This is a genomic window from Halomonas sp. N3-2A, assembly GCF_002216165.1.
Lineage (GTDB): Bacteria > Pseudomonadota > Gammaproteobacteria > Pseudomonadales > Halomonadaceae > Vreelandella.
On the sequence record NZ_CP022286.1, the window covers coordinates 533,466 to 591,136 of the forward strand.

The 57,671-nt window shown below is 52.9% G+C and carries 51 protein-coding genes and 2 pseudogenes (2 of these 53 cut by a window edge); 30 read left to right on the top strand and 23 right to left on the bottom strand.

Annotated features, from left to right (window positions below):
• On the top strand, window positions 1-288 hold the 3' portion of the coding sequence (locus tag CEK60_RS02325) for a preprotein translocase subunit YajC (RefSeq protein ID WP_089037650.1). It extends 255 nt beyond the left edge of the window; the window shows 288 of its 543 coding nt (coding positions 256-543); its start codon lies off the left edge, out of view; the stop codon is at window positions 286-288.
• A gap of 8 nt (window positions 289-296) precedes the next feature.
• On the opposite strand, the gene slyA is transcribed toward CEK60_RS02325, so the two are convergent.
• Both slyA and CEK60_RS02335 read right to left on the bottom strand, forming a co-directional pair.
• Window positions 297-749 carry a transcriptional regulator SlyA gene (slyA, locus tag CEK60_RS02330; RefSeq protein ID WP_089037651.1) on the bottom strand — a complete coding sequence of 151 codons (453 nt, stop codon included), beginning with the start codon at window positions 747-749 and terminating at the stop codon, window positions 297-299.
• A 71-nt stretch (window positions 750-820) separates the two neighbouring features.
• On the bottom strand, window positions 821-1,978 hold the full coding sequence (locus CEK60_RS02335) for a DUF5924 family protein (RefSeq protein WP_089037652.1): 1,158 nt from the start codon (window positions 1,976-1,978) through the stop codon (window positions 821-823).
• A gap of 271 nt (window positions 1,979-2,249) precedes the next feature.
• On the opposite strand from CEK60_RS02335, the gene fadB reads away from it, so the two are divergent.
• Both fadB and fadA read left to right on the top strand, forming a co-directional pair.
• Entirely contained in the window at window positions 2,250-4,424 is a 2,175-nt protein-coding gene (gene fadB, locus CEK60_RS02340) for a fatty acid oxidation complex subunit alpha FadB (RefSeq protein ID WP_089037653.1), read from the top strand.
• A gap of 23 nt (window positions 4,425-4,447) precedes the next feature.
• Entirely contained in the window at window positions 4,448-5,626 is a 1,179-nt protein-coding gene (gene fadA / locus CEK60_RS02345; RefSeq protein ID WP_089037654.1) for an acetyl-CoA C-acyltransferase FadA, read from the top strand.
• 60 nt (window positions 5,627-5,686) lie between these two features.
• On the opposite strand, the gene CEK60_RS02350 is transcribed toward fadA, so the two are convergent.
• Window positions 5,687-6,148, bottom strand: coding sequence for a flavodoxin family protein (locus CEK60_RS02350; RefSeq protein WP_089037655.1), 462 nt, complete (start codon window positions 6,146-6,148; stop codon window positions 5,687-5,689).
• A gap of 81 nt (window positions 6,149-6,229) precedes the next feature.
• Here CEK60_RS02350 and CEK60_RS02355 point away from each other — a divergent pair, with 81 nt between their 5' ends.
• From CEK60_RS02355 to CEK60_RS02400, 10 genes are all read left to right on the top strand, one after another.
• Window positions 6,230-6,604: a thiol-disulfide oxidoreductase DCC family protein gene (locus CEK60_RS02355; protein ID WP_089037656.1), complete on the top strand. Its 375-nt coding sequence runs from the start codon at window positions 6,230-6,232 to the stop codon at window positions 6,602-6,604.
• A 28-nt stretch (window positions 6,605-6,632) separates the two neighbouring features.
• Window positions 6,633-7,196 (top strand): hypothetical protein, encoded by a 564-nt coding sequence (locus tag CEK60_RS02360; RefSeq protein ID WP_089037657.1) that lies wholly within the window; start codon window positions 6,633-6,635, stop codon window positions 7,194-7,196.
• Between the two features lie 151 nt (window positions 7,197-7,347).
• On the top strand, window positions 7,348-7,689 hold the full coding sequence (locus CEK60_RS02365) for a zinc ribbon domain-containing protein YjdM (RefSeq protein ID WP_089037658.1): 342 nt from the start codon (window positions 7,348-7,350) through the stop codon (window positions 7,687-7,689).
• A 279-nt stretch (window positions 7,690-7,968) separates the two neighbouring features.
• Complete coding sequence (locus tag CEK60_RS02370; RefSeq protein ID WP_083002775.1) at window positions 7,969-8,427, top strand: SUF system Fe-S cluster assembly regulator; 459 nt, start codon at window positions 7,969-7,971, stop codon at window positions 8,425-8,427.
• Window positions 8,428-8,498: 71 nt separating this feature from the next.
• Window positions 8,499-9,941, top strand: a complete 1,443-nt coding sequence (gene sufB, locus CEK60_RS02375) for a Fe-S cluster assembly protein SufB (protein WP_089037659.1) — start codon at window positions 8,499-8,501, stop codon at window positions 9,939-9,941.
• A 69-nt stretch (window positions 9,942-10,010) separates the two neighbouring features.
• Window positions 10,011-10,760 carry a Fe-S cluster assembly ATPase SufC gene (sufC, locus tag CEK60_RS02380; protein WP_089037660.1) on the top strand — a complete coding sequence of 250 codons (750 nt, stop codon included), beginning with the start codon at window positions 10,011-10,013 and terminating at the stop codon, window positions 10,758-10,760.
• A complete protein-coding gene (gene sufD / locus CEK60_RS02385) occupies window positions 10,757-12,097 on the top strand; it encodes a Fe-S cluster assembly protein SufD (protein ID WP_089037661.1) in 1,341 nt (446 codons plus the stop codon). The genes sufC and sufD overlap by 4 nt, the downstream gene beginning before the upstream one ends.
• A gap of 30 nt (window positions 12,098-12,127) precedes the next feature.
• Window positions 12,128-13,393: an aminotransferase class V-fold PLP-dependent enzyme gene (locus CEK60_RS02390; protein WP_089037662.1), complete on the top strand. Its 1,266-nt coding sequence runs from the start codon at window positions 12,128-12,130 to the stop codon at window positions 13,391-13,393.
• A gap of 22 nt (window positions 13,394-13,415) precedes the next feature.
• A complete protein-coding gene (gene sufT / locus CEK60_RS02395) occupies window positions 13,416-13,985 on the top strand; it encodes a putative Fe-S cluster assembly protein SufT (protein WP_089037663.1) in 570 nt (189 codons plus the stop codon).
• Window positions 13,986-14,003: 18 nt separating this feature from the next.
• The gene (locus CEK60_RS02400; protein WP_226912725.1) at window positions 14,004-14,777 is read left to right on the top strand and encodes a SanA/YdcF family protein; all 774 of its coding nucleotides are present in this window, start codon (window positions 14,004-14,006) and stop codon (window positions 14,775-14,777) included.
• A gap of 1 nt (window position 14,778) precedes the next feature.
• On the opposite strand, the gene CEK60_RS02405 is transcribed toward CEK60_RS02400, so the two are convergent.
• From CEK60_RS02405 to CEK60_RS02420, 4 genes are all read right to left on the bottom strand, one after another.
• Window positions 14,779-15,225 (bottom strand): hypothetical protein, encoded by a 447-nt coding sequence (locus tag CEK60_RS02405; protein WP_089037664.1) that lies wholly within the window; start codon window positions 15,223-15,225, stop codon window positions 14,779-14,781.
• Window positions 15,226-15,312: 87 nt separating this feature from the next.
• Entirely contained in the window at window positions 15,313-16,221 is a 909-nt protein-coding gene (rimK, locus tag CEK60_RS02410; protein WP_038483098.1) for a 30S ribosomal protein S6--L-glutamate ligase, read from the bottom strand.
• A gap of 40 nt (window positions 16,222-16,261) precedes the next feature.
• Window positions 16,262-16,702, bottom strand: a complete 441-nt coding sequence (locus CEK60_RS02415; RefSeq protein ID WP_009724956.1) for an ATP-dependent zinc protease family protein — start codon at window positions 16,700-16,702, stop codon at window positions 16,262-16,264.
• A gap of 69 nt (window positions 16,703-16,771) precedes the next feature.
• The gene (locus tag CEK60_RS02420; RefSeq protein WP_089037665.1) at window positions 16,772-17,821 is read right to left on the bottom strand and encodes a DUF3549 family protein; all 1,050 of its coding nucleotides are present in this window, start codon (window positions 17,819-17,821) and stop codon (window positions 16,772-16,774) included.
• 285 nt (window positions 17,822-18,106) lie between these two features.
• Here CEK60_RS02420 and CEK60_RS02425 point away from each other — a divergent pair, with 285 nt between their 5' ends.
• Entirely contained in the window at window positions 18,107-18,439 is a 333-nt protein-coding gene (locus CEK60_RS02425; RefSeq protein WP_089037666.1) for a YqcC family protein, read from the top strand.
• 127 nt (window positions 18,440-18,566) lie between these two features.
• Here CEK60_RS02425 and CEK60_RS02430 read toward each other — a convergent pair whose 3' ends face one another.
• From CEK60_RS02430 to CEK60_RS02455, 7 genes are all read right to left on the bottom strand, one after another.
• Window positions 18,567-19,193 carry an OmpW/AlkL family protein gene (locus CEK60_RS02430; RefSeq protein ID WP_089037667.1) on the bottom strand — a complete coding sequence of 209 codons (627 nt, stop codon included), beginning with the start codon at window positions 19,191-19,193 and terminating at the stop codon, window positions 18,567-18,569.
• Between the two features lie 262 nt (window positions 19,194-19,455).
• Complete coding sequence (putP, locus tag CEK60_RS02435) at window positions 19,456-20,946, bottom strand: sodium/proline symporter PutP (RefSeq protein WP_089037668.1); 1,491 nt, start codon at window positions 20,944-20,946, stop codon at window positions 19,456-19,458.
• Window positions 20,947-21,183: 237 nt separating this feature from the next.
• Window positions 21,184-24,849, bottom strand: a complete 3,666-nt coding sequence (gene putA, locus CEK60_RS02440; RefSeq protein ID WP_089037669.1) for a bifunctional proline dehydrogenase/L-glutamate gamma-semialdehyde dehydrogenase PutA — start codon at window positions 24,847-24,849, stop codon at window positions 21,184-21,186.
• A 120-nt stretch (window positions 24,850-24,969) separates the two neighbouring features.
• Window positions 24,970-25,128, bottom strand: a complete 159-nt coding sequence (locus tag CEK60_RS21970; protein ID WP_157697980.1) for a hypothetical protein — start codon at window positions 25,126-25,128, stop codon at window positions 24,970-24,972.
• A gap of 248 nt (window positions 25,129-25,376) precedes the next feature.
• A complete protein-coding gene (locus tag CEK60_RS02445; protein WP_089037670.1) occupies window positions 25,377-26,270 on the bottom strand; it encodes an AraC family transcriptional regulator in 894 nt (297 codons plus the stop codon).
• 26 nt (window positions 26,271-26,296) lie between these two features.
• Window positions 26,297-26,656 (bottom strand): hypothetical protein, encoded by a 360-nt coding sequence (locus tag CEK60_RS02450; protein ID WP_089037671.1) that lies wholly within the window; start codon window positions 26,654-26,656, stop codon window positions 26,297-26,299.
• A gap of 292 nt (window positions 26,657-26,948) precedes the next feature.
• A complete protein-coding gene (locus tag CEK60_RS02455) occupies window positions 26,949-27,356 on the bottom strand; it encodes a CBS domain-containing protein (protein WP_038483124.1) in 408 nt (135 codons plus the stop codon).
• 257 nt (window positions 27,357-27,613) lie between these two features.
• Between CEK60_RS02455 and CEK60_RS02460 the strand changes: the two genes are divergently transcribed.
• The 7 genes from CEK60_RS02460 (at window position 27,614) to CEK60_RS02490 (ending at window position 33,419) form a co-directional block, all read left to right on the top strand.
• Complete coding sequence (locus CEK60_RS02460) at window positions 27,614-28,159, top strand: YqaE/Pmp3 family membrane protein (protein WP_089037672.1); 546 nt, start codon at window positions 27,614-27,616, stop codon at window positions 28,157-28,159.
• Window positions 28,160-28,244: 85 nt separating this feature from the next.
• Window positions 28,245-29,114: a carboxylate/amino acid/amine transporter gene (locus CEK60_RS02465; protein ID WP_089037673.1), complete on the top strand. Its 870-nt coding sequence runs from the start codon at window positions 28,245-28,247 to the stop codon at window positions 29,112-29,114.
• 116 nt (window positions 29,115-29,230) lie between these two features.
• Complete coding sequence (locus CEK60_RS02470; RefSeq protein ID WP_089037674.1) at window positions 29,231-30,211, top strand: NAD(+) kinase; 981 nt, start codon at window positions 29,231-29,233, stop codon at window positions 30,209-30,211.
• Between the two features lies 1 nt (window position 30,212).
• On the top strand, window positions 30,213-31,199 hold the full coding sequence (locus CEK60_RS02475; protein ID WP_089037675.1) for a metallophosphoesterase: 987 nt from the start codon (window positions 30,213-30,215) through the stop codon (window positions 31,197-31,199).
• A 207-nt stretch (window positions 31,200-31,406) separates the two neighbouring features.
• Window positions 31,407-32,258: a rhomboid family intramembrane serine protease gene (locus CEK60_RS02480; RefSeq protein ID WP_089037676.1), complete on the top strand. Its 852-nt coding sequence runs from the start codon at window positions 31,407-31,409 to the stop codon at window positions 32,256-32,258.
• Window positions 32,259-32,269: 11 nt separating this feature from the next.
• The gene (locus CEK60_RS02485; protein WP_089037677.1) at window positions 32,270-32,554 is read left to right on the top strand and encodes a YeaC family protein; all 285 of its coding nucleotides are present in this window, start codon (window positions 32,270-32,272) and stop codon (window positions 32,552-32,554) included.
• Window positions 32,538-33,419, top strand: a complete 882-nt coding sequence (locus CEK60_RS02490; RefSeq protein ID WP_089037678.1) for a DUF2797 domain-containing protein — start codon at window positions 32,538-32,540, stop codon at window positions 33,417-33,419. Before CEK60_RS02485 ends, CEK60_RS02490 begins: the two co-directional genes overlap by 17 nt.
• A 118-nt stretch (window positions 33,420-33,537) precedes the next feature.
• Here the strand turns inward: CEK60_RS02490 and CEK60_RS02495 are convergent, their stop codons facing one another.
• Window positions 33,538-34,422, bottom strand: coding sequence for a LysR family transcriptional regulator (locus CEK60_RS02495; RefSeq protein WP_089037679.1), 885 nt, complete (start codon window positions 34,420-34,422; stop codon window positions 33,538-33,540).
• 57 nt (window positions 34,423-34,479) lie between these two features.
• On the opposite strand from CEK60_RS02495, the gene CEK60_RS02500 reads away from it, so the two are divergent.
• The gene (locus CEK60_RS02500; protein ID WP_198361447.1) at window positions 34,480-35,259 is read left to right on the top strand and encodes a sulfite exporter TauE/SafE family protein; all 780 of its coding nucleotides are present in this window, start codon (window positions 34,480-34,482) and stop codon (window positions 35,257-35,259) included.
• An 11-nt stretch (window positions 35,260-35,270) separates the two neighbouring features.
• On the opposite strand, the gene CEK60_RS02505 is transcribed toward CEK60_RS02500, so the two are convergent.
• From CEK60_RS02505 to CEK60_RS02520, 4 genes are all read right to left on the bottom strand, one after another.
• Window positions 35,271-35,567, bottom strand: a complete 297-nt coding sequence (locus tag CEK60_RS02505) for a winged helix-turn-helix domain-containing protein (protein ID WP_089037680.1) — start codon at window positions 35,565-35,567, stop codon at window positions 35,271-35,273.
• Between the two features lie 43 nt (window positions 35,568-35,610).
• On the bottom strand, window positions 35,611-36,687 hold the full coding sequence (locus CEK60_RS02510; protein WP_089037681.1) for a PA0069 family radical SAM protein: 1,077 nt from the start codon (window positions 36,685-36,687) through the stop codon (window positions 35,611-35,613).
• A gap of 68 nt (window positions 36,688-36,755) precedes the next feature.
• Complete coding sequence (locus CEK60_RS02515) at window positions 36,756-38,393, bottom strand: methyl-accepting chemotaxis protein (protein WP_089037682.1); 1,638 nt, start codon at window positions 38,391-38,393, stop codon at window positions 36,756-36,758.
• 120 nt (window positions 38,394-38,513) lie between these two features.
• Entirely contained in the window at window positions 38,514-39,968 is a 1,455-nt protein-coding gene (locus tag CEK60_RS02520; RefSeq protein ID WP_089037683.1) for a uracil-xanthine permease family protein, read from the bottom strand.
• A gap of 517 nt (window positions 39,969-40,485) precedes the next feature.
• On the opposite strand from CEK60_RS02520, the gene uraH reads away from it, so the two are divergent.
• The 8 genes from uraH (at window position 40,486) to CEK60_RS02560 (ending at window position 49,431) form a co-directional block, all read left to right on the top strand.
• Window positions 40,486-40,845: a hydroxyisourate hydrolase gene (gene uraH / locus CEK60_RS02525; RefSeq protein WP_089037684.1), complete on the top strand. Its 360-nt coding sequence runs from the start codon at window positions 40,486-40,488 to the stop codon at window positions 40,843-40,845.
• 92 nt (window positions 40,846-40,937) lie between these two features.
• Window positions 40,938-42,137, top strand: coding sequence for a urate hydroxylase PuuD (locus tag CEK60_RS02530; protein ID WP_089037685.1), 1,200 nt, complete (start codon window positions 40,938-40,940; stop codon window positions 42,135-42,137).
• A 200-nt stretch (window positions 42,138-42,337) separates the two neighbouring features.
• Window positions 42,338-43,135: an IclR family transcriptional regulator gene (locus CEK60_RS02535; protein ID WP_009724987.1), complete on the top strand. Its 798-nt coding sequence runs from the start codon at window positions 42,338-42,340 to the stop codon at window positions 43,133-43,135.
• A gap of 352 nt (window positions 43,136-43,487) precedes the next feature.
• Window positions 43,488-45,275 carry a glyoxylate carboligase gene (gene gcl / locus CEK60_RS02540; protein WP_089037686.1) on the top strand — a complete coding sequence of 596 codons (1,788 nt, stop codon included), beginning with the start codon at window positions 43,488-43,490 and terminating at the stop codon, window positions 45,273-45,275.
• Window positions 45,276-45,343: 68 nt separating this feature from the next.
• Complete coding sequence (hyi, locus tag CEK60_RS02545; RefSeq protein ID WP_089037687.1) at window positions 45,344-46,120, top strand: hydroxypyruvate isomerase; 777 nt, start codon at window positions 45,344-45,346, stop codon at window positions 46,118-46,120.
• Between the two features lie 109 nt (window positions 46,121-46,229).
• Window positions 46,230-47,114 carry a 2-hydroxy-3-oxopropionate reductase gene (locus CEK60_RS02550; RefSeq protein ID WP_089037688.1) on the top strand — a complete coding sequence of 295 codons (885 nt, stop codon included), beginning with the start codon at window positions 46,230-46,232 and terminating at the stop codon, window positions 47,112-47,114.
• 139 nt (window positions 47,115-47,253) lie between these two features.
• Window positions 47,254-48,576, top strand: a complete 1,323-nt coding sequence (locus CEK60_RS02555) for a glycerate kinase type-2 family protein (RefSeq protein WP_089037689.1) — start codon at window positions 47,254-47,256, stop codon at window positions 48,574-48,576.
• A 123-nt stretch (window positions 48,577-48,699) separates the two neighbouring features.
• Window positions 48,700-49,431 (top strand): GntR family transcriptional regulator, encoded by a 732-nt coding sequence (locus tag CEK60_RS02560; RefSeq protein ID WP_089037690.1) that lies wholly within the window; start codon window positions 48,700-48,702, stop codon window positions 49,429-49,431.
• A gap of 156 nt (window positions 49,432-49,587) precedes the next feature.
• Here CEK60_RS02560 and aceF read toward each other — a convergent pair whose 3' ends face one another.
• From aceF to CEK60_RS02575, 4 genes and pseudogenes are all read right to left on the bottom strand, one after another.
• Window positions 49,588-51,288: a dihydrolipoyllysine-residue acetyltransferase gene (aceF, locus tag CEK60_RS02565; RefSeq protein ID WP_089037691.1), complete on the bottom strand. Its 1,701-nt coding sequence runs from the start codon at window positions 51,286-51,288 to the stop codon at window positions 49,588-49,590.
• 58 nt (window positions 51,289-51,346) lie between these two features.
• Window positions 51,347-52,546 (bottom strand): transketolase-like TK C-terminal-containing protein, encoded by a 1,200-nt coding sequence (locus tag CEK60_RS22605; protein ID WP_446718660.1) that lies wholly within the window; start codon window positions 52,544-52,546, stop codon window positions 51,347-51,349.
• A pseudogene (locus CEK60_RS02570) lies at window positions 52,541-57,013 on the bottom strand (two-partner secretion domain-containing protein); the annotation flags it as partial. The pseudogene CEK60_RS02570 and the gene CEK60_RS22605, both read right to left, overlap by 6 nt.
• Window positions 57,014-57,087: 74 nt before the next feature.
• A pseudogene (locus CEK60_RS02575) lies at window positions 57,088-57,671 on the bottom strand (hypothetical protein); it runs 35 nt beyond the window's last position.

Genomic DNA, 57,671 nt, shown 5'->3' on the forward strand with positions numbered 1-57,671 from the left:
CTGGAGCTTTATCATGCCGGGTGGCGTTGGCGCATTGCACCATTACGGCCATTGCCAGAAGAGGCAAGCGCTACTTTGAAAGCCCTGCTAGAGCGCCTTCCACAAGATGCTTTGGTGGTCGAATCAAACGCGACGGCGTTAACACTATGGTGGTGGGAGTCACAAACTGCAGAGCGTTTTGCTATCTATGGAGAAGATTTTCAGACGCTAAGAAAGGCGCTTAGCGGATTGTCAGACCGCCCTGCTGCAAAGCCGCTAAACGGGGCTGGCGAAACAGCAGGGCAGTGATGGGCGTCTTACGCCGTGGGACTGTCTTGGTCTCTTAACTGAATCGCCATACCATTGGACTCTATTAGCGCTAGCCACTTGTCTAACTGATCTAGGTCACTGTCACTTAGGCCCGCCAGCATCTCTTTGCGTGCCTCCAGGACGACGCTGTCGATTTGTTCAAGTAGCGGCATTGCCGCTGGCGTCAGATAGAGTCGTTTGCTTCGGCGATCATTATCGCAGGCCCGTCGCTCAACCAGCCCTTGCTCCTCAAGTTGTCCAAGGGTTCTGACTAATGAGGGCGCTTCTACGCCAATCACCCTTGCTAAATCACACTGTGGGTTGCCTTCACCTAACTTCCATAAATGGTAAAGCGTCACCCAGCGTGTTTGTGTTAACCCCAAGGGTGCCAGCCTTCGATCAAGAATAGAGCGCCACAAGTGGGGCAGACGTGCAATGCGAAAACCAATTGTTGAAGCCATAGTAAACAGCTACCGAAAAATGTAAGTAGGCGAATTGTCATAAGCTGCGCCGCTGAATGCAAGGCGTTATGTTATTCGTCCGTTGACAGATCGTTTTCAGAATTGTTGTTTCCGGGTATAAAGCGCCGCAAATTTAGCGCACTCAAGCCGCTAGGTTGGATTTTGCTATCCGCTATCGTGGCTTTTTCCAAATCTTCCGAAACAGTAAACCGGATCAGCCCCAGCCGTTGTCCGCTGGCGGTCATAATGTCGATACGCCACTCTCCCGACGGTGCTTCTGGGAAGTTTTGCTTATGGCTCCAGGCACGATAGCCCTGCTCCCGTCCACCGTTGATAGCAAGTTCTACTTCATCTAACAATTCGCCGTTGTGGTGCCATGCATGATGAATTGTCTCGCTTAATCCACGCGGTGCCCGAATGGCGGTGTAAACGTAAAGGCCGGTAGAACGAATTGCGTCTGGCGTAAGCGCCATGGCTCCCTGCGGCTCGCGGCTCTGAATATCTAGCGCTGGAGAAAGTGCACTGTTTGTCATCCATAAGCTGGCAGGAGGTACCCATATTTTGCCGAGCCAAGCCGCATAGGCCAGCACGATAGTGAGCACAAAGAATCCGCACCAGCGCGTTAACGAGCGTTTTTTAAGTAAGTGCCAAAAACTGGGCAGCGCTACCAATATGGTGATCACTAGCGCAAGGATCAAACTTTGGCCAGTCGTCAGCTGCAGCATGATAGGCAGAATAACCAGTACCACTAAAAAGACACATTGGGCATGAAAGATAAAATAGAGGCTTCGCCAGCGCCCAGCGAGTTTGTAATAGAGCGGATCTATGATCGACAGTATTGCCATTGCGATCACTAACAGCGCAAATAGTGTCTGCCCGCTGTTCCACACGGTTGTAACCAGGATAAATGGCAACGTAAAGAAAAGTGTTTCCTGGTGAATCATTTGGGCGATAAAGGTAGTAACACCGCGGGGCAAGGTGGGATGGCCGCGTTTAGCAAGCCAGCGCCCGATGAGGCTCTCAGAAAGCAATAGCAGCCAGGCAAAAAGAAGTCCCAGCGCTAATACCGCTCCTAGCCACTGTTGGCGGTCCACCAGAAAAAAACTACCTAGCCCGGCGCCAAACGCGATAGGTGGCCACAGCCAGCTCCAGGGTTTTAAGCGTTCGACGGTACGTTCAACCCGTGCTTGTAGTGCCGTAATACGGGCGGGAGTAAAGAAACTACCCATGGCGTTGTTGGCTCATAAATGAAAACAGCATGATCGTTGGATTCGTCAGTAAAGTCGATGCGTTCCCTATCCTGTCTATAAAAAGCGCAAAAAATGTGGGCCTGCTGTAAGTTGATTTGTGTAAGTGCACTTGAGAGATAAGCGCATTAGCCAAAAGTCAGGGCTTGACGTTCCTCATTATCTCAACCAAGCTTACGCAATCAAACGACCGTATGAAATGCGTGGCAGGTCCGATTAAAGGTGCCAGCCCGAACTTGTGGAGAGAGCGCGGATGATCTATCAAGGCAATGCCATCACGGTGGAGCGTCGTGACACCCAAGGTGGCAATGACATCGCTAAGCTCACTTTCGATCTGAAAGATGAGTCCGTTAATAAGCTGTCCAGTGCTGTTGTGGCAGAGTTGGGCGAGGCAGTAAAAGCGCTTCAAGCTGAAAGCGGCCTACAGGGGTTGATGATTAGCAGCGGCAAAGATGCGTTTATTGTCGGCGCTGACATCACCGAATTTCACAGCCTTTTTGACAAAGGCGAAGAGTATCTCGTCGAGATGAACCTTAAGGTTCACGACATCTTCAATGCGATTGAAGACCTGCCTTTTCCAACCGTGACGGCCATTAATGGCTTGGCACTGGGTGGCGGCTGCGAAGTACTGTTGACCACCGATTTCCGAGTAATGAGCGAGAAAGCCAAAATTGGCTTGCCTGAAACCAAGCTAGGCATTCTGCCAGGTTGGGGGGGATGTGTACGTTTACCCCGCTTGATTGGTGCGGATAACGCCATTGAGTGGATTGCTGGCGGCACTGAAAATCGTGCTAACGCAGCACTTAAAGTCGGCGCAGTCGATGCTGTCGTTACTCACGAGCTGCTTGAAGAAGCCGCGCTGGACATTCTAGACCGTGCCAATGCCGGTGATTTAGATTACCAGGCGCGCCGTGAAGAGAAGAAAGCACCGCTTAATCTTAATGCCATTGAGCAAATGATGGCGTTTGAAACTGCCAAAGGGTTTGTCGCTGGCAAGGCTGGCCCTCACTATCCTGCGCCGGTAGCGTCGATTAAGGTGATTCAGAAAGGCGCTGGCGAGACCCGTGCCCGCGCCCAGGCGATTGAAGCAAAAGCATTTGCCAAGCTAGCACTCAGTAGCGTTGCCTTTAACTTGGTTGGCTTGTTCCTTAACGATCAAGTTGTGAAGAAAAAAGGTAGCAAATACGAGAAGCAGTCGCAGCCCGTTAAGCAGACCGCTGTGCTGGGTGCTGGCATTATGGGCGGTGGTATCGCCTATCAGAGTGCCAGCAAAGGCACGTCCATCATAATGAAAGATATTAACGATGAGGCGATTGAGCTGGGTCTGAAAGAGGCGCGTAAGCTATTTGCTAAGCAGGTAGAGCGTAAAAAGCTGACGACTGAGCAGATGGCTGAAAAGCTGACCAACATTCGCCCCACGCTTTCTTACGGTGATTTCGGCAATGTTGATCTAGTGGTTGAAGCTGTCGTTGAAAATCCCAAGGTCAAGGACGCCGTGCTGACCGAAGTGGAAGGCATGGTGAGCGAAAATACCATCCTTACCTCCAACACCTCGACGATTTCTATCAACCGCCTAGCCAAAAACCTTAAGCGTCCAGAAAACTTCTGCGGCATGCACTTTTTTAACCCTGTGCATCGTATGCCGCTGGTGGAAGTTATTCGTGGCGAGAAGACGTCAGATGCAGCGGTGGCCGCCACAGTTGCCTACGCTCGTGCAATGGGCAAAACCCCGATTGTTGTGAATGACTGCCCCGGCTTTTTGGTCAACCGCGTACTGTTCCCCTATTTTGGTGGCTTTAGCTTCCTGGTAGAGCAGGGCGCTGATTTCCAACGCGTTGACAAAGTGATGGAAAAATTTGGCTGGCCCATGGGTCCTGCTTACCTGCTAGACGTAGTGGGGCTAGATACAGCGGTACACGCTAACGAAGTGATGGCGGAAGGCTTCCCGGATCGCATGGCGCGTGACGGCAAAACCGCTATTCAGGTGATGTACGACAATAAGCGTCTGGGCCAGAAGAACGATAAAGGCTTCTATGCCTATGAAGAAGATAAGAAAGGCAAGCCTAAGAAAGTTACCGACGAACAAGCCTACGCGCTGGTGAAAGACGTCGTGAAAGAGCAGAAAGAGTTTTCTGATGAAGACATTATCGCTCGCATGATGGTACCGCTTTGTCTGGAAACTGTTCGTTGCCTTGAAGATGGCATCGTGGAAACTCCCGCTGAAGCCGATATGGCATTAATCTACGGCATCGGTTTCCCTCCCTTCCGCGGTGGCGCACTGCGCTACATTGACGCGATGGGTGTTGCCGAATTCGTGAAGCTAGCCGAAAACCTTGCGGAAGAGTTAGGCCCGCTTTACGCGCCCACTGAGAAGCTGCGTCAGATGGCTCAAAATAACGAGCAATTTTATGCTGGCTCTCAGGCCTAACCACCACGCAAAGGAGATATAAGATGAGTTTGAACCCAAGAGATATCGTGGTGGTTGACGGTGTACGTACCGCCATGGCGAAAGCTAAACATGGTGCATTCCGCAATGTGCGCGCTGAGAACCTGTCAGCAGCCGTCATGCAGGCGCTGTTTGATCGTAACGCGAATTTAGACCCGTCCGAAGTTGATGATGTTATCTGGGGCTGTGTTAACCAGACGCTCGAGCAGTCCATGAACATTGCGCGTAATGCGGCAATCATGACCGGTATTCCACGCTCGGTGCCTGCGCAAACTGTTAACCGTCTGTGTGGTTCCTCGATGACGGCACTACATATTGCTGCGGCCAACATTAAAGCAGGCATGGGCGACTTTTACGTGATTGGTGGGGTCGAGCACATGGAGCACGTGCCCATGGCTCACGGTGTTGATGTTAACCCCGCTGCCAGTAAATACGCCGCAAAAGCCGCCATGATGATGGGGCTGACCGCTGAACTGCTGGGCAAAATGCACGGTATTTCTCGTGAAGACCAGGATAAGTTTGGCGTGCGCTCCCACCAGCGTGCCCAGGCCGCGATGGAAAAAGGCTACTTCGATAACGAAATCATTGGTGTTGAAGGCCACGATCAGCGCGGTTTTAAAATTCTGTTCAAGAACGATGAAGTGATTCGTCCTGAGGCGAGTATCGAGTCAATGGCCAGCCTCAAGCCGGTATTTGATCCTCGCAACGGTACCGTTACTGCGGGCACGTCATCTGCATTGTCGGTAGGGGCTTCGGCAATGGCTGTTATGAGCTACGAGCGCGCTCAGGCGCTGGGGCTTGAGCCGATTGCAAAAGTGCTTTCAACAGGTGTTGCAGGTTGTGATGCCTCTATCATGGGTTACGGCCCAGTGCCTGCGTCTAAAAAAGCGCTGAAAGCCGCTGGCTTGTCGGCAGCCGATATTCAAACGGTTGAGCTTAACGAAGCGTTCGCTGCACAAGGTCTGCCCGTTTTGAAAGATCTAGGCTTCCTAGATGCCATGGATGAAAAAGTAAACCTCAACGGTGGTGCCATTGCGCTAGGCCACCCGCTGGGCTGTTCGGGCTCGCGCATCTGTACGACGCTACTTAACGTTATGCAGCAGCGCGATACTACTCTCGGCCTTGCCACTATGTGTATCGGCATGGGGCAAGGGGTTGCGACGGTGTTTGAACGACTCAAATAAACACCGCGTTTACCCACAAAACGGCACCCATGCGGTGCCGTTTTTGCGTTCAGAGCGGCATTAAAATAAACCGTTATCCAGTCCCGCTGCCATGTAAAGGCCTAGCTCTTCTACTTGGTCGGCAAAAGTGTCCTGCCATTGACCACGTAACGTTAGTGGTTCCTGGACCCAGCGCCAACGTAGTCCTGTCACAATGCTTTCTACTGCACGCCGGGTGCCGGTGCCGTCGTGTCCAGCGCGAATATAGAGAGCGCATGGAAGCCCTTGTTTCTCTTCCAATATGCTGTAGTAGCTGCGATCAAAAAAATCCTTAAGTGCACCGCTCATGTAGCCCAGGTTTTCTGTCGTGCCCAGCAAGATGCCATCGCAGGCGCGAATATCATCGGGACCAGCCTCGAAAGGCGTTTTTACTATGCAGGCAACCTGCTCAACAACGTCTTGGCTTGCGCCCCGCTTAGCGGCATCACGCAGAGTGCGTGTATTAACTGATGGAGCATGGGCAACGATTAATAGCTGTTTCATTGTAGTGCCCCTGTTAACTGGAAATTTGCGTAGTAAGCGCAAAGTGTCACACTGCTAAGTACGACTACGATGAGAGCCTATATGTCTGATAATGCCTCTATCAATGTTTTCTACGATGCTGTTTGCCCTGTTTGTCGGAAGGATCGACGTCTTTTTGAGCGTTGGGCTGGCAAGCATGGTAACGGGATTAACTGGTGTGATGTGACTGAGCATCAGCAACGATTGCGTGAAAAAGGGGTAACACCAGAAACTGCTTTACGCTCGCTGCATATCGAAAAAGCTGATGGCACGCTTATCGAAGGTATTGATGCCTACCGTTTGCTGATGATGCGTATTCCTCTGCTTGTGCCAATCGCATGGCTTATTGGCCTGCCAGGGATCAAAAAAGCGTTACGCTGGTATTATGATCGCTGGGTGAGAAAGCGCCTAAAGCGGGAAGGGCGTTGGTCTGAATAAGTATGGATATTGATATAGGGAATTTATCATGAAGCAGCGTCTTCAATGGTTAGTGCCAGCATTCGCAATGTTTACTATGTTAGCGGGATGCGCTGGTCAGCCAACCTCCTCTCAAGCACCTGATGCTGCCGTTGCTCAGAAGGTTTCACCTGGCGTGGCTCAGGTATCTTCAGGAGCGGCGCAGCCAGGCTACGTAACTAGCCGCCAAGTAACCGACTGGGTGCCGCCGCTGTTAACCAGCCCGGAAGAGAAGGCGGCCTACTATGTTAGCCGATTGGCAGACAGGCGGTTTGTCTCGCAGTACGGCGGACAAGACAATCCCCGAACTTGGTATATTGCGGCAGAGCGGTTAGGAGAAATTGGCTTGCCCGCTGTGCCTTTGCTGTTTACGCGCCTCAATACAACCGATGACTATGAGTTGATGTTAGCCCTGTATGCGCTTCAGCTTGCCACCCAGGATCCGCTATTGATGGCAAGAACTCGAGGTGACTATATACAGTTGCCCACCGTGTTAGATGCGACGGCAAATGCTGAAAATGTGCGCATCGCGCGTCACTGGTGGCAGCGGCATTCAGCACAGCTAGGTGAGTAGTAATGCGCTGTATTGATAGCGCAAATTGGCGTATCCAACTGGAGTATTGTGCTCAAGCCGTGTAGGCTCCATCGCTTTCTAAGTTCTGTGAATGACTAAGTTCTGTGTATGACTAAGTCCTGTGTATTAGCCTGATGCGTTGGAGCCTATCATGAGTGATCTACCCAATTGTCCTGCCTGTGCCTCTGAGTTTACCTACGATGATGGGATTCAGTATGTCTGCCCGGAATGCGGCAACGAATGGTCAAAAGTAGCAGAAGAGGGCGCTGAAGAAGCTGACTCTGGTATTCGTGATGCTAACGGCAATATGCTGGCAGATGGTGACAGCGTCACTGTCATTAAAGACCTCAAGGTCAAAGGCAGTTCACTGGTGGTTAAGGTAGGCACTAAGGTTAAAAATATCCGTTTAGTCGATGGTGATCACGATATTGATTGTAAGGTCGACGGTATTGGGCCCATGAAGCTTAAGTCAGAGTTCGTCAAAAAAGCCTAGTACGCAAAGACATAGTACTTAAAGGCATAGCGCCTTCACCACAAGGTGCTGCTCTTTTAAAAAAACCTGCGAAATCCTCGCAGGTTTTTTTCGTTTAGCGCATCGATAGTTTTTTCAAATGATAATGATTGTTGTTTTTGATGCTATCAGAGCCGAACGTGCTGTTATTTTGCACAAATTGATAACGATTTTGCTCTAGGGCTTCACATCAAATTTATACAGGACTAAAATGGTACCCATTAACGGGTAAGCCAACTGTAACGGCGAATGGGAGTCAACATGCTCAAGCTTTCTCGGCTGACAGATTATGCCGCTGTCGTGATGGCGCAAATTGCTCGCCATCCACAGGCATCGCATGCGGCGGCTGATTTAGCAGATGCAGTGCAGCTACCACATCCGACTGTTAGTAAGACGCTCAAGATGCTGGTGAAAGCCGGCCTTCTGGAGTCACAGCGCGGTGTCCAGGGTGGTTATCGACTGGCGCGACCAGCGTCGCATATTACGGCTGCCGATATTATTGCTGCAATTGAAGGGCCGGTGGCAATGACCGAGTGTAGCCAAGCGGAGGGTGAGTGTGATCTGGCGGCTACCTGCGGTGTCGCTGATAACTGGCAGCGAGTCTCACTGGCGATTCGCACGTTACTGGAAAGCGTTACGCTGGCGCACTTGGCCGATACGACGCCAATCAAGCTACCCGTACAGCTACCGATTCAAAGCATTAGCCTGGCATCTGCTTAGGCAATGCAACATAGACTAACCCTATTGACGGCGAGCTAGGCTCGCCACCCAACTGCCCGGAGGGTATCACCATGGCAAGCGAAGAAATGGAACAGTTGGTTCGTCGCGAATACAAAGATGGTTTTATAACCGATATTGAAAGCGACACCCTGCCACCTGGCCTTGATGAAAACACCATTGCCTTTATCTCTAATAAGAAAGGCGAGCCGGAATGGATGCTGGAGTGGCGCCTAGATGCATACCGTCAGTGGTTGAAGATGAAAGAGCCGTCCTGGGCGCATCTTGATTATCCGCCCATTGATTATCAATCGATCTCTTATTTCAGTGCGCCCAAGCGCCCGGAAGATCGCCCTCAGAGCCTGGATGAAGTTGATCCTAAGCTTCTTGAAACATATGAAAAGCTTGGTATTCCTTTGCATGAGCGTGCGGCGCTTGCCGGTGTGGCCGTCGACGCTGTATTTGACTCTGTTTCCGTGGCAACCACGTTTAAAAAACAGCTAGGCGAAGCGGGCGTTATTTTCTGCTCAATTTCTGAAGCTATTCGCGATTACCCAGACCTCATCAAACAGTATCTCGGTACGGTCGTTCCGGTGGCTGATAACTATTTTGCCGCACTAAACTCGGCTGTATTTACCGATGGGTCGTTTGTGTTTGTTCCTGAAGGCGTGACTTGCCCTATGGAACTGTCGACCTACTTCCGGATTAATGCGGCCAACACTGGCCAGTTCGAGCGCACTCTGATTATCTGCGAGAGTCGTGCTCAGGTGTCTTACTTGGAAGGCTGTACGGCGCCAATGCGTGATGAAAACCAGCTTCACGCGGCTGTGGTAGAACTCGTTGCGCTGGATGATGCCTACATTAAGTATTCCACCGTTCAGAACTGGTATCCCGGTGATGAGAACGGCAAGGGCGGGATTTACAACTTCGTTACCAAACGTGGCGATTGTCGCGGTGAGCGTTCGCGCATCAGTTGGACACAGGTAGAAACCGGTTCGGCGATCACCTGGAAATATCCTTCTTGTGTTTTGCGTGGCAAAGACAGTATCGGTGAGTTCTACTCCGTGGCGGTGACTAACGGCCGTCAGCAAGCGGATACTGGCACCAAAATGATTCACATTGGCGAAGGTACCCGTTCCTATATTGTTGCCAAAGGCATTTCGGCAGGTAAGAGCGATCAATCTTACCGTGGCTTGGTCAAAATTGGCCCTCGTGCCAAAGGGGCACGTAATTTCACTCAGTGTGATTCGTTGTTAATTGGCGACAAGTGCGGTGCCCATACCTTTCCTTATCAAGAAATTGGCAACAGCACCGCCACAATTGAGCACGAAGCCACCACGTCGAAGATCGGTGAAGATCAGCTGTTCTACTGCCAAAGCCGTGGGATTTCTGAAGAAGATGCGGTCAGCATGATTGTTAACGGCTTCTGTAAAGACGTTTTCCAAGAGCTGCCGATGGAATTCGCGGTAGAAGCCGAAGCGCTTCTAAGTGTGACGCTTGAAGGCGCAGTGGGTTAACCACTTCGGCCCCGACTTATTTTATGGGAGACGCGCAAGCGTCCCGCAAGAATTTAAAAGGTTATGACTATGTTGCAAGTTAAAGATTTACACGTCACCGTCGACGGCAAAGAAATTTTGAAAGGTTTAACGCTCACCATCAATGCCGGTGAAGTGCATGCCATTATGGGCCCGAACGGCGCGGGTAAATCCACATTGTCGGCAGTGATTGCCGGTAAAGATGGCTACGAAGTGACCCAGGGTAGCGTTACCTTTGAGGGGCAGGACGTGCTGGAAATGGAAATTGAAGAGCGCGCTCAAGCGGGCTTGCTACTAGGTTTCCAATACCCAGTGGAAATTCCAGGGGTGAAAAATATCTATCTGCTCAAATCGGCGCTTAATGCACAGCGTGCCGCACGTGGTGAAGCAGAAATGCCCGCTCCTGAGTTTATGAAGCTCGTCAAAGAGAAGCTGGGCTTTATGAAGATGGATGCCAGTTTCCTGCAGCGTGCCGTCAATGAAGGTTTCTCTGGCGGTGAGAAAAAGCGCAACGAAATTCTTCAGATGCTGGTGCTTCAGCCAAAGCTTGCCATGCTTGATGAAATTGACTCTGGTCTCGATATCGACGCGATGAAAGTCGTTGCCGATGGCGTTAACAGTCTGCGGGCTGAAGAGCGAGCCATTCTGCTGGTCACTCACTATCAGCGTCTGCTTGACTATATCGTACCGGATAAAGTGCACGTCTTAGTCGACGGTCGTATTGTGAAGAGCGGCGACGCTGAGCTTGCTAAAGAGCTGGAAGCCAACGGCTATGAAGGCATTGAGGAGTCTGTGGCATGAGCGATACGCAAACGTTTTTGGACACGCTGAAAGCGCGTAGCCAACAGCGCGGAGTTGAGCCAACTTGGATCGCGGCCCGCCGCCAAGCGGGAGCTGCCCGCTTTGAAGCCATGGGGTTTCCAACTCGCCGCGATGAAGAGTGGAAATATACTGACGTACGTACGATTGCCCAGGGCAACTTTGCGCTGGCTGAGACTGCGGACTTTTCCCAGGCACAAGCAGCCGCGCTTACGCTGCCGTTGGATGCGTACCGACTGACCTTCGTGGATGGTGTTTTCTCAGCCGCATTGTCGGACTTAGAAGCACTGCCGAGTAACGTTCAGGTAATGCCGCTCTCTAAGGCTCTGGCTGATAACCATGAAGCCGTGGGTGGGCCGCTGGGGCGCTTAACGGGAGTAGATTTCTCCCCGTTCGCCGCGCTCAACACCGCGTTTATGGAAGAGGGTGCTGTGGTGCGCATTGCACCGGGTAGCGTGGTGGAAAAACCCATCCTACTGCAGTTTCTGTCCCGCGCGGGCACGCCAGTAATGTGCCATCCGCGTATTTTGGTTGAAGCAGCAGGGCGCAGTGAAGCAACGTTAATTGAGCACTATATCGGTGAAGCCGATGCGGCCAACTTCACCAACGTGGTTGCAGAGCTGATGCTGGATCGCGGTGCGATTCTGAATCACTACAAATTGCAAGAAGCGCCCTTGGGTGATCTGCATGTCGCCAGTATTCATGTTGAACAGGGCCGAGACAGCCGCTACAGCTCCTACAATCTGAATTTGGGCGGTGCGCTGGTACGCAACGACCTGATTAGTGATTTAAACGGCCAAGGCGCGGAAACCAACTTCTATGGCCTGTTCTTTGGTCAGGGTCGCCAGCACGTGGATAACCACACCAAGGTTAATCACAATGCGCCGCTGACGTTCTCGAACGAGAACTACAAAGGCATTTTGGATGACCGTGCCCACGGCGTCTTTAACGGTAAAGTGTACGTTAAGCGCGATAGCCAGAAGATCGAAGGTTTCCAAAGTAACCAAAACTTATTGCTTTCCGATCGCGCGCATATTGATGCCAAGCCTGAGCTTGAAATTTATGCTGATGACGTGAAGTGTTCTCATGGCACCACCACGGGGCAGTTGGATGAAGACGCGATCTACGCGTTGCGTACCCGCGGCATCGACAAAGCGACAGCGCGAGGCTTGTTAACGCTTGCATTTGCTGGCGAGGTGCTTGAACAGGTCGCGCTAGATGTGATTGCTGAGCGGGTGGAGTTGGCGGTAGCGGGCAAGCTGCCGGAACGCTTCAATCTCGCTGGATTGGTAGAAGCAGCGGCTGCGCTCAACGACTAACGCACTCAACGACTAGCCAAGGAGTCATCGATGCCCCATAGCGTGATTGAGAAACCCTCCGTGCTCGCCCCTGCAGCGTTTGATGTTGAGGCGCTGCGCAACGACTTCCCGATACTAAAACGGGAAGTGCACGGAAAGCCGTTGGTATATCTAGATAATGCCGCGACAAGCCAAACGCCCCAGCAGGTTATTGACGTATTCAGCGACTATTACTCGCGCTATAACGCCAATATCCACCGGGGGCTGCACACCTTGTCAGATGAGGCGACAGCAGCGTTTGAAGCCACACGGCATCGCGTTAAGGCGTTTCTCAATGCGGAAGATGCACGCCAGATTATCTTCACGCGGGGCACGACTGAAGCAATCAATCTAGTGGTTCAAAGTTGGGGGCGCTCCCAGCTGGCTGCGGGCGATGAAGTGCTAATTTCAATGTTGGAGCATCACTCCAATATTGTCCCTTGGCAGCTATTGGCGGCTGAAATCGGCTTTACCATTAAAGTCATTCCCGTTGAGGCTAATGGGGCGCTAGACATGACGGCGTACCGCGCGCTGCTCAATGAGCGCACTAAACTAGTGGCAGTCAATCATGTCTCTAATGCGTTGGGCACCATTAACCCAGTGAAAGAGATGGCAACGCTTGCCCATCAGCACGGTGCGCTTATCCTGGTCGATGGTGCTCAGGCAACACCGCACCAGCAGGTTGATGTTCAGGATATTGATGCTGATTTCTATGCGTTCTCTGGGCATAAAATTTATGGCCCTACTGGCGTTGGCGTGCTGTACGGTAAGCAGACCTTATTAGATGCGATGCCGCCTTGGCAGGGTGGTGGCGAGATGATTAAAACGGTCTCTTTTGACGTCGGCACCACCTTTGCGGCGCTTCCGCATAAATTCGAGGCTGGCACTCCCGCGATTGCGGAGGTGATTGCTTTGGGGCGCGCTATTGAGTGGCTAGAAGGCGTAGGCGTGGAGGCGATTGGTGCTTGGGAAGCCGTACTGCTGGAACATGCCACTGCAGAGGTGAGCCAGATAGATGGCTTGCGCATACTTGGCACAGCGCCGCATAAAGCTGGCGTGCTGTCGTTTGTGGTCGAAGGCGCCCATTCCCAGGACATTGGGCTGCTGATTGATCAGCTAGGCGTCGCTATTCGTACTGGGCATCACTGCGCGCAACCATTGCTACATCATTTTGGCGTAGATGCCACATGTCGTGCATCATTTGCAGCGTATAATACGCTTCAAGAGATAGATACGTTTGTTGCAGCGCTAAAGCGTGTGATTGGAATGGTACGTTAAAGGCCGTCATTTAAGGACCGTTATGGATATTGAGCAAGTGGCCAGCCTTGAACGTGGTCAAAAACTGCCGCTTCAGCGTGATGTTGACGCCATTGCTATTCCGTTTGGCAAAACGGAGACACTGGCCGAAGACAGCGTTGTCAGCGTGATGCAGGCGAAGGGCAGCTCGGTAAGTGTTGGCTATGAAGGGCGGCTTTATCTTATTGAAGGGCGTAATTTGGATGCCTTGGGGCTCGAGCCATTGCCTCGCCCAACGCTGCCTGAAAGTGCCAGCGATGAAGAAATTGAACAGTTTGTCTGGGAGCAGTTGCGTACCTGCTTCGATCCCGAAATACCGGTTAATATTGTTGATCTAGGGTTGGTCTATGGTTGCCGTCTTGAGCGCTTGATCAGTGGCGAGCGGATGGTCACTATTCGTATGACGCTGACCGCACCAGGCTGTGGAATGGGCGATGTCATTGCGGCGGATGCGCGAAATAAAATCCTAGGTGCGCCTCAGGTTAACAAGGTGCATACTGAAATTGTCTTCAGCCCGCCCTGGAGCCGTGACATGATGAGCGACGAAGCCAAGCTTGAGCTCGGCATGTTTTAACCCCTGATGGGGAGCTGGATGCACAGCTTGCTATTACGTTACATAAAACGTTTTTTGATGTCGCTAGGAGCACTTATGCTGTTGGCGACATTGCTGTTTATAGTTGGTAATTTTTGGGTGGTTGCCAGTACGGCACGCTATATTGATGACAGCTTTGCGGAGTGCCGCCCAACCGATGTGGCGATCGTATTTGGGACCTCTAACTGGACACGCAGCGGCTTTCGCAACCCACACTTTAACGCCCGTATGCGAACCTCAGCGCGCCTGATTGCCGATCAGCGGGTCAGTCATTTATTGATCTCTGGGGATAATCGTACTCAAGCCTATAACGAGCCTCGCGCCATGTGGCGTGATCTTTATCGTCGCGGTGTGCCAGCAGACCAGCTCACCATGGATTTTGCTGGGTTCAGTACCTATGACACGCTTGCGCGCGCTAGAGATGTCTTTCAGTTAGATAAGGCGTTGCTGGTTACTCAGAGCTGGCATCTTCCCCGTGCGGTTTTTATTGGTCGCGCATTAGGAATGGATGTAACTGGCTGTGTGGCGGAAGAGAAATCTGCTGCCGGGGAGTGGCGGTTGAAAATGCGCGAATGGGTGGCGCGGGTCGCTACGTTAGGTGATCTATATATTTGGGGAAGAGAGCCTTACTTTCTAGGCTCTCCAGAACCTATCGAATTAAACGCTAGTAGCAACGTCGGCGAAGTGTCTCGCCTCCCTGTTGGCCTTGATATTTACCACTACTTTGTGAGGTCGGCGGAGACGTCACATGAGCAGGCGGCGGGTGATCAATAGGCTAGCGATGCGTTTTGCGCTTTTGTAAGCTATACAATTCGCGTATTAGCTTGCGGCAACCTTGCATGCACTCTTCCACTACCGGCTCAATGGGGTCGGGCAGGGGGTGAGTGAATAGCGTTGAAAGGGCCTGCATCAGTACGCGCTCTTGTTCCAACAGCTCATTGATTAATACCTGACTATCGTTGCCCACAAAGCTTTTTAAACGGCTCCATAGCCATAAAAAGTCGTCACGCTCAACGTCAGCATCTCGAGGCAGCATTTTTAAGTGCGCACGGGCCAGTTCCTGAAGTTTACGCATCTGGTTTAACCGCTCGGTATAGTGCGGTTTCAGTGCATCACGCAGCGTGGGTCTCAGGCGTTCGATATTATCCTGGAAATAATCAATGCTATCGGCCAGCGCTTCCAGCACGCTGTCCATCGCCACTTGGCGATTGTCGAGAAACATGAGCGTCTACCTCCTTCGGTGACGCAGATTGTGGGGGTGGCAGCGCTAATTTGCCACCCCTAATGCGGATTATTTTTGCATTAAGCCTTAGCCTTTAGGCTTGGGTGGCGCTTTACGCACTGGCATGGCATTTTTTTCGATGTGTTCGATGATCATGCTGGCGATATCTTTGCCTGTTGCATTCTCAATACCTTGTAATCCAGGTGATGAGTTGACCTCCATAATCACCGGTCCATGGTTAGAGCGCAGTAAGTCGACACCTGCAACGCGCAGTCCCATGGCTTTTGCCGCTCGAATGGCCGTTGAGCGCTCTTCGGGGGTAATGCGGATGACGCTGGCGGTGCCCCCACGATGCAGGTTTGAACGGAACTCACCTTCGGCTGCCTGACGCTTCATCGACGCAACCACTTTATCGCCAATCACCAGACAGCGAATATCGGCACCGCGCGCCTCTTTAATGTACTCCTGCACCATGATGTTGGTTTTCATGCCCATAAACGCTTGAATAACCGACTCAGCTGCTTGGTTGGTTTCAGCAAGTACAACGCCGATACCTTGTGTACCTTCCAGCAGCTTGATGACCAGCGGAGCACCCTTGACCATGGTAATAAGGTCGGGAATGTCATCAGGAGAGTGGGCGAAACCCGTGATGGGTAAGCCCAGCCCCTTCCTAGAGAGAAGCTGTAGCGAGCGCAGCTTATCCCGTGAACGAGTGATGGCTACTGAATCATTTATAACGTAGGTGCCCATCATTTCAAATTGACGCAGTACGGCGCAGCCATAAAAGGTAACCGATGCCCCTATGCGAGGAATGACGGCATCGAAGGGCTCGATTTCAGCGCCTTTATAATGAATCGACGGATGGTGGGAGGCGATGCTCATATAGCAGCGCAGCGTGTCGACCACGCGAGCGGTGTGTCCACGCTGCTCGGCGGCCTCAATAAGGCGGCGAGTAGAATATAGATTGCGATTGCGCGAAAGCAGGGCAATATGCATGCAGGGCTCCGGGGCCAAAAAATATGGCTAATAAGTTAGTTTAAGGCTCGCCGTGCAAAAATGCAGCCCCAGGGGCTATAAGCAAGCGTCGCATAGCGCGGCGCCCAAGCAGCATGGGATGGCGCATATTGCTACGGTCAGTCAGGGTTAGTTCAACCGGAAAATTTAGTTCACCCAATTGCATCGGGGTGCGAATCACATAACGCCACTCGCTGTGCCCATTAGAGCTGGTAACGCGCCGCCGGTCGTGCAAGTGGAGCTGGTAGCGGTGGGCAGGCGTTTGCGGGCCACCGCTATGGGTAATAAAACTTACCCACAGCTGCCCATCCTCATCTTCATGAGTGTCAATCTCTTCGGCATGCAAAGCAGAGGTGCGCGCGCCAGTATCGGCTTTGCAGCAAAGGTGAAGCCCTAATTCAGGTAACGTCACCATTTCACGGCGGCCGATGACTGCTTTGGCCTGATAGGGTAATTCCTTCACGGCATACTCCTGGCAAATGAAGGTTTGTCATCAAGAAATGAGTCGATCTAGCGTCTCATAAATAAATAGCTAGCTTCTAGCTTGGTTAATCAACGCACTTAGCCTTAGCTGAATCGCGGAGTCAGGTGGCGCGTCGCGTAGTGTCAGCATAACCAAAAGGCGAAGTTTGGGTACCAGTGCAAGGTCACGTACGACTGCATTAAAATTAGTGCGTTTGTCTTCTGCTAAACGCTGCAAAAGCAACGGTAAACGTTCAGCGTCTTCTAACAGTAGCCACCCGCGGCCAGCAATGGCTGCGATAATGTCTGGGCCGCAAGCAACAGGGTCATTTAACAGGCTTGAGTACCATTTGCCGACACTAACTGACGGAGTACAGCCCACGGCGCGAACGCAGGCGCACAGGGTTTCTACGTCACCATCAATGGCTGCCTGCTCTCCACGCGCCCGTAATGCACTGACCAGCGGCTCTGCAAGAGGCCTATGCTCCAGGCAATAGCACAGCGAGTGAGCGACACTAGTGGGCAACTGGGGAAGGCGCAGCGCTAGCGCTTCTGATGTGGATAAGTCGAGGCGTACCACATAATCAGCGATGCCTTGTAACCCCAGTGCTTGCCAGTCAATAGTCTGCTGGCCGCTAAGATAGGCCTCGACAGGCTCTAAGTGTTGGCTAGCGGCAAGCTCTAATGCATAACTGGCCTGAGCATTAAGCATTGCTTGAAAAGTAATATCAGGCGAAAAAGCGAGCGGATTATCCTTCATTAGATGATCCACGTCAGTAGTTTCTGCCTGGCCTAGCTTATTTTCTAGCTGCGCAGCATTTCGCCCAAGGGTTTCGAGCAAGCGATTAATAAAACCGTCTCGTTGGGCAGGGGAGAGCTTGCCCTGTTCGTCTAGCGGCAGCGCCAAAAACCAGATGGCTGGCTCAGGCATGTCACCCATACGAAATACTACGCCAAGGCGTGCCTGCTGCTGCCAGGGTTCCGGCCAGGCTATCTCGCCGTTTTCAAATGCTCGCAGCGTTTCTCGTGGGCAGTCTGTTACTCGTCGTCCCATATGGTAAAGGGAAACGTCTGCGCCGCTACGGGTAAAAAACTCATCAAGTGTCTGGATTGGTTGCATGACATCCTTCCGCATTTCAAGCCTGCACTCTACCTTGCTGATGTGTCACTGTCAGCCGCAAACGCTGATTAATCCGTGCTTTATTATCAAAATGGTTAAAAATTGCACAACATGGTGTAACCCGCATGAGAGTAACAGTAGCGACATCTTTCCATAGTTTATCCACAGCCTCTTGCAGGTTTTCTGTGAATCTGTGAATAAGACACAAACTCTGTCAGACGGTTGGCAACTTACCCACAGTGCTGGGATAATAAAGCTTTACTGATTCAAATGGAAAAGGTGCTTATGAGCGTCCATCAACAGCTTCAAACCGCGCTTCTTGAGCTTGAAGCCACTATGAAGGCCGCTAACTTATGGCGTATGCCAACGCCTGATATTTCAGCATTTAATAGTCAGCAACCCTTCTGTATCGACACGATGTCGCTGCCTCAGTGGATTCGATTTGTTTTTATCGCTCGATTAAATGCACTGATTGATGCCCAGGCCGCTATGCCTGCCAAGTGCGATGTAGCGCCGGCAGTGGCTGCATATCTAATGCAGGAAAAAGTTCGTGCCAGTGACCAGCTACTGGTTGTTCGAGCCGTTGAAAAGATAGATCAGCTAGTTACCGAAAACTAGGTCGCACTAATACGAGAAGCTGAAGCCTAGTTTTATGAGGGTATCGGCAAAGACAATGCCCAGCGCCGCAAGCAGCGGGACTGGGCATTTTTCATGCGATTATGCGGCTAGCACAGCCTTAGCGGTGTTAGAAGCGATAGCTTAAGCCTGCCATAACCACTAAGGGATCAATCTCTACCGTGCCTGCAGCGGCACCGTTAACGGTCGCGTCAGTATCGATGTCGATATACCACGCTGCTGCGTTAAGTGCCCAGTTTTCATCGATAAGCAAATCGATACCCACTTGAGCAGCGGCACCCCAGGAGTCGTCCAGCTCCAGTTCGCCTATGGCTAGCTCTTCATCAGAGAAAAAGGTGTAGTTAATACCTGCGCCGACATAAGGCTGTACGCGCGCATCAGTGCCACCTAGCGGGTAGTACTGGAGCGTTAGAGTTGGTGGAAGGTGCTTGGTAGAGGCAAGATTATCACCGTTCAGGGCGATATCGTGCTCAAACGGCAGGGCTGCCAGTAATTCGATGCCCATTTTGTCGTGGAAGCGGTAGCCCAGGGTAAATGCGAAATCGGTTTTATCCTGAACATCAACCGCGAACGCGCCTCCGGCTAATGAACCGTTGTCGCTTTTTGGCTCCACTTTGGCAACACCCACGCGAGTAAAGAAATCGCCAGCGCCGTAAGCTAAAACTTGGCCGCTTGCCATCAATGTGGCTGCTGCAAGTCCAGTGGTGAGCAGTGTTGAAAGAGAGTTATGGCGCATAGCATTGCTCCTGACCATTAATGTGAGTCTTTGCAGTGAGTGGTTAACATGAACCGTTGTTCGACATGATCGCGAACCATGCAAAGAGTGTATCGGGTAGAGGAGGGCAGGTTATTGACCTGGGGCAAAGAGTGGAGCTCCGCCGCTAAATAATGGGCTTTTAAAAGAGGCTGTCAGAAGTGAAAGAGGCCTTCCCGTGGCATGGGAAGGCCTCAATAATCAGCTAATTTTTAATTAAGCTGAGTGTGTCATTGACGCTCGTCTAGCGATCAATATGCTGATATTCACCCGCATCGGCAGTTATGCTACTAACCACCAAGATGGCAATAAAGGCAGCGATGAAGCCGGGGATGATCTCGTACACGCCGGGGCCACCCATAAATTCTCCGTTCCAGCCTAATGCAATCCAAATCATGACGGTAGCAGCACCCACTACCATGCCTGCAATGGCGCCAGCTCCGTTCGTGCGAGACCACATTAGCGACAGAATGATCAGCGGGCCAAATGCTGCGCCAAAGCCAGCCCAGGCATTACTTACGAGCCCAAGAACTTGCGAGTCCGGATTTGATGCAATCACAGCGGCCACCAGACCAACCAGTACGACACAGATTCGACCGACCTTTACGCACTCTTTATCGGTTGCTTCCTTTCTTAGGAACAGGCGATAGAAGTCTTCGGTCAATGAAGACGACGATACTAACAATTGGCTGGAAATGGTGCTCATAATCGCAGCAAGCAGTGCCGCATAGAGGAAGCCGGTGACCAGCGGGTGGAATAGCAGGTTCGCCAGAATGATGAAGATCGTTTCTGGATCCTCGATATCCATGCCGTTGCGGACTGCATAAGCCCGGCCAAACAGACCTAGAGAGACCGCGCCAATCAGGGAAATAAGCATCCAGCTCATGCCGATATTACGGGCAGTAGGCACATCTTTCAGCGTCCGAATGGCCATAAAGCGCACAATGATGTGTGGTTGACCGAAGTACCCCAGTCCCCAGGTAACCGCAGAGAGCCAGCCAATAAAGGTCAGCCCTGACGTCCAGGATAGCAGGGTGGGGTCGACTTCATTTAGCGTCTGTGATGCTTGGGAGAACCCGCCGCCGCCTTCGCCAAATAGCACCACTGCAGGCATGATTACTAGCGCCAGCATCATGATGCAGCCTTGCACGAAGTCGGTCATACTCACGGCCAGGAAGCCGCCAACAACGGTGTAGACAAGTACCACGCCAAGTGTAATGAGGATGCCTATAGCGTAGTCGCTCATGCCGCCGATGTTAAAAATACCGGCAAACGCGCTTTCAAACAGTTTGCCCCCAGCGACTAGACCTGATGCCGTGTAAACCGCGAAAAAGATGACGATAACGATAGCAGACACCGTGCGCAGTGAAAGCGCACGTGTCGGAAATCGGTTTGCCAAAAAGGCTGGAATGGTAATCGCATTACCGTAGTGAACCGTCTGTTCACGCAGTCGGGGGGCGACCAGGGTCCAGTTGAAGAACGCACCCACCAGAAGGCCAATGCCGATCCAGGCGGATCCCAAGCCGGAAACAAACATTGCGCCGGGCAACCCCAGCAGCAACCAGCCGCTCATGTCCGAAGCGCCAGCCGATAGAGCTGCTACTTGTGGACTGAGGCCACGTCCCCCCAGCATGTAATCTTCTGATGAAGATGTCGCTTTGCGCATGGCATAAATGCCGATGGCGATCATGAGCGCAAAGTAGGCAAAAAGACTAATCCAAACACCGATAGCCATGAAAGTTCTCCAATTTGTCAGGACGGAGCTAGCTCCGACAGGTTAGCGCGCTTGCCGTGCAGAACCGCTAGTAGCACGCATGTTTAACTCCGCTTCTTATTCGTGTAGCAAGGCGCTACCGCTTGGTCCTCGATATTCCTTGCTAGGGAAGCGCCTGTACTGGCCACTTCCCGGCAACACGAGGTTATTGTCGTCTAAGTTTAGTTGAGAAGCATGGCGCCGACAAAGCCAGCGGGCCTATTCAGCCGTTGCCAGCAAGCTGGCGTTGCCACCCGCTGCGGTCGTATCGATGCACAGATGACGTTCCACCACGTAGCGATCTGGTGAAATGGTCTGAGTCTCGAGCGGCACGATGGCACCGTCGCGCTTAGCGAGTGCTATCCGCAGTTCATGCGTCCAATCACTTTTGCCAGCCGCGGCGACGGCGGCAATCCCTTGGACCTCGCTTAGTGTATCTGCTGTGATGCTACCGTCGAGCCCAATCACGGGGGCGCCTGCGTCGACCAGCGGCTGGACGGCTTGAGCTGCGCCTGGTGCAATCACTACTGCCGTACAGCCCGCGCCAAGCGCCTGTACTGCTTGGGCAGCGGCGATATCCAGCGTTGGTCCAAGGCACAGAACAGCGCCTTTTGGATACATCGCCAAGCGGTTGCTTTCCCCTGTGGGTCCTGGAAGCGTCTGCGGTGTCATGTCGAGGGCCGCTGTCTCGTTAAGGGCCTTGCGGATCACGCCGCCTTTACCGGAGAGTGCCTTGCGGAGTACCTCGATCCGATTAGGTCGTACCGCCCAGTTCCGCGCATCCAGCCCATCTAAGGCCGATTGGAGGTCGCTGAGTGAGAGGGTCTTGCCCTCCGGAGCCTCGTGGCGCTCGGCGGTGGCAGTGCGGCGGAAGCGCGTGACATAGAGCGGGCCGCCAGCCTTGGGCCCGGTGCCCGAAAGGCCTTCGCCCCCAAATGGTTGGGAGCCGACAATGGCGCCGATTTGGTTGCGGTTAACATAAACGTTGCCGACATGGATGCGCTCGACGATTTGCTGCACACGATCATCGATGCGGGTATGTAGGCCAAAGGTCAATCCGTAGCCTTTGCCATTGATGTCGTCGACCACGTTGTCGATGTCTCGCGCCTTGAAAGTAGCTACGTGTAGAACTGGGCCGAATATCTCGCGTTCGAGATCCGCAATGCCCCCCACCTCAATGACCGCGGGGGTGACGAAGGTGCCAGTTTCCGGTGCGGACAGTTTCTTCAACACCTTACCTGTCTTCTCGTGCGCTGCTACGTAGTCGCTTATCTCGGCTTGGGCATCGGCGTCGATCACTGGTGATACGTCGGTGTCAGTATTCCAAGGATCGCCGATGGTGAGCGAGTCCATGGCGCCATAAAGCATGTTGAGTAACCGGTCGCGCGCCTCTTCCTGCACATACAGCATGCGTAGCGCTGAACAACGCTGCCCAGCCGATTGGAAGGAGGAGATTAAGATATCGCGGACTGCCTGCTCGGTCAGCGCCGTAGAGTCCACAATCATCGAGTTGAGGCCGCCGGTTTCGGCAACCAGTATCGCATCGGGCCCTGCATTCTGCGCCAGGGCTTTGTGGATAATCTGTGCTACGGGGGTTGAGCCAGTGAAACAGACACCAGCGATACGTGGATCGCTAGTCAGCGGGCCGCCCACCGTGGGCCCATCGCCAGGCAGCAGTTGAAGTGCTGCTTCTGGAAGGCCTGCCTCACGCATCAATTCGACGGCGCGGGCGGCGATCAGCGGTGTTTGCTCGGCGGGCTTGGCAAGTACCGCGTTGCCAGCCACCAAGGCTGCGGCGATCTGCCCGGTGGTGATGGCCAGTGGGAAGTTCCAAGGGCTGATGCAGACGAAGATGCCGCGGGCGCTACCGGGTTCTTCCGCTTCCAGCCGCTCACCCTCATTGGCGTAGTAGCGTAGGAAATCCACCGCTTCGCGCACTTCAGCGATGCCATCAAACATCATCTTGCCGGCTTCGCGGGTGGTGATCACGGTCAGCTCAGCGATATGTTCTTCATAGAGATCCGCGGTACGACGGAGCACTTCGGCACGCTCGGCCACAGGACGTGCTGACCACTCACGAAAACCTTCCTCTGCAGCGTCGAGAGCGGCGGCTACCTCTTCAGGGGTGGCCTCATGCACCTTGCCGATAATACGCGAGCTGTCGGCGGGAGAGACTGCATCGCGAGCCGGACCTTGGGGGGCAGGATTTCCCACTAGCATGGGGCCTGCTGTCCAGGTCTTGTCAGCAAAGGTTTCCCGCGCATTAAGCAGCGGCAGGATCGAGGCGGGTTCGTTGATACGATAACCCTTGGAGTTCTTGCGATCTGGCGCAAACAGCTCACCGGGCTGGCGAATCAACGGGCTTGAGATGGCGTCGCCAAGCTGTTTAAACCCTTCCACTGGATCTCTTGATACTTCGCTCGGGGGAATCGAGCTATCCACCACCTGGTTGACGAACGAGGAGTTCGCGCCATTCTCTAGTAGGCGACGTACCAAGTAGGCCAGCAGGTCGCGGTGAGCGCCGACCGGGGCGTAGATGCGGCAGTGCGTGCCCTCAGCCTCCTTAACGATGTGGTGCAGCGATTCGCCCATGCCGTGCAGGCGCTGAAACTCGTAGCTGTCCTTGTCATCGCCTGCCATGGCCACTACGGCGGCGCAGGTATGGGCGTTGTGTGTGGCGAACTGTGGATAGATGCGGTCGCGCCGGTCGAGCAGCATCTGGGCGCAGGCCATGTAGCTGACATCGGTATTGACCTTGCGGGTGAAGACCGGGAAGGTTTTAACGCCCATCTCCTGGGAGAGCTTGATTTCGGAATCCCAGTAGGCGCCCTTGACCAAACGCACCATGATCTTGCGGCCGAACCGCTCGGCAAGTTCGTAAAGTGTCTCTATCACCGGCGCGGCGCGGCGCCCGTAGGCTTGTACAACGACCCCGAAGCCGTCCCACCCATCGAGGCTGGGGTCGGACATCAGTGCCTCGATCACGTCGAGTGACAGATCCAGTCGATCCTGCTCTTCTGCATCGATATTGAAACCGATATTGGCTTTGGCCGCTTGTTTTACCAGTTCCAACGCACGGGGTACGAGCTCTGCCATTACCGTGTCACGGTGGGTGTACTCATAACGCGGATGCAGGGCTGATAGTTTTACCGAGATACCGGGACTGCCACGTACATCGCCCTTGGCCTGTTCGGCGATTGCGGTGATCGCCTTGGCATAAGCCTCGTGGTAGCGGACGGCATCCTCATCTGTGCGAGCCGCCTCGCCAAGCATGTCGTAAGAGTAGGTGTAGCCCTGTTTCTCAAGCTCGCGGGCATTCTTCATGCCTTCTTCGATGGTCTGGCCGAGTACGAATTGGCGGCCGAGAATCTTCATCGACTGACCAACGGCCTTACGCACTACCGGCTCGCCCATGCGGCGTACTAGGCCACGTAGCGCCCGGGTTGGGCCCTTGGGATCTTCTTCCAGTACTTTACCGGTTAGCAACAGCGCCCAGGTCGAGGCATTAACCATCGATGAGGACGATTTTCCCAGGTGCGCGCCCCAGTCGGACGGCTCGATTTTATCGTGGATCAGGTCGTCGATGGTTTCCGCATCAGGCACGCGCAGCAGGGCTTCTGCCAAGCACATCAGGCCGACGCCCTCGGTGGTGGAAAGGCCGTACTCAGCGAGGAACGCCTCCATCATCGAGGGAGACCTCTCTTTGCGCACACGCTCCACGTAGTTGGCACCGGCGGCAGCAACTTTACGTCGGTCATCCTCTGACAGCTTGATGCGTTCGATCAGCTCATGCAGCACCGCTGTTTCATCGGCGTCATAGTTGCTGCGGATGCGTGAGCGAAGATCACTCACGTCGCTATGCAAATTAAGATTAGTTTTGTTCATGATGGGGTTCTCCTTGCAAGTCGACACGTCAGCATTGCTGAGCTGTTCACTTATCGCCAAGCGCCAGAAACGACGCGTTACCACCCAGCGCGGCAGTGCTGTTGGTGATTGTTTTTTCAGTCACAAAACGCTGTAGGTAGTGTGGGCCAGCGTTGAGAGCCTTGATTCACTGACGAAGGCATCCTCATCGACAAGATAATGATCACTGATACACTCCATAAGCGTATCAAGATCAGTTTGCCAGATGGCAGGGTCACGCATTTTCTTGGCATTGAGCATTGAGGCCCCCATAAGTCTAAACAGAAAGCGAAAAGCTGAATCAAATAACCGAAATAAAGCGATGGTAGGGCACTGCGCCCAAGATAACGGTCGAATGTAGAGCGAGCTGCCATTAGGTGTATGTCGTTTTCATGGCAAAACGTGTCAAATTCTCGGCAAGAAACGCTTTTTAAGACTTTAGTTTAGTCTCTAAACGGCTGCCAGCACGCAAAATAGCGTGTTATGTGCCCAAGCTAACTGCTTCATCACTAGCGAAATGAGAGTGCACCAGTCTTGACGCTTGCTCCTGAAGAGGGCGCGGAAGATGCTAACGAGGTTGCACCGGATGTTGAAGACGGCGCTAAGTGGGTAGCCGAATCGAGCGGCGTATTGGTTACGCCTACTCCTTGGCGTAGCTGGCGGGGAGACAAGCCGTAACTACGCCGAAAAGCATGCGAAAGAGCGCTTTGATTGGCAAAGCCTGTTTGAATGGCTATGTCAGTGAGTGGTAGACGGCTTTGTAATACAAGCTGCCGAGCTGCGTGTAGGCGTTGGCGTCGTACATACTGCCAAGGGGACAGGCCCGTTTGGACGCGAAAGCGTTCAGAAAAGTGTGCCTCACTAAGGCAAGCCAATTTTGCTAAATCAGCGACTCTCAGCTCATCGGCCAAGTGGTGGCGAATAAATCGATCGATTTGATCAAGATTGAGCCGCCGTTGTGATGCGCTCTCTGATGCGCCCAGACGAGCCTTTAATGAACCTAACAGCGTGGCAGCAAGCCGGTCTTGCTGAAAAGACATTGCCGATGTGTCAAATCCTTGGGCGAGCTCGCTTTCTACGAAAGCAAGGTAGTGGCGCAATGGGTTGTCGAGTGCAAAAAAACGCGGTGCATCAAACAGTGCTACCAACTCGCGGTGTTCGCCCGTTAAAGCAGGCGCATCTTCAGGCAGATCCAGTATCAGTTGACGATTGTAGCCATTACCTGAATAGAAGTGTTCGTGATTCGCGGGAACAATGCAGCCTGAAAATGCGTTTACCCGGCCGCCGAGGCCTTCGATTTCAAATTCTGAAGAGCCGCACAGCGTAATGACGATTTGGTGAAAATCGTGGGAGTGATGCTTTGTGGCACTTTCTAAAGGGATTTGACGAATAGTACTCGGCATGGGGTCTCCTCGACACGACTGGCCTATTACTGCTGGCGCAGCGCTGTGTGTGCCGCTAAATGATCACGTAATGCTTTCAGTTCCGCGTAACCCTCTTGGTTAAGTAACGGTTTGCTTCGAGCAATTTGCCAATGGCGCCCGTGGATGTCCATTAAATGTGATGCACGACGGCGGACATTATCCAGGTACTCATCGTGGCGAATGGGGTAGCCAATGATGGCATTCCACTCCGTTTCGCTGATGCTGCTTTCCAGCGCTTTGTCGAACAAATTGATCAGGTCGTTAGGCTCAGTGCGGTAGCGTGGCGTACCTACGGTCATTAATATTACCAGCACGCCACCTATTACCAGCAAACAGACGCCAAACACTAATAAGTACAGCGCCATACTACACTCCCTGCAAAATCAGTATCAGCATTCGTTTAACAATGCACGACAGTATACGCCTGCTGCTCGTTAAGACGAAAATTTTGCAGTTTTGCGAACTTTTCCCCTACAAGGTGTCAGAGTGTGTACAGGCAACATCGCGATAGCAGTCGTTAATAGTGTTGTTCTGGCTATTGTTTTCGATCCCTTGCTTCCGCTGCTTATCAAGCAGCGGTTTTTTTTGCTTATCAATCGGTCGTTTTCTGATGTAGTACGGCAATAGATAGTACGGCGATAGGTAGTATGGCGATAGTTAGTGTCGACGAATCGTTAGCAGCGCCATTAAGATGTCGCGGCGCGTGACAATCCCCACTAAACGTTGCTGCTCCACAACGGGATAAACCTTTGGTTTTGCTCCGAGCATTTCCTGTGCTAAGTCGGTGATACTTTTATTGGGCGTTGTGGTGAGCACGTCTTGGCGCATTAACTCACGTACCAGCGGCGCTTCATCATCGTGGTAGATGCTGTCCAATACGCGACCCATCACGTCCTGTTCGGATATAAAACCAATCAACCGATCAGACGCATCTACCACTGGAGCGCCTGGTAAGCGATGCAATGCCAAACCTTGAGCTAAGTTGGTGATAGAGGTTTGGCCAGTGACGCGGTAGCAGTCCCGTGACATGACATCGCGTACGGTATCGGGGGTTCTATTATTCATCTTGACACTCCTTGACGTAATACGCGCAGTTTCACTCTTAAAGAGAGTAGAGCAATAACCGCTTGCGGCATGAAAGCCATGAATCACAAGAACCATGAGTCACGAGAGCTATGAGTCACAAGACCTATGAGTCATAAGAGCCATGAGCCACGAGACTTATAATTCTATTAATGTAGAAGATTTAACTCACCCTGCGTTGTCCTTATTATTGATACATTCAACGCTTTGCTTCATTCCAGAAGCTGCAAGGAGTCAGTATGGACGCACGTGAATACCTCAATCGCAAAGGCGTTGGCATAGAAAGAGACCCTGAACGGCCCAACACATTAGAAGAAAAAGCGTGGGAGAGAGCTCGTGGGGCAGGTAGCCAGCGTCCAAAATCCGGTACACCACATGATTGGGAAGACTGGGAGCGCCATCACGATGATTTGGCAGACGGCGCGGAAACGTTAGAGCAGAAAATTGATAAAGAGGCTCACCAAAAAGCACTAGCTAAAGAGAAGCAGCAAGCTAAACAAGCGCAAGCGGCGGTAGAGCACTTTACGCCTACCGTGCAAACAAATGAGGCTGATAGTGCGCTTAAGCATCAAACCCAATCACCTATTGCTTCTGAAGCAGCGCCAGCATCGCCTCAACCGACATCGGTTCTGTTTGCCTACCGCGCGTTAGCCGTTTTGCTACCGCCTTTGGCCGTTGGGTTAACAGAGGGCGGGGCAAAACGTGTTGCTCTTAGTGTTGTATTGACGTTGTTGGGCTGGCTTCCTGGCGTAGTGCATGCGTTTATATGGTTAAAAAAGCACTAAGCTAGCGATTCTTCGTCTAGCCCATTGGCAGTTGTTGTGAAGCGCGTATAATCCCTGTCAACTTTTCTTTTTGGTGGGGTTTACTATGGGCTACCTTGTTGGCGTGACGGCGCTGTGGGCGTTCTCATTCTCGTTGATTGGTGTATATCTGGCAGGCCAAGTAGACAGCTACTTTGCGGTGCTTGTACGGGTAACGCTCGCCATGCTGGTGTTCCTGCCATTTTTACGGCCCAGCTTGCTGCGTGGAAAACAGCGTTTAGCGTTAATGGCGCTGGGTGCGGTGCAGCTAGGTGTCATGTACACCTTCTTCTATCACTCGTTTTTACTGCTATCGGTTCCTGAGGTTCTGTTATTCACGATTTTCACGCCGGTTTATATTGCACTTCTAGATGACCTAATGTTTAAGCGCTTCACGCCTATTTATCTAGTGACCGCACTATTGGCGGTGATCGGGGCAGGCGTCATTCGTTACGATGGTATTGATAGTGGGTTCTGGATGGGCTTTTTGGTAGTGCAGGGGGCTAATCTCTGTTTTGCGTTAGGTCAGGTTGGCTATCGTCGTCTCGCAGCCGATTTGCCGCCCACCTTGGCGTGGCATAACGTTTTTGGCTGGTTCTTTATCGGCGCAATGCTAGTGGCACTCCCGGCCTTTTTGCTGTTTGGTAATACCGCAGCGCTGCCCAGTACACCGGTGCAGTGGAGTGTGTTGGCATGGCTTGGGCTAGTCGCTTCTGGCGTGGGTTATTTCGCTTGGAACCAAGGAGCCACCAAGGTCGATGCAGGAACGCTGGCGATAATGAACAATGCGCTGGTGCCCGCTGGTTTGGTGGTTAATCTGGTGATTTGGAACCGGGATGCAGATATAGGCAAGCTACTATTGGGCGCCGCTATCATGGCCGCTTCGCTGTGGTTAAATCACTGGTGGCTGCAGCGTCGTCGCGCTATACCGGTCTAACTAATTCAAGCTATTGTTTTTGCCCAGAGTAACCAGCGGTTTCGCGTTACGCTGGGCAATTTGCTCGACACCCTCATACTCTCCATAATGTGGGCTGATGCCAGCGAGAGTTGTCCATGTCTAACACCCCATCGTCAGGTTTAGCACCCTTGAGCCAGGCCGAACGCACGCAGCCTTTAGCAGAAGCGCCCCTTAAAAAAGCGACGTCCTTTAAAGCGACCTCCTTTAAAACAATCGGCTTAATCGGTCGTTTAGGCAGTGACAAAGTGGTCGATTCGCTTAAGCGGTTGGTCAGCTATCTCGTTGCCCACGATTATAAAGTTCTGATTGAAGACCGGACCGCAACGGTGCTACCGAACCATGGACTGCCTGAAGCCAGCCGCCGCATGTTGGGGGAACTGTGCGATTTGGTCATCGTTGTGGGGGGAGATGGTAGCCTTCTCGGGGCTGCCCGCACGCTATGCCTTAGCGGTACGTTGATGTTAGGCGTGAACCGGGGGCGGTTAGGCTTTTTAACGGATATTTCCCCTGATGAGCTGGAAAGTCGGGTTGGCGAAGTGCTGGCGGGAGAGTATGAAGTTGAAGAGCGTTTCTTGCTAGATGCCGTGTTGTACCGAAACGGTAAAGCGGTGGGGAGCGGTGTTGCGCTCAATGAAGTGGTGGTTCATCCAGGTAAAGCGGTGCGCATGATTGAGTTCGAACTGTTTATTGACGGGCAGTTTGTGTATAGCCAACGTAGTGACGGCTTAATTATTGCCACGCCCACTGGTTCAACCGCCTATGCACTTTCTGGCGGCGGGCCAATCATGCACCCCAAGCTGGATGTGGTGACCTTGGTGCCTATGTTCCCCCATACGCTGTCGAGTCGTCCTATTGTGATTGACGCTGCCAGTGAAATCCGTGTTCACATTGGTGAAACCAATCAGACCTATCCCCATATCAGCTGCGACGGACAAACCCGTGCCGTGGCTAAACCTGACGATGTGCTCGTTATTCAACGAAAACCGCAACGAGTTCAGCTCGTGCATCCTATTGGGCATAACTTCTATGAAGTGTTGCGCAGTAAACTCGGCTGGAGCCATCGGCTAGGGGATTAATATGGAGGGCTACGATTTAATCGGGGATGTACATGGCTGTGGTGCAACATTGGCAGCGTTATTAGAACGGCTTGGCTATCATCAGCGGGGTGGGGTGTATCGTCACCCACGCCGAAAAGTGATCTTTTTAGGTGATTTAATTGATCGTGGTCCGCGTATTCGTCTAGCGGTTACTATCGCACGCAGGATGGTTGAAGAGGGCGAAGCGTATATTGTTATGGGTAACCATGAATACAATGCTCTGGCCTATACGCACCCTGCGCCCCCTGGTAGCAACAAGCGCTGGCTGCGCGAACATACGCCGCGCCATAACCGTATTATTGAAGACACGCTGGCTCAGTACCGCGATTATACAAACGAGTGGGAAGACACCTTGGCGTGGTTTAAGACGATTCCACTCTGCCTGGAGCTGGATGGGATTCGTGTGGTGCATGCCTGCTGGGATGACGAATTGATTCGACAGCTTAAACAGCGTGCGCCCAACGCCTGCATGGACAACCACTTTCTGGTTGAGTCCACTGACCCCTCAACACAAGCCTTTCGTATACTTGATCGCCTAACCCGTGGGCCTCATATACCGTTACCAAAAGGCATTGCGATACACTCAGGCGATGGCTTTACTAGGCAGAGTTTTCGTGCGCACTTTTGGTCAGCGAACCCGCAGCAGTGGGGGGACGTGGTATTTCAGCCAGATAACCTTCCTGGTGACCTAGAGACCAGAACGCTGACCGATACTGAACGTCAGCGCCTTAGTTATTACGGCCCTGAACAGCCCCCTTTATTTATCGGCCATTACTGGTGCGAGGGTATTCCCGCCTTACCAGCACACAACATTGCCTGCTTGGATTATAGTGCGGTGAAATTTGGCCGTTTAGTGGCTTATCGCTGGAGCGGAGAAGCGCGGCTCAATGCTGATCATTTTGTGTGGATACAGGTGCCAAAAGAGGAGCGTGCACTGCCTAAACCGTGGGAAATAGATTTTGATTAATAGCGATATTGTTAATCTTTACACTCGGTTACATATTTTTTTCAAAATAGCTGAACTAACGGTGTTGTCGGTTATCAGAGTAAGTGTTCCCTTGAATGATCCCTTGCTTTTTGATCCGGCGGCCCCCTCCGCCGGATTTTTTTCGTCTATCCGTTGGTGACGCGGCGTGACGTTACGCCGATTCTTATTGGTTGAAAGGAACCTGCCATGCATCCAGTAATGCTTTTACCCACGGGCGCGGACACCAAAGAGCTGCGTAAAGCGCTATGGCACTACCGCATTGGTCACCGCATTACCGATGAAGCAGATGGCCAGCTGCTATGGGTTGCCGACCCGCGCCAGCATGATGAAATGAGATCGTTGGTGAGCCGCTGGGAGCGAGGTGAGCCTCTGATTACGACGACTGTTCGACCCCGTCACCGAAGCGGGATGAATCGCTTGGTGCCGATGCTGCGCCAAGTGCCGGTTACAGCGCTGATGATTGGTATTAGCCTATTTATTTTTGCCTTAACAGGGGTATTTGGCGACTTACTAATTGTAGGGCTCACCATCGTGCCGGTGGGCGTTTCAGGTGGGCAGCTCGTATATGGCAACCTTAGTGACACAATAATGTCTGGCCAAGTATGGCGCTTACTGTCGCCTGCGTTTTTACACTTTGGCTGGATGCATTTGATCTTCAACCTGATGTGGGTATGGTACTTCGGGCGTCAAATCGAGCAGCTTCAGGGTAGTCGTACCATGCTGTTACTGCTTCTGATTGCCGGTATTGGCGCTAACATTGCGCAATATGTCACTGGCACCGTGCTGTTTGGCGGTATGTCTGGTGTTGTTTACGCCTTGCTGGCTCATGTGTGGCTGATGTCCTATCGTGCCCCGCAAAGCGGATTTTTCGTCCCCCAGATGCTAGTCGTCTTCATGCTGGGCTGGTTGGTGTTCACCATGACCGATATTGCCGGTAGCGTGGGCTTTGGCAACGTCGCGAATGAAGCGCACTTGGGCGGGCTGCTCGTGGGGCTGGTCACAGGCTGGTATTATTCATCCAAACGAAGCAAACATTAAAGGTGCCTACGATGAGTGACATGACCTTCGATAAAATGATTAACCAAATGACGCCCGCTATTTATGAAAGCCTTAAGCAGGCAGTGGCGTTGCGCAAATGGCCCGATGGCCGGTATTTGACGCCAGAACAGACCGAGTTGTGCCTGGAAGCGGTAATGCGTTTTGAGGTGGAGAATAACGTTCCTGAAGAGAGCCGTGTCGGCTATCTGGAGCAGCGTACCTGTGGTGCTAGCGCGACCGGTGCCGGTGTTTCCCCTGAAATGGCAGGCCTTGCCCGGGATGCCACGCGTGACTGATGATCTGTTTGCCTCGGTAGCATCCCCGGTGCAAGGATGTTTGCAAAAAATGGCGGCTGACTTACCCAGCCGCCAAGGTGATCGGGTGGTGTATCACCTTCGTGCGGGCGACCATCGAATACCACTCAATGAGCGTATCGGCTCACCGATGCGACTTGCCTGGAGCGGCGCGATTGCTTGCACCCACTGTGGACGTGCAACCAAAAAAAGTTTTGCTCAAGGCTACTGTTACCCCTGCTTTAAGCGTTTAGCCCAGTGTGATACATGCATCATGAAACCCGAGACTTGCCACTATCATCAGGGCACCTGCCGGGACCCCGAGTGGGGCGAAAAACATTGCTTCCAGCCACACATTGTCTACTTAGCGAACTCATCCGGTTTGAAGGTAGGTATCACTCGCAAAACGCAAATGCCAACTCGCTGGTTGGACCAAGGGGCCATACAGGCGCTGCCCATTCTTGAGGTAAATACCCGGCAACAGTCTGGTTTTGTCGAAATGCTCTTTAAAGAGCAGGTGGCCGACCGAACTAACTGGCGTGCCATGCTTAAAGGCGAGGTGAAGCCATTGGATTTGTGCGCAGAGCGTGACCGTCTTTTTAACCTGTTAGCCGATGGGTTAGGGCAGTTACGTGACGTGCACGGTGCGGATGCCATTCGTACGCTGGATGAAACGCCACTGGACTTTCATTATCCCGTAGCGACTTTCCCAAGTAAGGTGACGTCCCATAATTTTGATAAGCAACCGCTGATTGAAGGTACTCTTCAAGGTGTAAAAGGGCAGTACCTGATTTTTGATACCGGGGTTATTAACCTGCGTAAATTCACCGGTTACGAAATCGCCGTCTCGTCGTCACCGCTTAACTAGCCATCCTTAATGCTAGTACTCGCCATGGCAATAAGCTCGCTCAGCGTGACGCTTAACGCCGCACGATTAGCATGGTCAGAGCCGGATAGTTAAACGGAAGGTAGTTCTCGTTCAATGCTTAGGGAAGCCGTAAATGAGTAAACAGGCTTTGCATAGCCGGTGACAGTGATGCTTCATCGCGGTAGCACAAGCACAGTTGCCGTTTGGCCCACGGGTCGTTTAGATTCACAACGCTAAGGTCGTAACGCTGTAGCCATTGTTGCGCAATGCCTTTAGGAATAATGGCGATGCCTACTTGGTGGGCTACCAAATTGCACAGCTCACCAAATCCTTTCATGCGTATCCGTAGTGTTAATGAAGCCCCAAGCTGGCGAGCCTGCTCTTCGATTTGAGCTTGCAGCGCACTTTCCTCGCTCAATCCAACCATTGGCAGTCCGACAACTTCGTGAAAGCTAATCCATGATTGGTTAGATAGTGGATGCCCCTTGGCCACTACAACGACTAAATGGTCAGGCACCAGAACGTCGCGTTTTAAGTCCTCTGCGTTAACCACATCGGTGATGATCCCCCCCTCAATAATGCCGGCCTGGATTGATTGAATGATCGCTAGGCTGGTTCGCTCCTTAACGTCCATATGCAGCGAAGGGTGGGCTTGTAACCAGGGCGCGAGCTTGCCAGGTAAAAACGAGGCAAGTGCAGCAGTATTGGCATGCAGTCTAAGCGTTCCTGACAGCCCCTTAGCAAACGCCTTAAGTTCACCGCGCATTTTTTTATGCTGCAGCAACATTTGCCGAGCGTGGTGAGCTAGGGCTTCTCCGGCTTCTGTTGGCATAACACCGCGGGGGTGGCGTTCAAGCAGTTTGACTTCAACATCGGTCTCAATACGGCGCAGGCGTTCACTGGCAGAACCCAAGGCTAGGTGAGCATTCATGGCCCCTTGAGTGATGCTACCTGCTTCAACAATGCACAGAAAAAGATGAAGGTCTGATAAATCCAAGCGCATAAAAGCTCCTATTTCACCCTAAGGCTGAGCCGAAGCCTGAGAGGAAAATACCTGATTGTGGCGGGGTTCCAGCCGCGCTTCAATGTCGCCATGACAAACGATATTGCTACGCTAATTTGGTTGTTGGGCGCATTCCTGCTGGCAGGCTTGGTCAAAGGGGTAACCGGAATGGGGTTGCCTACCGTTGCGATGGCTCTGCTGGGGGCGCTTTACTCTCCCGTTGTTGCCGCTGCATTATTGATAGTGCCCTCGTTAATTACCAACATTTGGCAGTTTTTGAAGGGCGGTTATCACTGGCACGTTCTAAGCCGCTTTTTTAGCATGATGCTTGGTATTCCCGTTGGTGCCTTTTTGGGTGCGCCGCTATTGAGCCAGCTTGACGCAGATTGGGCAGCGTTTAGTCTGGGAAGCGCCTTAATGCTCTATTCCATATACTCTTTTTGGGCGCCTGTGATTAATATTCTGCCCAAGTATGAGTCCTGGTTGTCACCCATTATCGGCCTTTTGACTGGATGGATTACAGGGGCAACAGGTGTGTTTGTACTTCCAGCTGTGCCTTATTTGCAGGCACTTGGGATAGAAAGGAATGAACTGATCCAAGCATTGGGACTCTCGTTTACGGTTTCTACCCTGGCGCTACTCAGCAGCCTAGCGGTGCAACACTCTTTGGAAACCGTGCACCTGACGCTTTCGCTGTACGCGGTACTCCCTGCATTAGCCGGTATGTGGTTGGGGAGCTTGATTAGAAGCCGTATATCGACAGTGCAGTTTCGTTGCTGGTTTTTGCTAACGTTGTCGCTGTTGGCCGTAGACCTGATGTCACGACCCTTTCGCTAAGTACTTGTGCGTCAGCAATAGCCAAGTGCCACCTTTAGCCGTTCCGCATGAGCAGCAACCCAGCGGGGATCTATCGCCCCCCAGTCACGTATCTGGTAGTGGCCAATATTATGGCGCTCACCTTCGCCTTTCTCGAATACGCACTCGATATCTAGCTCCGCAAGTGAGGCGATAGTGTCTTGCGCGGTTCGACGAGGCATACCGGTGGCCTCGATTAACGCTGGTACGCTTGCGACGCCTTGCTCAATTAAATGCGCGACATACAAGCGGCGGTAAAAACTTGATTTGGTCTTGCTAAGCGATGTCATTGGGTTTCCTTTTGCGGGAAGCTACTACATCAAAAGGCTTAGCTTAAATGAATAAATCGCCTTGCGCCCGTGGTGGTCGAAAGTCGTGGGTGTTCAGGCCCTGTTCGGTGCGTGGCTGCATGTTCCACTGGCGGCTGGCGCGATTAAAGCGCTGGGCGATCAAGTCGGCAAAGACACCTTCACCACGGAAGCGTTTACCAAATTGTGCATCGTAGTTTTTGCCGCTTCGGCATTGGCGAATCAGGCTCATTACCTTAGCGGCTCGCTCGGGGTAGTGGGCTTGTAACCAGGCTTCAAACATTGGTGCGACTTCATAGGGCAGGCGCAGCAGCATCCACGTTGCTGTGCGCGCGCCAGCCCGGCTGGCCGCTTCTAGAATGCGTTCAATTTCGTGGTCAGTAAGGCCAGGAATAATCGGTGAGACCAGCGTACCGACTGGAATGCCTACGGTGTTGAGCTCGCGGATCACTTTTAAGCGTGCCTGAGGCGAGGCCGCCCGGGGTTCCAAGGTACGCTTTAGGTTGGCATCCAGGCTTGTCAGGCTAACAAACACCCGCACTAACCGATGCTCGGCCATTTCTGCTAGCAGGTCTAAATCCCGCAGTATTAGCGTGCTTTTAGTCACCAGGGTGACCGGATGCCTGCATGCCAGTAGCAGCTCTAATAAACGACGTGTTGTTTGGTATTTCGCTTCCAGTGGCTGATAACAGTCGGTGTTGCCGGAAAGGTTGATAGGACGACAGACATAATGGGGGTGGCTAAGCTCGTCTGCTAAGTGCTCAACTAAGCCTGTGCGGGCGATTAATTTAGTTTCAAAATCGAGCCCCGGTGATAAATCCCAGTAGGCGTGGGAAGGGCGAGCGTAGCAGTAAATACAGCCATGCTCGCAGCCGCGAAAAGGGTTGAGTGAGCGGTCAAAAGGCAAGTCCGGCGATTGGTTCCAGGAAAGCGCGCTCTTGCTGGGTTCCTCGCGTATCTCCGTTGCAAGCGAAGTAGTGGCCTCTTCATGCCACCAGCCATCATCCTCTACCACGCTGCAAGTTGGCGAAAAGCGGTTATGCGGGTCGTAGGTCGCACCACGCCCTTTATACACGGTAGCGCTGGAAGGGGAAGAAGCCATTAGTTGCCACCTCTGCACGGACTAGAGTTGCCATATATGTTTATATATACAGTATATGGCGTTTGGCTCTATGTGCAAGGTACGGCTTGATGAGGTAGCGAAGTCAGCTGAGCATGTGATTGAGTGTTTTCACTGCTGGCGTTGAGTTTAAACCTAAGCACAACCTCGGTTAACCGTTCAGCCTCATGCTCTAACTGAGTGGCGGAGGTGCTGGCTTGCTCCACCATGGCGGCATTCTGCTGAGTCGTCTGCTCCATTTCGCCAACAGCACTATTGACTTCGTTGATGCCAACACGTTGCTCCTCGCTAGCGACTGCGATCTCATCCATTAAAGTGGTAACACGCTTAACGGATTCCATAATGGCGGCCATTGACTCACTGGCTAAATCCGCTTGTTGAGTGCCTGCTTCTACCTGGCTTACTGACGTTGCAATCAATTGGCGGATATCCGCTGCGGCATCCGCACTGCGTGTTGCCAGCAGGCGAACTTCACTGGCTACCACGGCAAATCCTCGACCATGTTCACCTGCTCGGGCTGCTTCAACTGATGCATTGAGCGCTAAAATATTGGTCTGAAAAGCGATTGAGTCAATTAAGCCAATAATGTCGGTAATCTGTTGCGAGCTATGACGTATCTCATGCATTGTACTAACCACATGAGTCACGACATCACCACCTTGCTGTGCATTATGCGCAGCTTCTTGAGCAACGCGGCTAGCTTGCGCTGCGTTGTCACTGTTGCGTTCCATGGTGGCCGTCATCTCTTCAATACTGGAGGCAGTTTGTGTTAATGACGCGGACTGACGCTCGGTTCGCGAGGCGAGATCTTGGTTGCCTAACGCAATTCCCCGTGCGCCTGCAAAAACCTCTTCACTGCTATGACGCACGGTTGCCACCGTTTCCAACAAATCTTTTTGCATGTTGCGTAGTGAGTTGAAGAGAATGCCGATTTCATTTCGGCCATGCACTTCAATTTCTCTAGAAAGGTCACCTTTAGCAATATATTGAAAGTGTTCGTTAATGCGTTGCATTGGGCGAATTAAGTTGACGCTTACGCCCCAGTAGACAATGGCAGTGATGATTAGCGCGATGATGAATACACTGACAATAGTTGAATTAGCTAAGTTGACCACTGAAGAGAAGTTATCCAAACGCTGATTACCTTCATCTTCTACCGTATGAAAAAAATTAACGGCATCTTGATAAAAAGTGTCATAGGCATCATGGGTACCATTGCGCAGGCGTTGGTAGTCAGCAGTTTCCCCTTGGTAAAGCGAGTCAAGTTGAGGAAGTAGCTGGTTACTCATCATGCTATTGAAGCTACTCTCTATTTCACGAATGAAGTGCTCATGAGACGGGTTGAATGATAAAGAAAGAAATTCAGCGAACACGTTGTCTGCGCTTTCAAGAAGATTACGCATTTCATCAGCTCGTTGGCGTCTTTCAACGGCAGTAAGAGAAGGGTGCGCCTCTAGCAGCTCTTCGTACAGGCGGCCCATTTGTAAACGTACATTTTGTATCGATGAATTGGTTCTGTTCAGTGTCGATTGTTGATTGACGTTGACGTTGGTAAATTGCTCGATGCTTTCCTGACTATGATTGACCGCGTAGAGGCCGGTGCCACTCAGCAGTAGCAGTAATGTCAGAAAAGAGAATAAAACGAGTGACCAGCTCATTCTCATTGTTAGATTGTTTAAGCGGTGCATGTGTCACTCCATTAGTCTCATTATTATGTTCTGCATAGAGAAATAGAACTGCCGGCTAGCGGCAGTTCTAAAGCGTCGTACATGTTTTAAATGATGGTCTGGTTGCTAATTAACACATCATTATTCGGCATGAACGCTACGTTGACTAAGGTTATCACCTTGGTTATTGGCTTCGCCCTTCGTGTCTTTATCTTCGTTAGCAATTTTTTCTCTTTCCTTAGCCTCATCTGAAAGAGATTTTTTGGGTAGGACAATATTCAGCGTGAAAGCCGTAATAGCGGCCACAACGATGGGGGCACCACCAATCAAGTCTCTTAATACCGCAGGAAACTGCTCGATAGCGGATGGCTCTGCAGCGATACCTAAGCTTAGTGCTAGGGAAAGGCCGACGATGGTCATATTGCGTGCAGACATCTCATCTTTAACCAACAACTGAATGCCAGTCATGGTAATCATGCCAAACACGGTAATTGTTGCACCACCTAAAACGGGGTAAGGAATCGTCGTGATCATTGCGCCGAATTTCGGACTGAGACCCGCCAGAATCATAAAAATACCTGCCAGCGCCAGTACGTATCGGCTAATTACCTTGGTCATGGCTACGATGCCAACATTCTGGCTGAACGTGGACGTGGGCAGGGCACCGAAGAAAGAGCTGATGGTAGTGGTTAAACCATTGCCAAGCAGGCCGCCGGTAAGCTCTTTTGTTTTTAGCTCACGGTTCATACCGCCAACGGTTGTGGCAGATAAATCCCCAATAGTTTGTACGGAGTTGATAACACAAATGACGACCATCGAAGCAATGGCCGCGGTGTGAAACTCCATCTCAAACGGCATTAGTTTAGGAACGGCTACCCAGGATGCATTGGCTACGTTGTCGAAACTAACCAGGCCCAGCGATAGGGAGAGTAAATAGCCCACCACAATGCCCACAATAATGGCAGAGAGCTTAATCACCCCTTTACCAAATTGGGCAGCAATTAAAACAGTGAGCAACGTAACGACAGCGACTATCCAATTAATTGGATCACCAAAATTGGCAGCATTAACGTTTCCACTGCCCGCCATATAGCGGATAGCGATGTCATATAGCGACAGACCGATCACCAATACCACTGTTCCTGCCACGACAGGGGGGAACAAATGGCGAATATATTGGATGAAGTAGCCCACCACGACCATGGTCATACCGCCAATCAACTGGGCGCCGAGTATTCCTTCAATCCCGTACTGAGCGCCAACTGCAACAAGCGTGGGCACGTAGGCAAAGCCGACACCAAAAATGGCAGGTAAGCGCGCACCGAATTTCCACACACCGTATAGATGGAACACGGTGCAGACACCTGATGCCAGCACAGCAATCTGAATAAGTAGAAGCTTTTCTTCAACGCTCGCGCCGACAACCCCTGCAACGATAATAGGCGGTGTTATCACCCCAGCAATCATGGCGAGTAGGTGCTGCAGAGAAAGTGGCAGTACCTTTAGAAATTTAGGTTTTCCATAAAAATCAAAGAGGGAGGTGCTCTTTCCATCTATTCGCGCTCGCTCTTCCGACGAGGATGTGGCGTCACTCATGAGGGACTCTCCTTTGTTGTTGTATTCAATGATTTGAAATTATTGTTCATTTTTAAAGTTAATACTGTACACAAAAAATCTGCTGAAAATAAATAATTTCGCCCTGTTTATGCTCATCTATATGGCTAATAGCGCTTCTTGATACGAAAAATAGCGTGCTGGTTTCTCAGCTACGTCTATCATGTTTTTTGTTCAAGTTTTTGATTTTTAATTTATTTTTAAATATCTCTGCCAGGGAGAGGCTTATGTTTAGATGCCTAGTTGTCGTCTAGGAAAGAAAACCTGAGCAGCTAAGGTGGCGTCAAAATTTTGGCGCTGGACAGGGTGAGCAACGCTTCCTAATGAAAATGTATACAAAAATTCTTTGAAATGTGTCGATTTTTTATATAGAAATGTAGTCATTGGGTTTTGGGCTGTGACGTGTCTCACCCGCTGTTGAGCTGCTTATTGTTAGCAATGCATAGGGAAAAGACATGGTAATGGCTCTAATTACATTAATAAAATATCGGAGAAACCAATGGGTTACGTGACAACTCATGTTCTAGATACCGCGCAAGGCTGCCCAGGCGAGGGCGTCAAAATTGATCTGTATCGTGTCGTTAACGGCGAACGCAGCTTCCTCAAAACGGTAACCACCAATGATGATGGCCGCTGTGACCATCCCATATTAGATGGCGACGAGCTACAAGAAGGGGAGTACGAGTTGGCGTTTCATGCAGGCGATTACTTCGCCAGTCGGGCTGGCCGAGTTGCGGATAACGAGCCTGCCTTCTTAAACGTGATACCGCTTCGCTTCGGGGTCAATGACGCCACACAGCACTATCACGTGCCATTGCTGCTATCGCCCTATGCCTACTCAACGTATCGCGGCAGCTAAAGAGACTTAATCAATAGTCCCGATAAAAATAGCCCTGATAAAAAACCTAATGCTGCCGACTAACAACAAACAAATGAGGCGAGGAAGCCGACATGCTGTCCTACTTAATTGATTTTTCTAATTTTATGCTTCGCTGGCTACACGTTATTGCCGCGATTGCCTGGATTGGTGAGTCTATCTACTTTGTCATGCTAGATAACGGCTTAAAATCCCCCAAAGATGAAAACTGCCGCAAAAAAGGCGTGTTTGGTGAGATGTGGGCCGTGCACGGTGGCGGCTTCTATCACAATCAGAAATATGCCACCAGCCCGGAAAAGCTGCCTGATGACCTCCACTGGTCTTTCTGGAAGGCTTATACCACTTGGTTATCTGGCTTCGCTTTATTCATCATTTTGTACATGTTTAATCCTGGCTTTTATTTGGTTAATCCCAATAGTAGTTGGGAGTGGGCTGCCAATATGACCGGCTGGCAGGCCAACGTTTTGGCGCTGGCCTTCTTGCTGATGGGGTGGGTGGTCTATAACGAAATGTGTAAGCGCATCAGCCCCAACATGGAGCGCGATGGCCTATTAAGTATTGGTGTTGCGATCATGATGGTGGTCGTCGCGTATCTGAGTACTCACATGTTCTCAGGTCGTGCCGCATTTCTATTGACCGGGGCTGTTATGGCAACGGCGATGTCTGCCAACGTGTTCTTCTGGATCATTCCAGGGCAGCGCCGCATTGTTAAGGCGATGAAAGCTGGCGAAACGCCAAATCCGTTAGACGGCAAACGTGGCAAGCAACGCTCGGTACACAATACGTACTTTACGTTACCCGTTGTCTTATTAATGATCAGTAACCACTACTCCTTTGCATACTCTCACGCCTATGCATGGGTCATCATGGCATTGCTGATTTTTGCGGGTGCATTAATTCGTCAGTATTTCGTGTTGATGCATGCTGGCAAAATACGGCCTGGTTATCCTGCGGCAGGTGTCCTCTTGATTATGGTGGCGTTTTGGATAGGGATGCCAGCTAACCAACAAGCTAATGCTGGTGCAGAGAGTGGGCCAGATATAACTGACGTGCAGGCGGTTATTGAGCAGCGCTGCATTGCGTGCCATGCCCAGTCACCAACACAGCCTGGTTTTTCTGCTCCTCCTGCGGGCTTTGCCTACGATAACCTTGAGCAAATTTTGCATCACAAAGAGAGCATTCAGCAAGTCGTGGCCAGTGGATACATGCCCCTTGGCAACATGACCAATATGACAGATGAAGAGCGCGCCTTGATTGGAGAGTGGTCTGAGTAACTAGCTCGCTCGTTGTGACGTCAGCAGCTAGCACTTTCTAGCACTCTAGAGGTGATAGCTGCTGTATTAGCTGAGTTCCTTAACGCATGCTCAATGTTGCTTTAAATCATTAATGGCAATCGGCCAGTGGTAGATTTGCGCAGGCGTTGGGGGTTTTACGTTATCTCGATAATACAAATAACGAAGTGAGTTAACCCGCCATGAGTGATAAGGAAAAAAAGCATTTAATTCCCGCGCTTGAACGAGGGCTGACGATTTTAATGGAGCTCAATCGTCATCATCGTGAAATGAGTTTTGCTGAGATCGTCAAACGCGTTGGTTATCCCCAGTCGACGTCGTATCGCGCAGTACAGACCTTGGAGCATATGGGGTTTCTACGCCATCACCCGGTCACTGGATTGTATTCGCTGGGTGTTAACGTGCTAAAGCTGGGCTTTGAATATGTGGCCTCATTGGATGTTGTGCAGGTAGGCCATCCTGTTATTGAGTCGCTATGCGAGCAGACCGGCTGCTCAAGTCATATTGCCGTTCGCGATGGAAGGGACGCCGTTTATGTGGCCCGTGTGGGTGCCACTAACGCCACGATTCGTCGCGTTAGTGTAGGAACACGAATTCCACTGCACTGCACGTCATTAGGGCGACTACTGCTGACAGATCTCTCAAAAGAGGAATTTGAATCGCTCTATCCTGACGACCAACTACTTAATAAAGAACTCGGTGCACCGATCCGGCGTGATGTTCTGTGGGACTTAGTTCAGGAAGACCGTCAGCGTGGTTATGTCATTGCCGATTCTTATTATCACTTTGGTATTTCATCGATTGCCTACCCGCTCTACAACCATGATGGGGTAGTGGAGGGCGTCGTTAGTATCATGGTGCCGGTACATGAGTTTGCCGAGGATGAGCGAACCAAGCTGCAAGCGCTGGTGCAAGAGGCCGCGAGAACAATCTCCGACATGCTAGGGCACGATCAAGCCCTTGCGAAACGCGATGGCTAGGTGTTGCAGACGACAATAGCACGCTGCGCGCGGGATTAAATTTACATAATGTTCACCCCTGTATGGACTGGATGCAAAAGCACCGGTCCAGTTGGCATGCCTGTTTTTACCAATACCGAGAGCGTTTCGTTAGTAACACTGGCGCTCCCTTATACGTGTTTATACTCAACATAATCCATATTAAGAATTTGATTTTAAATGACTTTTATTGCTTCTGTTGAATTTAGTGGAAATATTTTCCATTAAATATTGACAGTGCGTCGGATGGCGCATACTTTGAATATTGTCTCGTATACAAAATTAAATACAAAAATGAATACTAAATGTATTCACTCTTCGAGGAGAAGTTGTGATGGCTAAAATGACAGCTGCAGAAGCCGCCATTCACGTCCTGAAAAAAGAAGGTGTTGATGTTGCCTTTGGTGTGCCAGGTGCTGCGATCAATCCTTTCTACGCTGCGATGCGTAAAGTGGGCGGCGTAGATCACGTGTTAGCACGCCACGTGGAAGGCGCCTCACACATGGCGGAAGGGTATACCCGCACAACCGCTGGCAACATTGGTGTGTGTATCGGTACTTCTGGCCCCGCGGGCACGGATATGATTACGGGCCTGTATTCCGCCAGTGCTGATTCAATTCCGATTCTATGTATCACTGGCCAAGCACCCCGCGCCAAGATGCATAAAGAAGACTTCCAGGCCGTCGACATTCAGGCGATTGCAGGCCCGGTGACCAAATGGTCCGTTACGGTGATGGAACCTGCCCAGGTACCGCGCGCATTCCAGAAAGCCTTCCAGCTTATGCGTTCTAGCCGTCCTGGGCCGGTACTGATCGATCTTCCCATCGATGTACAGATGAGCGAAATCGAGTTTGATCCGGACACCTACGAATCACTTCCGGCTTATAAACCCTCAGCATCTCGTGCCCAAATTGAAAAAGCACTGACGCTGCTCAACGAAGCCGATAAGCCGTTGATCGTGGCTGGTGGCGGCATCATCAATGCCGATGCTGCCGAGCAATTAGTTGAATTTGCTGAGCTAACCGGTGTACCGGTGATCCCGACGCTGATGGGCTGGGGAACGATCCCTGATGACCACCCGTTAATGGCAGGTATGGTGGGGCTGCAAACGTCGCATCGATACGGCAATGCGACCATGTTGGCGTCTGACTTTGTCATGGGGATTGGTAATCGTTGGGCTAACCGACACACCGGCAATGTTGAAACGTATACAAAAGATAGAAAGTTTGTTCATGTTGATATCGAGCCTACGCAAATAGGCCGCATTTTTGGACCTGACTACGGCATCGTTTCTGACGCTAAGCTCGCCCTAGACCTGTTTATCGATGTCGCGCGTGAAATGAAGGCCAACGGACAGCTTAAAAACCGTAGTGCCTGGGCGGAAGAGTGTCAGGAGCGTAAGCGCACGCTACTGCGCAAAACGCACTTCGATAATGTGCCGGTGAAACCCCAGCGTGTTTACGAAGAGATGAACAAGGTTTTTGGCAAAAATGCGCGCTATATCAGCACCATCGGTTTGTCGCAGATTGCCGGCGCTCAGTTCCTGCATGTGTACAAGCCTCGTCACTGGATTAACTGTGGCCAAGCTGGGCCACTAGGCTGGACAGTGCCTGCAGCACTGGGTGTTTGCCGTGCCGACCCTGATGCCGAAGTGGTTGCGCTGTCTGGCGATTACGACTTCCAGTTCATGGTGGAAGAGCTAGCGGTAGGGGCGCAGTTTAACTTGCCGTATATCCACGTGCTGGTGAACAACTCTTACCTCGGTTTGATTCGTCAGGCCCAGCGTGGCTTCGACATGGACTACTGTGTCCAGCTCTCGTTCAAGAACATTAACTATACCGACGAAGAAGCGGCGCTCGCGGAGTACGGCGTAGATCACGTGTCGGTTGCTGAAGGCCTTGGCTGTAAAGCGCTGCGTGTCACGACACCCGATGAGATTGCACCTGCGTTAGAGAAAGCGCGTGAGCTAATGCGCCAATACCGTGTGCCGGTCGTGGTGGAAATCATTCTCGAGCGCGTTACCAATATCTCGATGGGCACTGACCTTGATGGGGTTAATGAGTTCGAAGCGTTAGCTGAAAACCTTACCGATGCACCGAGTTCTATTGCCAGCCTGACGTAACGCACCAAGGTGCTTCCAGGCAAGTCGCTGAAGTCGTTATTAAGACGCTAAAACGTTAGGAGAACACTATGGCTAAGTTTGCCGCGAATCTCAGTATGCTGTTCACTGAAGTCGATTTTCTTGATCGCTTTGAGGCCGCCGCAAAGGCGGGTTTTAAAGGGGTTGAGTACCTTTTTCCCTATGACTATGCGGCAGCTGACATCAAGCAGCGCTTGGATGCGAATGGCCTAACCCAAGTGCTGCACAACTTACCTGCGGGAGATTGGGGAGCAGGCGAGCGAGGCATTGCTTGCCATCCCGATCGGGTAGAAGAGTTTCGTGCCGGTGTAGATAAAGCGATCGACTATGCCACTACGCTTGAGTGCAAGCAGGTGAACTGCCTTGCGGGTATTCAGCCTGATGGCGTTAGTGATGCTGAAGCTCACCGTACCTTGGTCGAAAACCTTCGCTACGCTGCCGAAAAACTCAAAGCAGCCGGCATTTTGCTGCTTGCAGAGCCTATCAATACCCGTGACATTCCAGGCTTTTTCCTTAATCGCACCGAGCAGGCGTTGGCACTTTTTGACGAAGTCGGCAGCGATAACTTAAAGCTGCAGTATGACATCTACCACATGCAAATCATGGAGGGTGATCTTGCGCCCACTATTGAAAAGCATTTTGCACGGATCGCTCACGTGCAGTTGGCGGATAACCCAGGGCGCCATGAGCCAGGAACGGGTGAGATCAATTATCCCTTCTTATTTAGCCACCTGCAGCAGCTTGGCTATGACGGTTGGATCGGCTGCGAGTACAAGCCCAAGACCACGACGGTAGAAGGTTTAGGTTGGTTAGATAAGGCGCGTTAACCCTGTATGACTTAAAACAGGCAAGTGAGTAGATAGTCGTTAGCTCAGGAAATCTAAATCATTTAGAAACAATAGGTTGGTTTCTAAAAGACGCGAATGGAGAACAATTATGAGTAAGATTGGTTTTATTGGTTTAGGCATTATGGGTCGTCCTATGGCGGGGCACCTGCTCGACGCTGGTCACTCTTTAGTGACTGTTAAACGCGGCACTTTGGATGCTGCGCTTGCCGAAAAAGGCATGAGTGAAGTCGCTTCACCCAAAGCAGTGGCTGAAGCGTCTGACGTCATTATCACCATGGTGCCCGATACGCCCGATGTCGAAAGCGTGTTATTTGGTGAGGAAGGCGTGATTGAAGGCCTGAAGCCCGGCACCCTGGTGATTGATATGAGCTCCATTGCCCCAATGCAGACCCAGGCATTTGCCAAGCGGATTACCGATGCGGGCGGAGAGTTTGTCGATGCGCCGGTTTCTGGTGGTGAAGGTGGTGCAATTAACGCTGCGCTTACCATCATGGTGGGTGCAACAACGGAAGGGTTTGAGCGAGCCAAGCCATACCTGGACGTTGTTGGGAAGACGATTACCCACATCGGCGGCCACGGTGCAGGTCAGACGTGTAAAGTGGCTAACCAGATTGTGGTTGCGCTAACCATTGAAGCAGTGTCAGAAGGGTTACTGTTTGCCTCTAAAGCAGGTGCTGATGTCGCTAAAGTGCGTGAATCACTGATGGGCGGTTTAGCCCAATCGAAAATCCTCGATGTTCACGGCGAGCGCATGATCAAGCGCACCTTTGAGCCTGGGTTCCGCGTTCGTCTGCACCAGAAAGATCTCAATTTGGCGTTAGAGGGTGCCAGAACGTTAAACCTTTCATTGCCAGGCACCGCCAATGCACAGCAGTTGTTCCAAGCGTGTGTTGCCAACGGGGGCCAGGATTGGGATCACGCAGGTATTGTGCGCGCTTTAGAGAAGCTGGCAGACCATGAGGTTGGCCAATAACGCGCCTTTGTCAGGCAGGCCAGCGTCTGTTGGCCTGCCATTAAGTTCTTTTTACTAAGCTTTCCAAGCTCTTTGTTTACGTTCTTTTCTAAGCTCCTTTCTGAGCCTTTTTCCTGATCCCTGCCCGAGGAGTCTTTTGATGAATTCTCTTGTTCGCTTGGCGCCTTTTACCAGTGAAGAGGCAACCCGCCAGTGGCTGAATCAACTGGCCGAAACGGCCATTACTGCGGTACATCCCGATAGCTTATTAACTGCCCAGTTGCCTGAAAAACCGCCAGGCCGAACTGTCGTCGTGGGCGCGGGTAAGGCCGCCGCCGCCATGGCGCGCGCATTAGAGTTGGCGTGGGAAAAACGCGCTCGAGAGTCAGGCGAAGAGGTCGACTTAACAGGCGTGGTGGTGACCCGTTATCAGCATGGGGCAGCCTGTCGCTATATCGATGTACTGGAAGCCTCTCATCCAATGCCTGATGCGCTGGGTGAGCAAGCCGCTAAGCGTATGCTTGATGAAGTAAAAGGCCTGGGTGAAGACGATCAAGTGATCGCGCTTATCTCCGGCGGCGGCTCCGCGTTAATGACTCTGCCGGCGGACGGCATTTCGTTAGAAGACAAGCAGGCTCTGAATAAGGCGCTGCTTCGCTGCGGTGCACCGATCCGTGAAATCAACACCGTAAGGCGCCATTTGTCTGCAATTAAAGGCGGGCGGTTGGCCACTGCTGCGCACCCCGCGCAAGTGGTGACGCTGCTTATTTCGGATGTCCCTGGTGATGTGCCGTCATTAATTGCCTCAGGCCCGACGCTGCCGGATAACACCACGTCGTTAGATGCATTGGCAATTTTAAACCGCCATGAGATTGAGGTGCCTGAGCATGTGAAGCGCCATTTAATGGCCGATCATCGTGCGCCTCAGACCTGGAACCAAGGATTTTCACGGGATAAATCGACTATCCTAGCCCGTGCGCGGGACGCACTGAAGGCCGCCCAGCTCAGCGCCGAAGAGAGTGGCCTAGAGGTAAGAGTGTTAGGCGATGATCTTGAGGGGGAAGCAAGAGATTTAGGTATTGCCCAAGGGCGTATGGCGTGCAAGTTGCAGTCTGAAATTACTCGTCCGCTGCTGGTGCTGTCAGGTGGTGAAACCAGCGTTACCGTGCGTGGTAATGGTCGAGGAGGGCGCAACGTTGAGTACCTGCTGGGGCTTTTTGATACGCTAAAAGGGTGTGATGGCATTTATGCAATTGCTGTTGATACCGATGGCATTGATGGCTCTGAAGATAATGCAGGCGCGTTAATTGGGCCTGAATGCTGGCAGCGGGCTAAGGCATTAAAGCTTTCTGCACAGGATTACCTTGCCCGTAACGATGCGTACAGTTTCTTTGACGCGTTAGATAACCTCGTGGTAACGGGGCCAACCCGAACCAATGTTAACGATTTTCGCGCGATTCTTATTCTACCCAACCCGTCGTAAGGCTGTGGTTGTGCCCGCATATTGACCCGATTACCCGTTAAGGCATTGTTTTGCGTGGTTCTGAGTGGTTGTCTGAGGGGTAAACATGATAAGTTTCGTCGAGGTTCATTAGAGAGTTAGGCCATGACCCTCGGCTGGCACAAGAAAAGTTTTACTAAAACGAAAGAAGGTCGCGTTAGCGATCAAGACATTGTTGAACACATCCGGTCTGCGGTACTGATGCAGCGACTGGCACCGAATACAAAACTGCCTGAAGTCACCATCGGCGATGTATTTGGCGTCAGCCGTTCAGTGGTGCGTAAAGCGTTAACACGGCTTGATGCTGAACATGTTATCGACCAACGGCCGAACCAGGTTGCCCGCGTCAGAGCGCCTTCGATTGACGAAACGCGAGAGACGTTTTCCGCACGTAGGCTAGTGGAAGGTGAGATTGTCTCACTGTTGGCGGGTAAGCTGGATGTGGCGACTTATAAGGCGTTAGAGAAGCAGGTCGCCCTTGAAAAGCAGGCGTTTGAAAACAGTGACGAACCGTCACGCATCGAACACTCCCTCAATATTCATCATCTCCTCGCCCAGTATGCCCCTAATCGTATTTTGGGCGCGATGCTGACCGATCTCGTCTTGAGAACGTCAATTGTCATCGCTCTCTATAAGCGTCCGGGGTTGTCTTCTTGCTACTTGGAAGGAGACCATGCCAACTTGCTTGCACACTTAGCGAGTGGTGATGCGCAGGCGGCTAAGCAGGCGATATACACGCACCTTAATAGCTTAGAGTCTTTGCTGGTACTGTCGTCTCAAGAGCCAGAAAACGACGATTTGATGACTATTCTAGGCGGTAAATCTGTTAGGGCGTGATTCGCTAGAACTAGGTTTTCGTTAGCCCCGGGTTTTCGCTAACCATCGATTTTCGGTAACCCTGGGTTTTCGCGAACAATAGGTTTCAATGCTCCAAACTGATGTCTCAAAAAAGCGGCGCCCATTGGGCGCCGCTTGTGGCTTACTGCGAGACGATTACAGCAGTAATCGGCGAATATCCGTCAGCACATCGGCCAGGAAGGCCGTAAAGCGGGCGGCATCCGCACCGTTAATCGCCCGGTGATCATAGGAGAGCGAGAGCGGCATCATTAAGCGCGGTTGGAAGGCACTGCCATCCCATACCGGTTTCATCTGCGCTTTCGATACTCCCAGAATCGCCACTTCCGGCGCATTAACGATCGGTGTGAACGCGGTTCCACCAATCGAGCCAAGGCTCGAAATAGTGAAGCAACCACCGGTCATCTCATCACGCTTAAGCTTCTTGGTTTGCGCTTTCTTGCCTAGCTCCGCCATCTCCTTGGCAATCTCGATCAAGGATTTCTTATCGGCGTTGCGCACGACCGGCACCATCAGGCCATCAGGCGTATCCACGGCAATCCCGATATGCACGTAGTTTTTCCATACCAGCGTTTCGCCGTCGCCTTTCAGGCTGACGTTGAACTGGGGGAATTTACGCAGGGCAAAGGCACAGGCTTTGACCATAAACGGCAACGGTGTCAGCTTGGCGCCTTGGGCTTCGGCCTCGGCTTTCATGGCCTTACGGAAGCTTTCAAGCTCGGTAATGTCGGCCTCGTCGAACTGCGTCACGTGAGGCACGTTAAGCCAGCTGCGGTGCAGATTGGTCGCGCCCATCTTGAGCAGGCGACCCATCGGCTTCTCTTCTACGTCGCCAAACTGACTGAAGTCGACTTCCGGTATCGCGGGAATGCCAGCACCACCACTCGCCGCAGGGGCAGCCGCTGCTTGCGCTTTACCTTGGTTGGCAATGGCCTGCTTCACGTAAGCCTGCACATCCTCTTTCAGCACCCGGTCTTTCGGGCCACTAGGCTTAACAAGACCGAGGTCGACGCCGAGCTCACGTGCCAGCATGCGTACTGCGGGACCTGCGTGTACTAGCTTACTATCCCGCGGTTGGTAAGCAGCGATTTGTGCTTCCGGACTTGGGGTGCCTTCAGGAGAAGGCGCTTGTTTTACTGGTGCTTCAGCGACAGGTTTTTCAACGACCGGCTCTTCAGCAGCGGCTTGCGCCTGCGATGCATCTTCTTCAGCCGATGCATCACCGCCTTCGCCAGCGATTTCCATCTGGCCGATCACGTCGCCTTCCGAGACGCTATCGCCTTCTTTCACCGTGAGCGCAACGATCTTACCGCCGTGCGGGCTGGGCACGTCCATGGAGGCTTTATCCGACTCCAGGGTGATTAGGGTGTCTTCGGCGTTGACCTCATCACCGGCGCTGACCGCGACTTCGATGATTTCAACGCTGTCGGAACCGCCCAGGTCAGGCACCTTGATGTCAACGGTCTGCTTGCCGCCACTGGCTTTTTTCGCTGCCGGTGCGGGGGCTGCTTCCTGCGTCGGTTTGTCTTCTGTCGCTGGCGCGTCGTTGGGCAGGCTGTCAGACGCGGGGGCTGACGTCTCTTCGCCACCGTCTGTGCCGCCTTCAACCTCCAGCTCAACGATGTCGTCGCCTTCGGAGACGCTATCGCCTTCTTTAACCAGCACTTTGAGCACCTTGCCGCCTTTCGGGGCCGGGACGTCCATGCTGGCTTTGTCGGATTCCAGGGTGATTAGGGTGTCTTCCGCTTCAATGACGTCGCCTTCTGACACCGCAATCTCGATGATTTCGACATCGGTGTCACCACCGATATCGGGAACTTTGATGATTTCGCTACTCAAGGTCGCGCTCCTTCCAAATCGGATCGAGCCGGCGGGCTTCTGCCCGCCGGGCAGCGGTTTAGCTGGTCAGCGGGTTTGGCTTGCTGGCATCAATGCCATACTTCTTCAGCGCCTCGCCGACGTGCTTGCGATCAAGCTCACCACGGTCTGCCAGCGCGCGTAGCGCCGCCACGGTGACGAAGTAGCGGTCTACTTCAAAGAAGTAGCGCAGCTTCTCGCGGGTGTCGGAACGGCCAAAGCCGTCCGTGCCCAGCACGGTGTACTCGCTCGGCACCCAGGCACGCACCTGGTCGGCGTAGAGCTTCATGTAGTCGGTGGAGGCAATCACTGGGCCGTCACGGCCTTCCAGGCACTTCGTCACGTGGGGCTTGTTGGCCTCGGCATCCGGGTTCAGGAAGCCTTCACGCTCCAGCAGCAGCGCTTCGCGGCGCAGCTCGTTAAAGCTGGTCACGCTCCAGATATCCGCGCCAATGCCCCAGTCGTTGGCCAACAGCTCCGCGGCGGCTTCGACTTCGCGCAGGATGGTGCCGGAGCCCATCAGTTGCACGCGGCCTTTGTCGCCCTGAGTTTCGTTGAGCAGGTACATGCCTTTGACGATATCGTCGGTGGGCACGTTCTCAAGCGCGGGGTGCTCGTAGTTTTCGTTCATCACCGTCAGGTAGTAGAAGCAGTTCTCTTTGTCGGAGAACATGCGCTTCAGACCATCCTGGAGGATGACCGCCACTTCGTGGGCGTAGGTCGGGTCGTAGCTGCGGCAGTTGGGGATGGTGGAAGCTTGAATCAAGCTGTGACCATCCTGGTGCTGCAGGCCTTCACCGTTGAGCGTGGTACGCCCGGCGGTGCCGCCGACCATAAAGCCGCGGGCTTGCAGGTCACCCGCCGCCCAGGCCAAGTCACCAATGCGCTGGAAGCCGAACATCGAGTAGTAGACGTAGAACGGCAGCAGGGTGACGTTGTTGTTGCTGTTGTCGCTATTGGCGGTAACGGTGGCCGTTGCCTTGTCGATGGTTAAAGCACCGTCCACAAAGGTCAGGTCGTAGTTGCCATCGGTGCCGCTGGCGGTGTGCGTGTAGGTACCGGCGTCGGTGCCGCTGCCGCCGGTGGTGGTTACGTCTGCCAGCACGCTGGCGTTTTCACCACCCACCAGGCCGGTGGCGGTAAAGCCGCTGACGTTCTGGCTGCCGCCGTTGTAGGTGGTCGTGTCGCTATTGGCGGTAACGGTGGCGCTAGCCTTGTCGATGGTCAGGGTGCCGTCCACAAAGGTCAGGTCGTAGTTGCCATCGGTGCCGCTGGCGGTGTGCGTGTAGGTACCGGCGTCGGTGCCGCTGCCGCCGGTGGTGGTTACGTCTGCCAGCACGCTGGCGTCTTCACCGCCGACCAGGCCGGTGGCGGTAAAGCCGCTGACGTTTTGCAGGCCGCCGCTGTAGGTGGTCGTGTCGCTATTGGCGGTAACGGTGGCGCTAGCCTTGTCGATGGTCAGGGTGCCATCATTCAGAATTAGGTCGTAACCTTGTTGGGAGGAGTACAGCCCTTCCAGCGCCACTGCATAACCCCCTGCATCGGTACCGCTGCCGGAGACGATACCCGTGCCGAGTATCAAGCTGGCATCGTGGGGAGCGTCTGCGTACCAGGTGCCGGGGCCGGTCTGGGTGGCGCCATTGTAGGTCACCGTGGCGTCATCTGCGTTCACATCAAGCGTGGTCAGAAAGGTGCGCAGCAGCGGGGTGGTATGGCCTTCGTAAAGGCGCCAGACGCTACCGGTGCCGCCTTCAGCGTCGATATCCGCGCCCCAACTGGCAAAGGTTGCCAGCTCTTGCAGTTCGGCGTGAGTTTTGCCGATCCCCGCACCCGCACCAGCCGCGTCGCTGTTCCAGAAGCTGTTGATAATGGTGCTCCAGTTCTCTCCCACCAAACCGCCGACACTGGCAGTGCCAGTAACGTCGCCGGTGGCATAGCTCTGGCTGATAGAGTCATCGTTGACTCCCACCAAGCCGCCGACATAGTAAGTGCCAGTGACGTTGCCAGTGGCATAGCTCTGGCTGATAGAGTCATCGTTCATTCCCACCAAGCCGCCGACATAGTTGACGCCAGTGACGTCGCCAGTGGCATAACTTTGGCTGATAGAGCCATTGTCGTTGATTCCCACTAGGCCGCCTACAGCTGCATTACCGCTCACGTCGCCAGTGGCATAGCTTTGGCTGATAGAGCCACTTCTGTTGACTCCCACTAGGCCGCCGATATAGGTGACGCCAGTTACGTTGCCAGTGGCATAGCTTTGGCTGATAGAGCCACGGTTATCTCCTACTAGGCTACCGGTGATGTCCCTCCCCGTGATATCCGCCGCGACCAAACCGATACCAGTCAGGCTGGCGGGTGCACTGGTGATGCCGAAGAGGCCAACGTTATGTTCCCTGGGCCGGTTGATGGTCAGGCCGTTAATCACCAGGCCCTGGCCATCGAGGCTGCCGGTGAATTGGTTACTGAAATCGCCAATGGGGTTGAAGCCTTCGCTTGCTGTGCCTACGTTGTTCCAGTGGGCGGTGCCACTGGCGTCGATGTCGTTGGTGAGTGCAGAGTGCTGTCCCAGCAGGGTGAGGGATGCCATGCCCTGTAAGCCGTAGATGTCAGTGAGCTGATAAGGGTCGGCACCGTTGCCGCTGCCCCCCTGCACGCGTAGGAAACTGGCGGTGGCTTCCTTAAGGCGGAAGTCGTTGGCGGTGAAGGTGGGCAGATTGGTGCTGTTCTGCACCCAATGGCCACTGGCCAGGTCAAACACGCTGTCGGCACCACCATTGATGTCGTCTGCGGTAATCGTGCCGCTGGTGTCGATGCGCAGGGTGCCGTTGTCCCAGCTGACACCGTGGGTCAGGGCGATGTCGCCGGTGGTGGTCACATTGCTGTCGTTGATCACGCGGGTGGTGATCAGGTCGTAGCCTTGCTGGTCGGAGTAGACATCGCTGAAGGCATCGGAGGTCGCCAGGTATTCCCCGGTATTGTCACTGCCGGTGAGGGTCAAGGTGCTGCCCGTACTCAAGGTGCCGGTACCAAACACATGGTGGGTGTCTGCGGTATTCCAGGCTTCCGTGTTCACGGCGGCAATATTACTCTGGTGCGTACCACTGCCATCATACTCTGGCCGCACGTCCAGCGGCGTAAGAAAGGTGCGCAGCAGCGGGGTGGTATGGCCTTCGTAAAGGCGCCAGACGCTACCGGTGCCGCCTTCGGCGTCGATGTCCGCGCCCCAACTGGCAAAGGTTGCCAGCTCTTGAAGCTCGGCGTGAGTTTTGCCGCTGGTGTTGGTCACCGTGCCACTATTACCGTCTCCTATACCGGCGCTGCCTCCCGCCGCGTCGCTGTTCCAGAAGCTGTTGTTAATGGTGCCCCTATGAACTCCCACCAGACCGCCGATAATGTTAGTGCCGCTCACATCGCCAGTGGCATAGCTCTGGCTGATAGAGCTATGGTTGAGTCCCACCAAGCCGCCGACATAGTAAGCGCCAGTGACGTCGCCGGTGGCATAGCTTTGGCTATTAGAGCTATTAGAGCTATTGTTGACTCCCACCAAGCCGCCGACATAGGTGAAGCCAGTGACGTCGCCAGTGGCATAGCTCTGGCTGATAGAGCTATTGTTGACTCCCACCAGGCCGCCGACATAATAGTTATCGCCAGTGACGTTACCAGTGGCATAGCTCTGGCTGATAGAGCTATTGTTGACTCCTACCAAGCCGCCGATAAAGGAGGTGCCAGTGACGTTGCCAGTGGCATAGCTCTGGCTGATAGAGCTTTGGTTGAATCCCACCAGACTGCCGGTGTAGTGCCCCCCCGTGATATCCGCCGCGACCAAACCGATACCGGTCAGGCTGGCGGGTGCTCTGGTGGCGCCGAAGAGGCCAACGCTATGTTCCCCGGGCCGGTTGATGGTCAGGCCGTTAATCACCAGGCTCTGGCCATCGAGGCTGCCGGTGAAGGGGGGGCCGCTGAAGGGGGGGCCGGAATAGCCAATGGGGAAGAAGCCTGCCCCAGCGTTCCAGCCAACGGTGCCACTGGCGTCGATGTTGCCCGTCAGTACGAAGTCATCGCTTAGCAGGGTGAGGGATGCCATGCCCTGTAAGCCGTAGATGTCAGTGAGCTGATAAGGGTCGGCACCGTTGCCGCTGCCCCCTTGCACGCGTAGGAAACTGGCGGTGGCTTCCTTAAGGCGGAAGTCGTTGGCGGTGAAGGTGGGCAGGTTGGCGCTGTTTTGTTGCCAGTGGCCGCTGGCCAGGTCAAAGACATCAACGTCGATAGCACCGGTGCTGGTGATATCTTTAGCGGCATCCAATACCAATGTACCGTTTTGCGCGGTAATGGACTGGTTGATGTTAATGTCGTTGTGGGCCTTCAGGGTGAGGGTGGTGGCGGTATTCCAGCTAACGGCGGCGTCTACATAGATGTCCCCGTTATCGCTGCCGGTGGCCACGGTTTGCAGGGTAACGTCAGTGTTGGCCAGATTGGCACTGAGGGTGTCCGCGCCAATGCCACTGTCGGTTTTCGAGTCACTACCGGTATTGATGTAGAAGTCGGTGGGGTCGATCAGCCATTCGCCGGTGTCGCCGTGGGCGGCGTGGGTCGTCACTTGTACCTCATCGGTGAAGCTAACCCTGGCCGCCGAGGTTTCGATAAAGCCGCCGTTGCCGCCATTCGGTGCCGAGGCATCCAGGGTGCCTGCTACTTCGACACGGCCACTGGTCATATCGCCCATCAGCATAATTTGACCATTCTCGCCGGTGGCCAGGGTGCGGGCCTGGGTAATGCCGGTGTGGTTGATCACGCTGGCGGTGAGGTCGTTGGCCGCTTTGGCAGTGAGGTAAACCAGGCCGCCGTCGGCGTGAATCGCACCGCCCTGTTCTATGTGGGTGGCCAGGCGCGCTTCTTCCACTTCAATCTTGACCGGGCCGCCCAGGTCGAGGGTGACACGGCTACCCGCGCCCATCAGGGTGCTGCCCTGGGGCGTTGCGATGCTGCCCGTGTTGATGATCTCGGCGGCGATCATCGCCACATGGCCCCCGGCAGCGCTGGTGATATTCCCGGCGTTGATGACCGCGTTGCCGCTGCTACCTTCGAAGGTGTAGTTGCCAGCCATGAAGTCTTCGGTGGAGATGTCCAGCGTGGAGGCGACCAGTGCCCCCACATCCACGCGTGCCGTTGAAGAGAAGTGTATGCCGTTGGGGTTGACCAAAAAGACCCGGCCATTAGCCTCTAGCGCACCGCGGACAGTGGATACTTCGCTACCGGTTACCCGGTTTAGGACGGCGGCATCCGCATTGGGCTGGTTAAAGTGAACGCGGTTGTGCTCACCAATGGAAAAACGCTCCCAGTTGATCGCCGTATGCTGGCTGGTTTGGTCAATGGTAAGCGTGTTGCCATGCGGGCTAAAGGCCGCATCACCGGCCACCACTGTACCGCCACTGGGTAGCTCGGCGTACGCATTGGAAGCGATGAACGAAAGCCCCAGGGTTGCCGCTGCCGGTATTGCGCCAATGGCCAAACGGCAAGTGCTACCCCGTGCTTTGATAGATGTTCCTACCTCCGAAATGGCTTGCCAAACACCCTTGCGATGGTTCCAGGCGATACGGTAACAACGATTCATAAACACGGCTTCCTGGTGACTCCCGTGGTTCATCATCGCTGTGTATGAAGAACAGGGATAACGGTGATGAGAGGTACTTATAAACTCCGCACCCATGTAGGCAGAATTTAAGCAGGTACTCCCGTCTATCGCTATCCCTGTAATTAGGTATATTGAGGTTAAAACCTGAATTAAGTCGGTGTGGCGATTGCCTGTTCAAGAATTGCCAAGCGCCCAGGCACCAAAGCATCCGCCACGGCGGTAATGCGTATCACGTTGGCAAGTTCTGGGTACGCCAGCCGTGCCACCAAAGCGCGTTCCGCCAACAGTTGCTGATGCACCGTCGCGGCAATGTCAGCGCTGGGTAGGCGAATGCCGATGAAGTTGGTGGCGTTGGGGAGTACGTCGGCACCCCTGGCCTTTGGCAAAATATCCTAAGGTGGAGTAGGTGTCTGCGGTGCTGGCGACGGTTTCTCCCTGTTCGTAGGTAGTGCGCAGAGCCAGGGCAATCAAGCCGTCAGCACCGGCATCTACTAACAGAGTTTCCAGCGCAATACCTTGCTGAGCACTCAAGTGTTGGCGCATACCCAGCGCTTCGGCATCGCCGTAGCAGTAAACGTGTTCGGCCAGGGCATCGCCAAAGTGTTCGCGCAGTGCGCGGTCGGGCATATCCAGGCCTTCATTAGAGCCCAGCCGATGGGGGGGGGCCTTGCCAATGCGGCGTTCTAATACTTTGATACCTGGGAGGGGGTTATGCGGGCCTTCGCCAGTTAAG

What these genes read in the sequence shown, in the direction of transcription:
- CEK60_RS02335 (WP_089037652.1), bottom strand. Translation starts at nt 1,978, where the DNA reads ATGGGTAGTTTCTTTACTCCCGCCCGTATTACGGCACTACAAGCACGG.
- CEK60_RS02485 (WP_089037677.1), top strand. Translation starts at nt 32,270, where the DNA reads ATGAGTGACATGACCTTCGATAAAATGATTAACCAAATGACGCCCGCT.
- CEK60_RS02350 (WP_089037655.1), bottom strand. Translation starts at nt 6,148, where the DNA reads ATGAAACAGCTATTAATCGTTGCCCATGCTCCATCAGTTAATACACGC.
- fadB (WP_089037653.1), top strand. Translation starts at nt 2,250, where the DNA reads ATGATCTATCAAGGCAATGCCATCACGGTGGAGCGTCGTGACACCCAA.
- CEK60_RS02490 (WP_089037678.1), top strand. Translation starts at nt 32,538, where the DNA reads ATGCCACGCGTGACTGATGATCTGTTTGCCTCGGTAGCATCCCCGGTG.
- CEK60_RS02510 (WP_089037681.1), bottom strand. Translation starts at nt 36,687, where the DNA reads ATGGCTTCTTCCCCTTCCAGCGCTACCGTGTATAAAGGGCGTGGTGCG.
- CEK60_RS02530 (WP_089037685.1), top strand. Translation starts at nt 40,938, where the DNA reads ATGCTGTCCTACTTAATTGATTTTTCTAATTTTATGCTTCGCTGGCTA.
- CEK60_RS02470 (WP_089037674.1), top strand. Translation starts at nt 29,231, where the DNA reads ATGTCTAACACCCCATCGTCAGGTTTAGCACCCTTGAGCCAGGCCGAA.
- CEK60_RS02495 (WP_089037679.1), bottom strand. Translation starts at nt 34,422, where the DNA reads ATGCGCTTGGATTTATCAGACCTTCATCTTTTTCTGTGCATTGTTGAA.
- CEK60_RS02555 (WP_089037689.1), top strand. Translation starts at nt 47,254, where the DNA reads ATGAATTCTCTTGTTCGCTTGGCGCCTTTTACCAGTGAAGAGGCAACC.
- putA (WP_089037669.1), bottom strand. Translation starts at nt 24,849, where the DNA reads ATGAACAAAACTAATCTTAATTTGCATAGCGACGTGAGTGATCTTCGC.
- uraH (WP_089037684.1), top strand. Translation starts at nt 40,486, where the DNA reads ATGGGTTACGTGACAACTCATGTTCTAGATACCGCGCAAGGCTGCCCA.
- CEK60_RS02550 (WP_089037688.1), top strand. Translation starts at nt 46,230, where the DNA reads ATGAGTAAGATTGGTTTTATTGGTTTAGGCATTATGGGTCGTCCTATG.
- sufD (WP_089037661.1), top strand. Translation starts at nt 10,757, where the DNA reads ATGAGCGATACGCAAACGTTTTTGGACACGCTGAAAGCGCGTAGCCAA.
- CEK60_RS02390 (WP_089037662.1), top strand. Translation starts at nt 12,128, where the DNA reads ATGCCCCATAGCGTGATTGAGAAACCCTCCGTGCTCGCCCCTGCAGCG.
- CEK60_RS02370 (WP_083002775.1), top strand. Translation starts at nt 7,969, where the DNA reads ATGCTCAAGCTTTCTCGGCTGACAGATTATGCCGCTGTCGTGATGGCG.
- hyi (WP_089037687.1), top strand. Translation starts at nt 45,344, where the DNA reads ATGGCTAAGTTTGCCGCGAATCTCAGTATGCTGTTCACTGAAGTCGAT.
- CEK60_RS02445 (WP_089037670.1), bottom strand. Translation starts at nt 26,270, where the DNA reads ATGCCGAGTACTATTCGTCAAATCCCTTTAGAAAGTGCCACAAAGCAT.
- CEK60_RS02365 (WP_089037658.1), top strand. Translation starts at nt 7,348, where the DNA reads ATGAGTGATCTACCCAATTGTCCTGCCTGTGCCTCTGAGTTTACCTAC.
- CEK60_RS02450 (WP_089037671.1), bottom strand. Translation starts at nt 26,656, where the DNA reads ATGGCGCTGTACTTATTAGTGTTTGGCGTCTGTTTGCTGGTAATAGGT.
- CEK60_RS02455 (WP_038483124.1), bottom strand. Translation starts at nt 27,356, where the DNA reads ATGAATAATAGAACCCCCGATACCGTACGCGATGTCATGTCACGGGAC.
- CEK60_RS02405 (WP_089037664.1), bottom strand. Translation starts at nt 15,225, where the DNA reads ATGTTTCTCGACAATCGCCAAGTGGCGATGGACAGCGTGCTGGAAGCG.
- CEK60_RS02520 (WP_089037683.1), bottom strand. Translation starts at nt 39,968, where the DNA reads ATGAGTGACGCCACATCCTCGTCGGAAGAGCGAGCGCGAATAGATGGA.
- CEK60_RS02505 (WP_089037680.1), bottom strand. Translation starts at nt 35,567, where the DNA reads ATGACATCGCTTAGCAAGACCAAATCAAGTTTTTACCGCCGCTTGTAT.
- sufB (WP_089037659.1), top strand. Translation starts at nt 8,499, where the DNA reads ATGGCAAGCGAAGAAATGGAACAGTTGGTTCGTCGCGAATACAAAGAT.
- CEK60_RS02535 (WP_009724987.1), top strand. Translation starts at nt 42,338, where the DNA reads ATGAGTGATAAGGAAAAAAAGCATTTAATTCCCGCGCTTGAACGAGGG.
- CEK60_RS21970 (WP_157697980.1), bottom strand. Translation starts at nt 25,128, where the DNA reads ATGCTCAATGCCAAGAAAATGCGTGACCCTGCCATCTGGCAAACTGAT.
- CEK60_RS02560 (WP_089037690.1), top strand. Translation starts at nt 48,700, where the DNA reads ATGACCCTCGGCTGGCACAAGAAAAGTTTTACTAAAACGAAAGAAGGT.
- CEK60_RS02425 (WP_089037666.1), top strand. Translation starts at nt 18,107, where the DNA reads ATGAGCGTCCATCAACAGCTTCAAACCGCGCTTCTTGAGCTTGAAGCC.
- CEK60_RS02360 (WP_089037657.1), top strand. Translation starts at nt 6,633, where the DNA reads ATGAAGCAGCGTCTTCAATGGTTAGTGCCAGCATTCGCAATGTTTACT.
- sufC (WP_089037660.1), top strand. Translation starts at nt 10,011, where the DNA reads ATGTTGCAAGTTAAAGATTTACACGTCACCGTCGACGGCAAAGAAATT.
- putP (WP_089037668.1), bottom strand. Translation starts at nt 20,946, where the DNA reads ATGGCTATCGGTGTTTGGATTAGTCTTTTTGCCTACTTTGCGCTCATG.
- CEK60_RS02480 (WP_089037676.1), top strand. Translation starts at nt 31,407, where the DNA reads ATGCATCCAGTAATGCTTTTACCCACGGGCGCGGACACCAAAGAGCTG.
- CEK60_RS02460 (WP_089037672.1), top strand. Translation starts at nt 27,614, where the DNA reads ATGGACGCACGTGAATACCTCAATCGCAAAGGCGTTGGCATAGAAAGA.
- sufT (WP_089037663.1), top strand. Translation starts at nt 13,416, where the DNA reads ATGGATATTGAGCAAGTGGCCAGCCTTGAACGTGGTCAAAAACTGCCG.
- slyA (WP_089037651.1), bottom strand. Translation starts at nt 749, where the DNA reads ATGGCTTCAACAATTGGTTTTCGCATTGCACGTCTGCCCCACTTGTGG.
- CEK60_RS02400 (WP_226912725.1), top strand. Translation starts at nt 14,004, where the DNA reads ATGCACAGCTTGCTATTACGTTACATAAAACGTTTTTTGATGTCGCTA.
- CEK60_RS02430 (WP_089037667.1), bottom strand. Translation starts at nt 19,193, where the DNA reads ATGCGCCATAACTCTCTTTCAACACTGCTCACCACTGGACTTGCAGCA.
- fadA (WP_089037654.1), top strand. Translation starts at nt 4,448, where the DNA reads ATGAGTTTGAACCCAAGAGATATCGTGGTGGTTGACGGTGTACGTACC.
- CEK60_RS02465 (WP_089037673.1), top strand. Translation starts at nt 28,245, where the DNA reads ATGGGCTACCTTGTTGGCGTGACGGCGCTGTGGGCGTTCTCATTCTCG.
- CEK60_RS02475 (WP_089037675.1), top strand. Translation starts at nt 30,213, where the DNA reads ATGGAGGGCTACGATTTAATCGGGGATGTACATGGCTGTGGTGCAACA.
- CEK60_RS02420 (WP_089037665.1), bottom strand. Translation starts at nt 17,821, where the DNA reads ATGCAACCAATCCAGACACTTGATGAGTTTTTTACCCGTAGCGGCGCA.
- CEK60_RS02355 (WP_089037656.1), top strand. Translation starts at nt 6,230, where the DNA reads ATGTCTGATAATGCCTCTATCAATGTTTTCTACGATGCTGTTTGCCCT.
- CEK60_RS02515 (WP_089037682.1), bottom strand. Translation starts at nt 38,393, where the DNA reads ATGCACCGCTTAAACAATCTAACAATGAGAATGAGCTGGTCACTCGTT.
- gcl (WP_089037686.1), top strand. Translation starts at nt 43,488, where the DNA reads ATGGCTAAAATGACAGCTGCAGAAGCCGCCATTCACGTCCTGAAAAAA.
- rimK (WP_038483098.1), bottom strand. Translation starts at nt 16,221, where the DNA reads ATGCATATTGCCCTGCTTTCGCGCAATCGCAATCTATATTCTACTCGC.